Origin of the sequence: Streptomyces sp. GbtcB7, assembly GCF_019091445.1 — a bacterium.
Lineage (GTDB): Bacteria > Actinomycetota > Actinomycetes > Streptomycetales > Streptomycetaceae > Streptomyces > Streptomyces mirabilis.
In genome coordinates this window covers 1-57671 of sequence record NZ_JAGXJM010000024.1, presented here as the reverse complement: position 1 = coordinate 57671, position 57671 = coordinate 1, and the positions used below count along the sequence as shown (strand labels likewise).

At 70.2% G+C, this 57671-nt stretch carries 49 protein-coding genes (1 of these 49 running past the window's edge); 29 read left to right on the top strand and 20 right to left on the bottom strand.

Features of this window, described 5'->3' with window-relative positions; genetic code table 11:
• Positions 1-147, bottom strand: partial view of a sugar kinase gene (locus KVT44_RS33795; protein ID WP_308314190.1) — the 5' portion only. 771 nt of this gene lie to the left of the window's left edge; only the first 147 of its 918 coding nucleotides appear in the window; the start codon lies at positions 145-147; its stop codon lies off the left edge, out of view.
• A 71-nt stretch (positions 148-218) separates the two neighbouring features.
• Complete coding sequence (locus KVT44_RS33790) at positions 219-1124, bottom strand: pseudouridine-5'-phosphate glycosidase (protein WP_099923232.1); 906 nt, start codon at positions 1122-1124, stop codon at positions 219-221.
• Positions 1125-1221: 97 nt separating this feature from the next.
• On the opposite strand from KVT44_RS33790, the gene KVT44_RS33785 reads away from it, so the two are divergent.
• Complete coding sequence (locus tag KVT44_RS33785; RefSeq protein ID WP_099923233.1) at positions 1222-1650, top strand: VOC family protein; 429 nt, start codon at positions 1222-1224, stop codon at positions 1648-1650.
• Positions 1651-1713: 63 nt separating this feature from the next.
• Positions 1714-2076 (top strand): cupin domain-containing protein, encoded by a 363-nt coding sequence (locus tag KVT44_RS33780; protein WP_181651699.1) that lies wholly within the window; start codon positions 1714-1716, stop codon positions 2074-2076.
• 25 nt (positions 2077-2101) lie between these two features.
• Here KVT44_RS33780 and KVT44_RS33775 read toward each other — a convergent pair whose 3' ends face one another.
• From KVT44_RS33775 to KVT44_RS33765, 3 genes are all read right to left on the bottom strand, one after another.
• The gene (locus KVT44_RS33775) at positions 2102-3376 is read right to left on the bottom strand and encodes an MFS transporter (RefSeq protein ID WP_217571111.1); all 1275 of its coding nucleotides are present in this window, start codon (positions 3374-3376) and stop codon (positions 2102-2104) included.
• 236 nt (positions 3377-3612) lie between these two features.
• A complete protein-coding gene (locus KVT44_RS33770) occupies positions 3613-4167 on the bottom strand; it encodes a methylated-DNA--[protein]-cysteine S-methyltransferase (protein ID WP_217571109.1) in 555 nt (184 codons plus the stop codon).
• 92 nt (positions 4168-4259) lie between these two features.
• Positions 4260-5135, bottom strand: coding sequence for a glycerophosphodiester phosphodiesterase family protein (locus KVT44_RS33765; protein WP_217571107.1), 876 nt, complete (start codon positions 5133-5135; stop codon positions 4260-4262).
• 279 nt (positions 5136-5414) lie between these two features.
• Here KVT44_RS33765 and KVT44_RS33760 point away from each other — a divergent pair, with 279 nt between their 5' ends.
• The 6 genes from KVT44_RS33760 to KVT44_RS33735 all read left to right on the top strand — a co-directional run bounded on the left by KVT44_RS33760 (position 5415) and on the right by KVT44_RS33735 (position 13781).
• The gene (locus tag KVT44_RS33760; RefSeq protein WP_190170267.1) at positions 5415-6281 is read left to right on the top strand and encodes an MHYT domain-containing protein; all 867 of its coding nucleotides are present in this window, start codon (positions 5415-5417) and stop codon (positions 6279-6281) included.
• Positions 6282-6321: 40 nt separating this feature from the next.
• Positions 6322-8451: an excinuclease ABC subunit UvrB gene (gene uvrB / locus KVT44_RS33755; RefSeq protein WP_099923238.1), complete on the top strand. Its 2130-nt coding sequence runs from the start codon at positions 6322-6324 to the stop codon at positions 8449-8451.
• 160 nt (positions 8452-8611) lie between these two features.
• Positions 8612-9190 carry a TerD family protein gene (locus KVT44_RS33750; protein WP_054235941.1) on the top strand — a complete coding sequence of 193 codons (579 nt, stop codon included), beginning with the start codon at positions 8612-8614 and terminating at the stop codon, positions 9188-9190.
• Between the two features lie 45 nt (positions 9191-9235).
• Positions 9236-11254, top strand: coding sequence for a TerD family protein (locus tag KVT44_RS33745; protein WP_217571106.1), 2019 nt, complete (start codon positions 9236-9238; stop codon positions 11252-11254).
• A gap of 283 nt (positions 11255-11537) precedes the next feature.
• Entirely contained in the window at positions 11538-12554 is a 1017-nt protein-coding gene (locus KVT44_RS33740; RefSeq protein WP_099923240.1) for a TerC family protein, read from the top strand.
• Between the two features lie 126 nt (positions 12555-12680).
• Positions 12681-13781, top strand: coding sequence for a calcium:proton antiporter (locus KVT44_RS33735; RefSeq protein ID WP_190170269.1), 1101 nt, complete (start codon positions 12681-12683; stop codon positions 13779-13781).
• A 47-nt stretch (positions 13782-13828) separates the two neighbouring features.
• Here the strand turns inward: KVT44_RS33735 and KVT44_RS33730 are convergent, their stop codons facing one another.
• Entirely contained in the window at positions 13829-15130 is a 1302-nt protein-coding gene (locus KVT44_RS33730) for an MFS transporter (protein ID WP_229888996.1), read from the bottom strand.
• A 263-nt stretch (positions 15131-15393) separates the two neighbouring features.
• Here KVT44_RS33730 and aroQ point away from each other — a divergent pair, with 263 nt between their 5' ends.
• On the top strand, positions 15394-15867 hold the full coding sequence (gene aroQ / locus KVT44_RS33725) for a type II 3-dehydroquinate dehydratase (RefSeq protein ID WP_099923243.1): 474 nt from the start codon (positions 15394-15396) through the stop codon (positions 15865-15867).
• Position 15868: 1 nt separating this feature from the next.
• Here the strand turns inward: aroQ and KVT44_RS33720 are convergent, their stop codons facing one another.
• The 5 genes from KVT44_RS33720 to KVT44_RS33700 all read right to left on the bottom strand — a co-directional run bounded on the left by KVT44_RS33720 (position 15869) and on the right by KVT44_RS33700 (position 20168).
• Entirely contained in the window at positions 15869-16621 is a 753-nt protein-coding gene (locus KVT44_RS33720; RefSeq protein ID WP_217571104.1) for an amino acid ABC transporter ATP-binding protein, read from the bottom strand.
• On the bottom strand, positions 16618-17556 hold the full coding sequence (locus tag KVT44_RS33715) for an amino acid ABC transporter permease (protein WP_217571102.1): 939 nt from the start codon (positions 17554-17556) through the stop codon (positions 16618-16620). The genes KVT44_RS33720 and KVT44_RS33715 overlap by 4 nt, the downstream gene beginning before the upstream one ends.
• On the bottom strand, positions 17553-18437 hold the full coding sequence (locus KVT44_RS33710; protein ID WP_217571100.1) for an ABC transporter substrate-binding protein: 885 nt from the start codon (positions 18435-18437) through the stop codon (positions 17553-17555). Before KVT44_RS33710 ends, KVT44_RS33715 begins: the two co-directional genes overlap by 4 nt.
• 375 nt (positions 18438-18812) lie before the next feature.
• Positions 18813-19469, bottom strand: a complete 657-nt coding sequence (locus tag KVT44_RS33705) for an MBL fold metallo-hydrolase (RefSeq protein ID WP_075026258.1) — start codon at positions 19467-19469, stop codon at positions 18813-18815.
• A gap of 9 nt (positions 19470-19478) precedes the next feature.
• Entirely contained in the window at positions 19479-20168 is a 690-nt protein-coding gene (locus KVT44_RS33700) for a maleylpyruvate isomerase family mycothiol-dependent enzyme (protein WP_217571098.1), read from the bottom strand.
• Between the two features lie 223 nt (positions 20169-20391).
• On the opposite strand from KVT44_RS33700, the gene uvrA reads away from it, so the two are divergent.
• Positions 20392-23433: an excinuclease ABC subunit UvrA gene (uvrA, locus tag KVT44_RS33695; protein WP_217571096.1), complete on the top strand. Its 3042-nt coding sequence runs from the start codon at positions 20392-20394 to the stop codon at positions 23431-23433.
• A gap of 151 nt (positions 23434-23584) precedes the next feature.
• On the opposite strand, the gene KVT44_RS33690 is transcribed toward uvrA, so the two are convergent.
• Positions 23585-24496, bottom strand: a complete 912-nt coding sequence (locus tag KVT44_RS33690) for a carbohydrate kinase (RefSeq protein WP_217571094.1) — start codon at positions 24494-24496, stop codon at positions 23585-23587.
• A complete protein-coding gene (locus KVT44_RS33685; protein ID WP_217571092.1) occupies positions 24493-25578 on the bottom strand; it encodes a LacI family DNA-binding transcriptional regulator in 1086 nt (361 codons plus the stop codon). Before KVT44_RS33685 ends, KVT44_RS33690 begins: the two co-directional genes overlap by 4 nt.
• A gap of 238 nt (positions 25579-25816) precedes the next feature.
• Here KVT44_RS33685 and KVT44_RS33680 point away from each other — a divergent pair, with 238 nt between their 5' ends.
• Positions 25817-26221, top strand: coding sequence for a Rieske (2Fe-2S) protein (locus tag KVT44_RS33680; protein WP_217571090.1), 405 nt, complete (start codon positions 25817-25819; stop codon positions 26219-26221).
• A 39-nt stretch (positions 26222-26260) separates the two neighbouring features.
• Here KVT44_RS33680 and KVT44_RS33675 read toward each other — a convergent pair whose 3' ends face one another.
• On the bottom strand, positions 26261-27208 hold the full coding sequence (locus KVT44_RS33675) for a hypothetical protein (protein ID WP_099923291.1): 948 nt from the start codon (positions 27206-27208) through the stop codon (positions 26261-26263).
• Between the two features lie 292 nt (positions 27209-27500).
• Between KVT44_RS33675 and uvrC the strand changes: the two genes are divergently transcribed.
• The 13 genes from uvrC (at position 27501) to KVT44_RS33610 (ending at position 44343) form a co-directional block, all read left to right on the top strand.
• Positions 27501-29690: an excinuclease ABC subunit UvrC gene (gene uvrC, locus KVT44_RS33670; RefSeq protein ID WP_217571088.1), complete on the top strand. Its 2190-nt coding sequence runs from the start codon at positions 27501-27503 to the stop codon at positions 29688-29690.
• On the top strand, positions 29687-30700 hold the full coding sequence (rapZ, locus tag KVT44_RS33665) for an RNase adapter RapZ (protein WP_190170277.1): 1014 nt from the start codon (positions 29687-29689) through the stop codon (positions 30698-30700). The genes uvrC and rapZ overlap by 4 nt, the downstream gene beginning before the upstream one ends.
• On the top strand, positions 30697-31767 hold the full coding sequence (gene yvcK, locus KVT44_RS33660; RefSeq protein ID WP_190170278.1) for a uridine diphosphate-N-acetylglucosamine-binding protein YvcK: 1071 nt from the start codon (positions 30697-30699) through the stop codon (positions 31765-31767). The genes rapZ and yvcK overlap by 4 nt, the downstream gene beginning before the upstream one ends.
• A complete protein-coding gene (gene whiA, locus KVT44_RS33655; protein WP_010987695.1) occupies positions 31758-32747 on the top strand; it encodes a DNA-binding protein WhiA in 990 nt (329 codons plus the stop codon). The genes yvcK and whiA overlap by 10 nt, the downstream gene beginning before the upstream one ends.
• A gap of 163 nt (positions 32748-32910) precedes the next feature.
• Positions 32911-35868 carry a M14 family metallopeptidase gene (locus tag KVT44_RS33650; RefSeq protein ID WP_217571086.1) on the top strand — a complete coding sequence of 986 codons (2958 nt, stop codon included), beginning with the start codon at positions 32911-32913 and terminating at the stop codon, positions 35866-35868.
• A 190-nt stretch (positions 35869-36058) separates the two neighbouring features.
• The gene (gap, locus tag KVT44_RS33645) at positions 36059-37069 is read left to right on the top strand and encodes a type I glyceraldehyde-3-phosphate dehydrogenase (protein WP_054235924.1); all 1011 of its coding nucleotides are present in this window, start codon (positions 36059-36061) and stop codon (positions 37067-37069) included.
• Positions 37070-37197: 128 nt separating this feature from the next.
• Positions 37198-38409: a phosphoglycerate kinase gene (gene pgk / locus KVT44_RS33640; protein ID WP_095855284.1), complete on the top strand. Its 1212-nt coding sequence runs from the start codon at positions 37198-37200 to the stop codon at positions 38407-38409.
• 6 nt (positions 38410-38415) lie between these two features.
• Positions 38416-39192, top strand: coding sequence for a triose-phosphate isomerase (gene tpiA, locus KVT44_RS33635; RefSeq protein ID WP_190170281.1), 777 nt, complete (start codon positions 38416-38418; stop codon positions 39190-39192).
• Between the two features lie 125 nt (positions 39193-39317).
• On the top strand, positions 39318-39554 hold the full coding sequence (gene secG / locus KVT44_RS33630) for a preprotein translocase subunit SecG (RefSeq protein ID WP_006373292.1): 237 nt from the start codon (positions 39318-39320) through the stop codon (positions 39552-39554).
• 236 nt (positions 39555-39790) lie between these two features.
• The gene (locus tag KVT44_RS33625) at positions 39791-40126 is read left to right on the top strand and encodes an RNA polymerase-binding protein RbpA (RefSeq protein ID WP_075026247.1); all 336 of its coding nucleotides are present in this window, start codon (positions 39791-39793) and stop codon (positions 40124-40126) included.
• A gap of 186 nt (positions 40127-40312) precedes the next feature.
• Positions 40313-41581 (top strand): MFS transporter, encoded by a 1269-nt coding sequence (locus KVT44_RS33620; protein WP_217571084.1) that lies wholly within the window; start codon positions 40313-40315, stop codon positions 41579-41581.
• Between the two features lie 72 nt (positions 41582-41653).
• Positions 41654-43306, top strand: a complete 1653-nt coding sequence (gene pgi / locus KVT44_RS33615) for a glucose-6-phosphate isomerase (RefSeq protein WP_190170283.1) — start codon at positions 41654-41656, stop codon at positions 43304-43306.
• A gap of 101 nt (positions 43307-43407) precedes the next feature.
• Complete coding sequence (locus KVT44_RS33610) at positions 43408-44343, top strand: hypothetical protein (RefSeq protein ID WP_217571083.1); 936 nt, start codon at positions 43408-43410, stop codon at positions 44341-44343.
• Positions 44344-44349: 6 nt separating this feature from the next.
• On the opposite strand, the gene KVT44_RS33605 is transcribed toward KVT44_RS33610, so the two are convergent.
• Genes KVT44_RS33605 through KVT44_RS33595 form a run of 3 tightly spaced genes read right to left on the bottom strand, consistent with a single transcriptional unit; the run spans position 44350 to position 47905 of the window.
• On the bottom strand, positions 44350-46641 hold the full coding sequence (locus KVT44_RS33605) for an FtsX-like permease family protein (protein ID WP_217571081.1): 2292 nt from the start codon (positions 46639-46641) through the stop codon (positions 44350-44352).
• A 5-nt stretch (positions 46642-46646) separates the two neighbouring features.
• Entirely contained in the window at positions 46647-47393 is a 747-nt protein-coding gene (locus KVT44_RS33600) for an ABC transporter ATP-binding protein (RefSeq protein ID WP_217571079.1), read from the bottom strand.
• A complete protein-coding gene (locus KVT44_RS33595) occupies positions 47390-47905 on the bottom strand; it encodes a PadR family transcriptional regulator (RefSeq protein WP_075026242.1) in 516 nt (171 codons plus the stop codon). The genes KVT44_RS33600 and KVT44_RS33595 overlap by 4 nt, the downstream gene beginning before the upstream one ends.
• Before the next feature lie 188 nt (positions 47906-48093).
• Here KVT44_RS33595 and KVT44_RS33590 point away from each other — a divergent pair, with 188 nt between their 5' ends.
• The 5 genes from KVT44_RS33590 to KVT44_RS33570 all read left to right on the top strand — a co-directional run bounded on the left by KVT44_RS33590 (position 48094) and on the right by KVT44_RS33570 (position 54793).
• Positions 48094-49365 (top strand): ABC transporter substrate-binding protein, encoded by a 1272-nt coding sequence (locus KVT44_RS33590; RefSeq protein ID WP_217571077.1) that lies wholly within the window; start codon positions 48094-48096, stop codon positions 49363-49365.
• Between the two features lie 210 nt (positions 49366-49575).
• Positions 49576-51213 carry a glycoside hydrolase family 13 protein gene (locus KVT44_RS33585; RefSeq protein WP_099923301.1) on the top strand — a complete coding sequence of 546 codons (1638 nt, stop codon included), beginning with the start codon at positions 49576-49578 and terminating at the stop codon, positions 51211-51213.
• A gap of 54 nt (positions 51214-51267) precedes the next feature.
• On the top strand, positions 51268-52593 hold the full coding sequence (locus tag KVT44_RS33580; RefSeq protein ID WP_217571075.1) for an ABC transporter substrate-binding protein: 1326 nt from the start codon (positions 51268-51270) through the stop codon (positions 52591-52593).
• A gap of 5 nt (positions 52594-52598) precedes the next feature.
• Positions 52599-53957, top strand: coding sequence for an ABC transporter permease subunit (locus tag KVT44_RS33575; protein ID WP_217571073.1), 1359 nt, complete (start codon positions 52599-52601; stop codon positions 53955-53957).
• Positions 53954-54793: a carbohydrate ABC transporter permease gene (locus KVT44_RS33570; protein WP_099923304.1), complete on the top strand. Its 840-nt coding sequence runs from the start codon at positions 53954-53956 to the stop codon at positions 54791-54793. Before KVT44_RS33575 ends, KVT44_RS33570 begins: the two co-directional genes overlap by 4 nt.
• 90 nt (positions 54794-54883) lie before the next feature.
• Here the strand turns inward: KVT44_RS33570 and pgl are convergent, their stop codons facing one another.
• The 3 genes from pgl to zwf all read right to left on the bottom strand — a co-directional run.
• A complete protein-coding gene (pgl, locus tag KVT44_RS33565; RefSeq protein WP_190170287.1) occupies positions 54884-55666 on the bottom strand; it encodes a 6-phosphogluconolactonase in 783 nt (260 codons plus the stop codon).
• Positions 55663-56724: a glucose-6-phosphate dehydrogenase assembly protein OpcA gene (gene opcA / locus KVT44_RS33560; RefSeq protein ID WP_217571071.1), complete on the bottom strand. Its 1062-nt coding sequence runs from the start codon at positions 56722-56724 to the stop codon at positions 55663-55665. The genes pgl and opcA overlap by 4 nt, the downstream gene beginning before the upstream one ends.
• The coding region (zwf, locus tag KVT44_RS33555) for a glucose-6-phosphate dehydrogenase (protein WP_217571069.1) at positions 56721-57671 on the bottom strand (951 nt) is incomplete at its 5' end. The genes opcA and zwf, both read right to left, overlap by 4 nt.

Sequence of the window (57671 nt, the reverse complement as noted above, 5' to 3'; positions counted from 1 at the left end):
ACATGCGACGTTGGCGCCTGCCCCACCCGGCAGGGTCCGGATCGCGGCGGCCGTGTCGGTGCCCGCCGCGAGTGGCCCGTGGTGCCGGGCGACGATGTCCGTGACCACGTCACCGACGACGAGCAGCGCCCCCGTCGCCGGGCCCACGTCCCGCCCGGCACCGCCCCGGTCCGCCCGGTTCGCGCCCCGGCCCGGACCGCCGTCGCGATCCGTCCCGTTCACGCCCCGGCCCAGGCCGCCGCGATCCGTCCCGCGAGTCGTACGTTGCCGCGCACCGCCGCCAGATTGGCGCTCAGCGACGCGCCGTCGGTGTGCCGCACCAGATGGTCGAGCAGGAACGGCGTCACGGCCTGCCCGCTCACGCCCTCCGCCTCGCACGCCCGCAACGCCTCGGCGAGCACGCGCGCGTGGAGCGCGGGATCGAGCTGCTCCTCCTCGGGGACCGGGTTCGCCACGATGAGCGCCGATTCCGGGCCGTCCAGCGCGTCCTGCGCGCGCATGACGTCCGCCACCTGCCCGGGGGAGTCCAGCGTCCAGTCCACGGGATGTCCCGAGTCGGACAGATAGAAGCCCGGGAAGCGACCGGTGCCGTACCCGGCCACCGCGACGCCCAGTGTCTCCAGGCGCTGCAGCGTCGCCGGAACGTCCAGGATCGACTTGACGCCCGCGCACACCACCGTGATCCGGGTCCGCGCCAGCAGGCCCAGGTCCGCCGACTCGTCCTGCGTCACCGTCCATTCCCGGTGCACCCCGCCGAGGCCGCCCGTCGCGAACACGCGGACGCCCGCGAGAGCGGCCAGCAGCGCCGTCGCGGACACGGTCGTCGCGCCGCTCGCGCCCGCCGCCACCGCGAGCGGCAGATCGCGGTGCCCCAGCTTGCGGATCCCGTCCTCGTTGGCAACCCGCTCCAGCTGCTCCTTGTCCAGTCCGACATGGGGCCGCCCGTCCAGCACAGCGATCGTCGCCGGTACGGCGCCCTCCTGCCGTACGACGTCCTCCAGCTCCAGCGCCACCTGCAGATTGCGCGGGCGGGGCAGTCCGTGCGCGATGATCGTCGACTCCAGGGCCACCACCGGCCGGCGCGCGTCGAGCGCCTCCCGCACCTCTTCGGACACCACGATCACGTGCCTGCCTCCTGTCTGTCGCCTTTCCTCATCTCTGGCGGGCGGCACGCCCGGTCAAACCCTTGCGACCTGCGGCGTACGACACCAGCCTGGGGGCATGACGGACAACTCGGCACGTCTTGACCATGTCGTCCTGTGGGTGCGCGATCCGGTCGCCTCGGCCGACTTCTACGAGAAGTCGGTCGGCCTGGAACCCGTGAGGGTCGCCGAATACGCGGAGGGGAAGGCGCCGTTTCCCTCCGTGCGCCTCAATGGAGAGACCATTTTCGACCTCATGGCCCTCCCCATGGCCGCGTACATGAACATGATCCCGGGCGCTGCGGACAGCGCGGGGCACCCGGTCAACCACGTATGCCTGTCCCTCCAGGAAGCCGATTTCGACGCGCTGCACACACGTCTGGAGGAACGGTCCGTCCCCCTCTCCGGCTTCTCGTACGACTCCTTCGGCGCCCGTGGCATGGCCAAGCGCAGCTTCTACTTCCAGGACCCGGACGGAAACGTCTTCGAGGCACGCCACTACGACTAGGTTCCGGGCCTTCGGACCACCCTCCGCGTGAGGCTTCCTCGCATGCCCTTAAGGTGACCGCTCATGACCACGAACACGCAGGCCACCCCGTCCTTCGCCGTGCACATCCCCGATGCCGAGCTGGAACCGGAGCCCCTGGACCCGGCTCAGGTCGTCTCCGGTGATCCGGTGGTGAGCGGCAAGGTGCTGTGGGAGTCGGCCGACGGCAAGCAACTGCGCGGCATCTGGCAGATCACGCCCGGCGTGGTGACGGACACCGAGGCCAACGAACTCTTCGTCGTCGTCAGTGGCCGCGCCACGATCGAGGTCGAGGGCGGTGACGTGATCGAGGTGGGCCCGGGCGACGCGGCCGTGCTGCGCGAGGGCGACCGTACGACGTGGACCGTGCACGAGACGCTCCGCAAGGCGTACCACATCAGCCTCTGAATCAGCCTCTGAGGCCCTTCGGTGCTCACCGGCGGCTTCGGCCTCGGCGCCGTGTGAACAGGGCCAGCCCGCCCAGCGGCACCAGCAGGCACGCGGCGAGGAGGTTCAGCCACCCGTAGCTCGCCTGTGCGACGACGAGACCGGCGGTCGCCCCACCGAGGCCGGCCGCCGTGTTCATGGTCAGGTCGGACACGCCCTGGGCGGCGGCGCGCGCGGCCTGGGGCACCGAGTCCGTCAGGAGCGCCGAGCCGGACACGAGCCCGGACGACCAGCCAAGGCCCAGGACGAAGAGCCCCGCGGCGATCTGTCCGTGGCTGCCGCCCGCCGTGCCCGCGAGGAGCGCCGCGCAGGCCAGCAGGCCCACGGCGAGCCCGATCCCCGAGAGCCGCCCGAACCGGTCCGAGAGCCGCCCCATGAGGGGCGAGAACGCGTACATGCCCGCGATGTGGCCACTGATCACCAGCCCGATCAGATCGATGCTCGCCCCGTGGTGTCCGAGGTCGACGGGGGTCATCGACATGATCGAGACCATCGCGGTGTGCGAGACGGCCACGGTCACGAGCGCCAGCCTGGCCCGCGGCGAGGCGGCGACCGCGGCGAAACCGGCGCGGATGGAACGCGCCTGAGCCGACTGCTCCTCGACGGGTGCCAGCGCCCGGGCGGTCAGCAGGGGATCGGGCCGCAGCAGCACGGCCACCAGCAGAGCGGACAGGAGGAATACCCCGGCCGCCCAGAGGAACGGCCCCGCCGCCTCGGGTATCCCGAGCCCGGAGACGCTGCGTCCGGCGGGCGCGGCGATGTTGGGCCCCAGCACCGCTCCGATCGTGGTCGCCCACACCACGTTCGAGATGGCCCGGGCACGCCGCTGCGGCTCGGCCAGATCGGCGGCCGCGAACCGCGCCTGGAGGTTCGCCGACGAGGCCGCGCCGAAGCCCGCCATGCCGAGCAGCAGCAGCGGAAAGCTCCCCACACACGCGGCGACCACGACGACGCCCGCTCCCGACGCCCCGATGAGGTAGGCCAGCACCAGGCCCGGGCGGCGCCCCCGCGCGGTCATCAGCGCGGCCAGCGGCACGGAGAGCACCGCCGTCCCGGTGACCGTCGCGGTGGGCGCGAGCCCGGAGAGCGACTCGGTGCCACTGACCTGCTTGGCCAGCACGGTGGCGAGCGCGATGCCGGTGGCGACGCCGAGTCCGCCGAGGATCTGACCGGCGATGAGTACGGCGGTGATGCGGCGTCGCAGCGCCGGTATCTCCTCGGCGTCCACGGGCACGGCGAGCTGCCGCTCGACGGAGGTCACGGCGAACACTCGGACGCGCTGGAATCGGCTCGGGTCACCGGCGCAGTTTCCAGCCCGCGCCCCACATGAACAAGGGTTGTCGCGAGCTATGAGCGCTGTCGGCTCCGCAGGTACGGCAGGTACGGGCAGGTAACGGCAGCCCGCACCGGCCACGGCAGGCACCGTACACAGCCGCCAGCCGCCAGCCGCCAGCCGCCAGCCGCCAGCCGCCAGCCGCCAGCCGCCGGCACCGCCCGTCAGAACAACGGCTCCGGCAGTACGCCTTCCAGCGCCAGCAGCTTCCGCTTGGTCTCCAGGCCGCCCCCGAACCCCCCGATGCCGCCGTCGCTCTCCACCACCCGGTGGCACGGCACGACGACCGGCAGCGGGTTCGAGCCCATGGCCACGCCCACGGCCTGCGCCGCGCCCGGCTGGCCGACCCGCCGGGCCAGGTCGCCATAACCCACGACCCCGCCGTACGGAACTCCCGAGGCCAGCTCGCGCAGCACCTGACGGTTGAACCCGGAGATCAGCGACCAGTCCAGCGGCAGCTCGAAGTCCCGCCGCTCGCCCGCGAAGTAGGCCGTGACCTGGCGTATCGACTCGGCCAGGAGCGGTGACCCGGGTGCCTCGACCGGCTGGGTGCCCAGACGCGCGGCCAGCCGCTCGAGTGCCTTGTCACGCACCGCGTCCGTGGCGTGGAAGACCACGTTCACCAGGCCGTCCGGTGTCGCCGCCAGCAGCAGCGGACCGATGTCCGTGCCGACGACGGCCCACACGACCCGCTGTTCGTCCTGCCCATCGCTGTTCATGCGATCCACCGTACGATCCGCCACTGACAATGCCCGCGGCACGGACGCCGCCCGGCGTCCGCACCACGGGCGAGAGCCCCGCCGACAACCGATCAGGTCTGTTGCAGAGCGCTCCGGATCACGTCGGGCTTGTTCGTGATCACGCCGTCCACGCCGTAGCCCGCCAGGCGCCGCGCGGTGTTCGCGTCGTCGATGGTCCAGGTGAAGACCTCCATCGGCCGGCTGTGGGGTCCGACGAACGAGTGGACCGCGGAGACATAGTCGGCCGAGAGGGAGGCGTGGTCCGGGTTGATCAGATCGGCGAACCGCGCGTACTCGTGCAGGCGCGCGACCGACGGCTTGCCCAGGAAGGCCGTCGTGATCCCGGGACGCAGTTCGTGGACCGTCCGCACGCTCTGCTCGCTGAAGCTCTGGACGACCAGCCGGTTCCTGAGATGGGCCGGATCCAGCCAGCCTTCGTTGCTCAGGACCTTGAGGGTCTGCCGCTCGATACCTGGATAGAGCTCGGGGTTCTTGATCTCCAGCACGAGCTTCTGGTGATTGTGCGAGACGCGGTTCATGTACTGCTTCAGCGTCGGCACACGGGTGCCCGCGTACCGGGGACCGAACCAGCTCCCCGCGTCCAGGCGCGCGATCTCCGCCGCGGTGAAGTCCTTGACCTTCCAGGGAGCCCGGTGCGGATAGACCTTCTTGACGTCGGTCGTACGCGCCAGGCTCGCGTCGTGGAGCACGACGAGCTCGCCGTCCTTGGTGCGCTGGACGTCGTTCTCGACCCAGCCGAAGCCCATCGCGGCCGCCTTGTCGATGGAGGCGAGGGTGTTCTCGGGCGCGTAGGCGGACGCTCCGCGGTGCGAGACGATCAACGGCGCCTTGCGCAGGGAGCCGGCCTGTGCGTGGGAGGTGGGCAGTATCAGGACGGTTCCCCCGATAAACGCGGCGGTCGTGGCGGCGGCAACGCGCGCGTGCATACGTACTCCTCGCGTCGAGCGATCACAGACAGATCAAGAGTGACAGCAGAGAGTCAACGACGGAGGGGTACGGGATGGACACGGATTGAATGGAGTTGACCAAGTCCGCTCACCGGCATCACACAGGTGCGGCGAGGTCGTGATTCTTTGCCGGAAAATCGTTCGACCATTCAGGTGAGGGTCATACTCTCTGCCTCGACCCTGGCCGTTGTTTCGGTCCCGAGGGTGGGGGCATTTCCGGGAATTTCTGGCGTAAAAGGGCGGGAAGGGCAGCCGCGCATGCAGGGCACGGTCGACGGCTTCAGTTACGGACTCGTCACACCGCTGGTGGCGTACCTCATGGCCTGCCTGGGCGGAGCGCTCGGCCTGCGCTGCACCACCAGATCGATGCTCGTCGCCCACTCCTGGCGGGCCGGCTGGCTCGCGCTCGGCTCGGTGGCGATCGCCTCGGGCATATGGACCATGCACTTCATAGCCATGATGGGGTTCACCGTGAAGGAGACCCCGGTCCACTACGACAAGCCGACGACCTTCGCGAGCCTGGGCGTGGCCATCGTGATGGTCGGCATCGGGATCTTCATCGTGGGTTACCGGGGCGCCACCGGAACGGCGCTCTTCACCGGGGGCACCATCACCGGTCTGGGAGTCGCCTCGATGCACTATCTGGGCATGGCCGGCATGCGCCTCAACGGGAACCTCGAGTACAACACCCTCACCGTCTCCGCCTCGGTGGTCATAGCCGTCGTCGCCGCCACCGCCGCTCTGTGGGCGGCGGGGCAGGTCCGGGGATTCCTCTGGAGCGTGGGCGCCAGCCTCGTCATGGGACTGGCCGTCAGCGGTATGCACTACACGGGCATGGCCGCCCTCAGCGTCCATCTCCACGGCACGTCCCATAGTCCCGACGGCGACTCGGCCGCCGCACTGCTCGCGCCCATGATGATCGGCCCGCTGGTCTTCCTGTGTCTGGCGGGCGTCGTCGTGATGTTCGACCCGCTGATGGTCATGGGCAGGCCCGACTGGAGGCCCACGGAGCACCGGCCCGGCGTCCCGGCCCACTCCACGGTCCAGTACGTGGGCCGCCGCCCCCTGCCGCGCGCCGGCCGCGAGCGCGGCCACCGCAGCTCACGCACCCCCCAGAACCGGTGATCCGGGCCCGTTGTCAGTGCGGGGTCGTACGGTGGAACCCATGCGGCCCGTATCAAAGATCGAACGTTCGGTGGCGCCCTTCGAGGTCGTCAGCCCCTACCAGCCGAGCGGTGACCAGCCGGCGGCCATCGCCGACCTGGAAAAGCGCATCCGCGCGGGTGAGAAGGATGTCGTCCTGCTGGGCGCGACCGGCACCGGCAAGTCCGCCACCACCGCGTGGATGATCGAGAAGCTCCAGCGCCCCACGCTCGTCATGGCACCGAACAAGACGCTGGCCGCCCAGCTGGCCAACGAGTTCCGCGAGCTGCTGCCGAACAACGCGGTCGAGTACTTCGTCTCGTACTACGACTACTACCAGCCCGAGGCCTACGTCCCGCAGTCGGACACCTACATCGAGAAGGACTCCTCGATCAACGAGGAGGTCGAGCGCCTGCGCCACTCCGCGACCAACTCGCTGCTCACCCGCCGCGACGTCGTGGTGGTCGCCTCGGTCTCCTGCATCTACGGCCTCGGCACGCCGCAGGAGTACGTCGACCGGATGGTCAGCCTCAAGGTCGGCGACGAGATCGACCGCGACGACCTGCTGCGCCGCTTCGTGGACATCCAGTACACGCGCAACGACGTGGCGTTCGCTCGCGGCACCTTCCGGGTCCGCGGCGACACCATCGAGATCTTCCCGGTCTACGAGGAGCTCGCCGTCCGCATCGAGATGTTCGGCGACGAGATCGAGGCACTCTCCACGCTGCACCCGCTCACCGGTGAGGTCATCAGCGACGACAACCAGGTCTACGTCTTCCCGGCGTCCCACTACGTGGCCGGCCCCGAGCGCATGGAGCGCGCGGTCAACGACATCGAGAAGGAACTCGGGGAGCGCCTCGCCGAGCTGGAGAAGCAGGGCAAGCTCCTGGAGGCCCAGCGCCTGCGCATGCGTACGACGTACGACCTGGAGATGCTCCGCCAGATCGGCTCCTGCTCCGGCGTCGAGAACTACTCGATGCACTTCGACGGCCGCGAACCCGGCTCCCCGCCGAACACACTGATCGACTACTTCCCGGACGACTTCCTGCTCGTCCTCGACGAGTCGCACGTCACGGTCCCGCAGATCGGTGCCATGTACGAGGGCGACGCCTCCCGCAAGCGCACCCTCGTCGACCACGGCTTCCGGCTGCCCTCCGCCCTGGACAACCGCCCCCTGAAGTGGGAGGAGTTCCAGCAGCGCATCGGGCAGACCGTCTATCTGTCGGCGACCCCGGGGAAGTACGAACTCTCGCGGGGTGACGGCTTCGTCGAGCAGATCATCCGCCCCACCGGCCTGATCGACCCCGAGGTCGTCGTCAAGCCCACCGAGGGCCAGATCGACGACCTGGTGCACGAGATCCGCAAGCGCACCGAGAAGGACGAGCGCGTCCTGGTCACCACCCTCACCAAGAAGATGGCCGAGGACCTCACCGACTACTTCCTGGAACTCGGCATCCAGGTGCGCTATCTGCACAGCGACGTCGACACCCTGCGCCGCGTCGAGCTGCTGCGCGAGCTGCGCTCGGGCGAGTTCGACGTCCTGGTCGGCATCAACCTGCTGCGCGAGGGCCTCGACCTGCCCGAGGTCTCCCTGGTGTCGATCCTCGACGCCGACAAGGAGGGCTTCCTGCGTTCGGGTACCTCGCTGATCCAGACCATCGGCCGCGCGGCGCGCAATGTCTCCGGCCAGGTCCACATGTACGCCGACCGGATCACCCCGGCGATGGAGAAGGCCATCGAGGAGACCAACCGCCGCCGGGAGAAGCAGGTCGCCTACAACGAGGAGAGGGGCATCGACCCGCAGCCCCTCCGCAAGAAGATCAACGACATCGTGGCCCAGATCGCCCGCGAGGACATCGACACGGAGCAGTTGCTCGGCTCCGGATACCGCAAGGGCAAGGACGGCAAGGGAGCCAAGGCCCCCGTGCCCTCGCTCGGCGGCAAGGCGGCCAAGTCCGCCAAGGGCAAGGCCAAGGAGACGGTGCCGACCGACCGCCCCGCGGCCGAACTCGCCGAGCAGATCGAGGAGATGACGGAGCGGATGCGGGCCGCCGCGGCCGACCTCCAGTTCGAGATCGCGGCACGGCTGCGCGACGAGGTGTCGGAGATGAAGAAGGAGCTGCGCCAGATGAAGGAGGCGGGCCTGGCCTGAGGCCCCCGTCCACCGTGCCGGACCTCGGCGGATGCGCGCTGTGTTGCAACACCGACACAAAGCGCGCCCCAGGGTTCGGCACGGTCGTCGGCGCTGCGTAGGGTGCTGGACATCCGCGGACTCCGCGGCAACAGGGGACAGCTCGAGAGGGGAACAGCGCGTGACGGTCAACATGACCAAGGGTCAGGCCATCAGTCTGCAGAAGAACGACGGGGGCACCCTGACCGCGGTGCGCATGGGGCTCGGCTGGCAGGCGGCTCCCCGGCGCGGCCTGTTCGGCTCGCGCACCCGGGAGATCGACCTCGACGCGTCCGCCGTACTGTTCGCGGACAAGCAGCCCGTCGACGTGGTGTTCTTCCGTCACCTCGTCAGCGACGACGGATCCGTGCGGCACACCGGTGACAACCTGGTCGGTGGCGTGGGCCAGGGTGGTGACGACGAGGCGATCCTCGTCGACCTCCAGCGCGTCCCGGTCCACATCGACCAGATCATCTTCACCGTCAACTCCTTCACGGGCCAGACGTTCCAGGAAGTGCAGAACGCGTTCTGCCGTCTGGTCGACGAGACCAACGGCCAGGAGCTCGCCCGCTACACGCTCGCGGGCGGCGGCCAGTACACGGCGCAGATCATGGCGAAGGTGCACCGCGCGGGCCCTGGCTGGCAGATGACGGCCCTGGGCACACCGGCCAACGGCCGTACCTTCCAGGACCTGATGCCCGCGATCCTGCCGCACCTGTAGGCAGCGCGGCGCCCGGCACACGAAGCGACACGGGGGGACAAGGCGATGACGGCCGAGCTGGTCCGGGGGCAGAACCACCCGCTCTCCCAGGCCCGTCTTGAGGTCCGCGTATCGGCCGGCCGGCCGATCGTGGCCGGGGCCACGCTGAGCGACGAGCAGGGCAGGGTCCGGGGCGTCGAATGGGTGGCTCACCCGGGCGCGCCGACCCTGCCCGGACTCGAGGTCTCCAAGCAGGCGGCGGCCGACCACCGCCTCGCGTTCGACCTGGACGCCCTGCCGGGGACCGTGCACCGCGTCAGCGTGCTGCTCGCACTGCCGACCGGCGTTGGTGGCCCTGTCCGGTTCGGGGCCGTCGCCGCCCCCTTCGTCGCCGTCACCGGCCTCGACGGCTCCGAGGTCGCCAGCTACACCATCACCGGCCTGGACACGGAGTCGGCCGTCGTCGCCCTGGAGCTCTACCGCAGACAGGGCGTCTGGAAGGTACGCGCGGTCGGCCAGGGATACGCGGGCGGCCTCGCCGAACTCCTCACCGACCAGGGCCTGTCCGAGGCCCGGCAGCTCGCGGGCAGCATCAACGAAGCGGTGGCCCAGGGACTGGCCCGCTCGGTGTCGGCACCCCCGCCGCGTACGGCGGACACGGACCGCTCACGACAGGCGGCCGCCTCGGCGCCGGGACCGGACCAGCCGTACGCCGCACCGCAGGGCGCCCCCGGGACCGTACCGCCGCAGTCCCCGTACGACGCGCCGGGTCCGCAAGGAGCCACGGTGCCGCAGACGGGCTATCCGGGAGGCCCCGCGCAGCCCGACCCCTCCGCCGTCACCCAGCCGTCCGCCCCCACGGGCGGCCCGGTCAACTACAGCCACCCCGGCAGGCAGGCCGCCGCGCCGCCCCCTCCTGCGCCGACCGCACCACCGGCCGCGCCGGGGCAGCCCGCGCAGCCCGTCGCCGGTGACGCGACCGGCTGGTCCATGGAGGAGCGGCTCTACAACCAGGTGTGGGGCATGTTCGAGGACCTGGCGCGCACCACGGCCGCGTATCGCAGCGCCGTCGACTTCGCCGACTCGCGCATGGAGCAGGAGCTCGACAAGGTTCTGTCCGACCCGCGCAGCCGGATCGGCGGGCAGGGCGACGCCGCGCGTGAGGCGGCCCAGGCCAAGCGCGCCGGCCTGGTCGACCAGGCCCGCGCCGCGCTCGACCGGGACCTCGCCCAGCTCGCGGCCGAGGCCGAAGTGGTCGAGCCCGCGCTGCCCGCGGCGTACGCAGCCTGGGACAACCCGGTCTGGCACGGCTACCGGGTGCCCATGGAGATCCCCATGGCCCTCCGCCTCGGCGACCTCCGGCTGCCCGAGAGCGAGAACCTGAGCATCCCGATGCTGGTCCGGCTTCCGCTCGAACGTGGCCTGTGGATCGACAGTGGACGCGCCGGCCTCGACGACCCGCTCGCCGACTCCGACGAGCTGCGCCGACTCGCCATGGACACGGCGGTGGCGCATGCCGCCCGGCTGCTCGCCGTCTATCCCGCGGGTGAGTTCACGGTGCACGTGATCGACCCGGCCGGTTCGGGAGCCTCGTGTCTCGCGCCGCTGGTGCGTTCCGGAGTCCTCGACGCTCCGCCCGCCGCCGGGGCCGCGGGGGTGGGCGAGGTGCTGGCCCGGCTCACCCAGCGTGTCGACCTGGTGCAGATGGCGGTGCGTGGCGGCGTGGCCGACTCGCTGCCGCCGGACCTCGACACCGCCGAACAACTGCTGATCGTCAACGACTTCCCGCACGGCTTCGACGACCGCGCCGTGACGCAGTTGCGCTATCTCGCGGACGAGGGACCGGCCGTCGGCGTCCATCTGATGATGGTCGCGGACCGGGAGGACGCCGCCGCCTACGGGCCGCTGCTCGATCCTCTCTGGCGTTCGCTGTTGCGACTCACCCCGGTGCCCGACGACCATCTCGCCGACCCGTGGGTGGGGCACGCCTGGACGTACGAACCCGCGCTCGTCCCGCCGGGCAGTCAGGTGCTCCAGCAGGTGCTCTCCCAGGTGGCGGCGGCCCGCTGCTCATGGAACCGCTGACCCGCAAACGGCTTTGCCAAGCATCGGTAAAGCTCTCTGACCAGCGGGCTTGGTCTTTCTTTTACTAATCGCTTTACCTTTCCTTGGTGTTTCGGGTACTGTTTTCCGTACGGAGGGGAGTACTCCCTACCAGTAGCGGCGTTCCCGTCAATACGGATCCGACCAGATCCCGGGGCGTCGGCCCGTGGGCCGCGGACGCATCACGCGTCCCCTCGGTCGCGGGTGGAAGAGACCTCCGGCAGCGACGACGCTGGTATTTGCCGTTACGACTGCCGGAGGCGCAGTGGATGTTTCCGTGACCCTTTGGGTCCTCACGATCGTGGGCCTCGCCGCCCTCATCGCGGTCGACTTCTTCATCGGTCGCAAGCCGCACGACGTATCGATCAAGGAAGCCGGAATCTGGACGATCGTCTGGATCGCTCTGGCCGCACTGTTCGGCCTGGGACTGCTCGTGTTCTCCGGCGGCCAGCCCGCCGGCGAGTTCTTCGCCGGCTTCATCACCGAGAAGTCGCTGAGCGTCGACAACCTCTTCGTCTTCGTCCTGATCATGGCGAAGTTCGCCGTGCCGACGCAGTACCAGCAGCGGGTACTTCTCGTCGGCGTCCTCATAGCGCTCGTCCTGCGCACGATCTTCATCGTCGCGGGCGCCGCGATCATCTCCAACTTCGCCTGGGTCTTCTACATATTCGGCGCGTTCCTCATCTACACGGCCTGGAAGCTGATCCAGGAGGCGCGGGCCGACGAGCCGGAGGAGGAGTTCGAGGAGAACAAGCTGCTCAAGGCCGCCGAGAAGCGCTTCGGTGTCGCCGACCGGTATCACGGCACGAAGCTGTGGATCCAGCAGAACGGCAAGCGCGTCATGACGCCGATGCTGGTCGTGATGCTCGCGATCGGCACCACGGACGTACTCTTCGCGCTCGACTCGATCCCCGCGATCTTCGGCCTGACCCAGGACCCGTACATCGTCTTCACGGCCAACGCGTTCGCGCTGATGGGTCTGCGCCAGCTGTACTTCCTCATCGGCGGTCTGCTCAGGAAGCTGGTCCACCTCAGCTACGGCCTGTCCGTCATCCTCGGCTTCATCGGCGTCAAGCTGGTGCTGCACGCACTGCACGAGTCCGGCGTCCACGTTCCCGAGATCTCCATCCCGGTCTCGCTCGGGGTGATCTGCGCGGTCCTGGTCGTCACGACGATCACCAGCCTGATCGCCTCCAAGAAGCAGGCGGCGCTGGAAGCGTCCGAAGGCGCTTCGGAGACCTCGACGTCTGAGAAGTCCCCGACGAACAGCATCGACGTCTGATCACGTCGGAGGCGGCAACAGCCGCCTCGTGGCGGGGTGCGCGGCCGCAGGTCGCGCACCCCGCCAGGTGTTCGCTCGGGCGACCATCGGAATGCGGGGCCCGTCCGCGCCTGCGACGATCGCTGCATGATCGCTCGGCTCCGGTCACTCCTGACGCAGTGGACGGCCGTCGTGCCCGTGGTCGCGGTGGTCCTGCTGGCCTTCACCTGGGGGCGCGACCTGCCCGGCGCGATCGTCGCACTGGTGACCCTGGTCCTGGCGGGGGCGGTGCTGGCCGCGGTCCACCACGCCGAGGTGATCGCGCACCGGGTCGGCGAACCCTTCGGATCCCTCGTCCTGGCCATCGCCGTCACGATCATCGAAGTGGCGCTCATCGTCACCCTGATGGCGGACGGCGGTCCGAAAAGCTCGACGCTCGCCCGTGACACGGTGTTCGCGGCCGTGATGATCACGTGCACCGGCATCGTGGGACTGTGCCTGCTCGTCGCCTCCCTGCGTCACGGGCTCGCCGTCTTCAACGCGGAGGGCACCGGCGCCGCCCTCGCGACCGTCGCGACGCTGGCCACGCTCAGCCTGGTCTTCCCGACCTTCACCACCAGCAAGCCGGGCCCGGAGTTCTCCACGACCCAGCTCACCTTCGCCGCGCTCGCCTCACTCGTCCTGTACGGCCTGTTCGTGACGACCCAGACCGTGCGGCACCGCGACTACTTCCTCCCGATCACCCGTCTGGGCGAGGTGATCGACGTGGACGAACACGCGAACGCCCCGTCCGCCCGTGCCGCCGGGATCAGTCTGGGCCTGCTCACCCTGGCCCTCGTCGGAGTGGTCGGCCTCGCCAAGGGCGTGTCGCCCACCATCGAGTCCGGCGTCGAGGCGGCCGGTATGCCGCAGTCCGTGGTCGGTGTGATCATCGCACTGCTCGTGCTGCTGCCGGAGACCATCGCCGCGGTCCGGTCGGCCCGCCGCGACCGGGTACAGACCAGCCTGAACCTCGCCCTCGGCTCCGCGATGGCCAGCATCGGTCTGACGATTCCCGCGGTCGCCCTGGCGTCCGTCTGGCTCTCCGGGCCTCTCGTACTCGGCCTCAGTTCCACCCATATGGTGCTGCTCGCGCTCACGGTGGTCGTGAGTTCCCTGACCGTCGTCCCCGGACGCGCGACCCCCCTCCAGGGAGGCGTCCACCTGGTGGTGTTCGCGGCGTACTTGGAGCTGGCGGTCACTCCCTAGCCGACGCTCAGCCGGTCGAGCCGCCGCTGAGCCGGTGGAGCCGCCACTCACTCCGTGGCCGGTGCGACAGCCATCCGGGGCACCGGCCGGGTCTCCGGCAGCAGTGCGAAACACCCGAGGCTGAACAGGGCGATCCCCGTCAGATACGCCGCCACACCCCAGGGCACCCGCTCTCCCTCGGCCACCGCCGTCGCCACGATGGGCGTGAGCGCGCCGCCCAGGACCCCGCCCAGGTTGTAGCCCACCGCCGCCCCCGTGCAGCGCACCCGAGGCTCGTACAACTCCGGCAGATACGCGGCGATCACGGCGAACGTCGTGATGAACGCGAGCAGCGCCACCAGGAAGCCCAGGAACATCAACAGGGGTTCGCCGGTCGAGAGCAGCGCGATCATCGGGAACATCCACAGTGCCGAGGCCGTACACCCCGCCAGACACAGCGGCCGCCGTCCGTAGCGGTCGCCGAGAAGGGCCACCACGGGCGTGAGGGAGCCCTGCACCACCACGGCCGCCATGATGCAGGACAGCATGACGGTACGGCTCACCCCGAGGCGCTCGACGCCGTACGCGAGCGCCCAGGTCGTCACGGCGTAGAACACGGCGTAGCCGACCGCGAGTCCACCGGCCGTCAGCAGGACGAGCCGCCAGTGGTCGCGCACCACCTCGGCGAGCGGCACACGCGCGTGGTCCTCCATTTCGAGGAAGCTGGGGCTCTCCGCGAGCGAACTGCGCAGCCACAGCCCCGCGGCGGCGAGCAGGCCGGCCACCCAGAACGGCACCCGCCACCCCCATGCCGCGAACTGCGCGTCGGACAGCGTTGTCGACAGCATCAGCATCACGCCGTTGGCCAGCACGAACCCCACGGAGGGGCCGATCTGCGGAAAGCTCGACCACAGTGCGCGCCGCTCGGCGGGCGCGTGCTCCGCGGTCAGCAGCACCGCACCGCCCCACTCCCCGCCGAGCCCGAGCCCCTGAAGGAAACGCAGCACAAGAAGGAGCACGGGAGCGGCCGTACCGATCGAGTCGTACGTCGGCACGCACCCGACCGCGACGGTCGCGGCGCCGGTCAGCAACAGCGAGGCGACGAGCACCGGCCGCCGTCCGCGCCGGTCCCCGATGTGCCCGAACAGCATCGAGCCGAGCGGGCGGGCGACGAACCCGACGCCGAACGTCGCGAAGGCCGCCAGCGTTCCCGCCAGCGGTGAGAAGGTCGGGAAGAACAACGGTCCCAGGACCAGGGCGGCCGCGGTCCCGTAGACGAAGAAGTCGTAGAACTCGATGGCCGTTCCGGCGAGCGAGGCGGCCGCGAGCCGGAGCATGGAGGGCGCCCTTACGGTGTGTACGTCGTGCATGCCGCGTCAACTACCCACGGTGACGGACGGTTACGGGGGCGCGCGGGAGCGTGGTGCGCGTCGGAGGCTGATCGCGATGCGCCGGAGCGGACCGACCTCGTACTGCTCGGAGCGGGTCTCGTCACGGAACGGCGGGTGTCATCACGGAAAGGCGGGTCTCATCACGGATTGGACGGCCCGTCACCACCGCGCCGTGGCGTGATAGACCGGGTCCGAGCAGCGGTCCGCAACGGGCCGGCAGATCTGGAAGGACCGGAGGAACCGTGCCCCGCACCCTCGCCAACGCCCCGATCATGATCCTCAACGGGCCCAATCTGAACCTCCTCGGGCAGCGTCAGCCGGAGATCTACGGCTCGGACACGCTCGCGGACGTGGAGGTCCTGTGCGCCAAGGCGGCCGCGGCGCACGGCGGCACGGTGGACTTCCGTCAGTCCAACCACGAGGGCGAGCTGGTGGACTGGATCCACGAGGCGCGCCTGAACCACGCCGGGATCGTGATCAACCCGGCCGCGTACTCGCACACCTCCGTCGCGATCCTGGACGCGCTCAACGCCTGTGACGGCCTTCCGGTGGTGGAGGTCCACATCTCCAACATCCACCAGCGCGAGGCGTTCCGGCACCACTCGTACGTCTCGCAGCGGGCCGACGGGGTCATCGCGGGGTGCGGGGTGCAGGGGTACGCGTTCGCGGTGGAGCGGGTGGCGGCGCTGGCGGGGACGGGGCAGGCGCAGGCCTGACTCAGAGCCGCCCCGCCTCCACGATCCGGCGCAGGAACCGCTGGGTGCGCTCCTGTCGCGGGCTACCGAAGAGTTCCTCGGCCGTGCCGCGTTCGAGGACCACACCGCCGTCCAGGAAGCACACCTGGTCGGCGACCTCGCGGGCGAAGCCCATCTCGTGCGTGGCCAGCACCATGGTCATGCCCTCGTCCTTCAGGTCCCGGACGACGGACAGGACCTCACCCACGAGTTCCGGGTCGAGGGCGGCGGTGATCTCGTCGAGGAGGAGCAGTCGGGGACGTACGGCCAACGCGCGGACGATCGCGGCCCGTTGCTGCTGCCCGCCGCTCAGCCGGTCGGGATACTCGCCCGCCTTCGCGCCGAGGCCGAGCCGGTCGAGCAGCTCACGCGCGTGTGCCTCGGCCTCCGCGCGGCTCACACCGTGCACGCGGCGCGGGGCGAGCGTGATGTTCTCCAGCACGGTCATGTGCGGGAAGAGGTTGTACGCCTGGAAGACCACGCCGATCCGACGGCGTACGGCGTCGTGGTCGGCCCTCGGGTCGGTGATCTCCTCGTCGTCCAGCCAGATCGCGCCGTCGTCGATCTCCTCGAGGAGGTTCGCACAGCGCAGCAGGGTCGACTTGCCGGAGCCGGAGGCGCCGATCAGCGCGGTCACCGTGTGCGGGGCGACCTCCAGGTCGACGTCCCGCAGTACGACGGAGTCGCCGAAGGTCTTGCGGACGGATTCCATCCGCAGCGCCGGTGTGCCGGTCATATGGTCCCTCCCTGGGCCCGCTGACGGTCCATCCGGGCCGTGATCCAGTCCGTGAAGCGGGTCATCGGAATGGTCAGCGCGACGAAGACCAGTCCCGCGACGATGTACGGCGTGTAGTTGAGGCTGCGGCCCACGATGATGTCGGCGGCCCGCACCGCGTCGACCGCGCCGCCGATCGACACGAGCCCGGTGTCCTTCTGGAGGGACACCAGGTCGTTGAGGAGCGGCGGCACCTGGCGGCGTACCGCCTGGGGGAGGACGACGTAGCGCAGGGCCTGCCGGTTGGTGAGCCCGAGCGAGCGGGCCGCGGCGCGCTGCGAGGGGTGGACGGACTCGATGCCGGCGCGGAACACCTCGGCGACGTACGCCGAGTACGTCAGCGTCAGCGCCGTGCCGCCCAGGAGGACCGGGTCCACGGTGACGCCCTGCAGCCGCAGCGCGGGGACGCCCAGGACCACGATCATCAGGTTGATGATGAGCGGGAGGCCGCGGAAGAAGTCCGTGTACGCGGCGGCCAGCGCCCGTACGGGGAAGAACACCGGGCCGCGCAGGGTGCGGGCGATGGCGATCAGCATGCCCAGGACGAGGACCGCGGCGCCGCATATCAGGAGCAGCCGTACGTTCAGCCACAGCCCTTCCAGGACCTTGGGGAACGCCTCGCGCGCGTACTGCCCGTTGAAGAACGTCTCCTTGGTGCGCGACCAGCCGGGCGCGTTGACGACGACGAGGTACAGCACGGCGCCGGTGACCAGGGTGGAGAGCGCGGCGATGGCCGTCGCGCGGCGGGCGCGGGCGCGCTTGTGGCGCTCCCGTTCGATCCGCCGCTGCGACGGGACGTACGCCTCGGGCATGTCGCCCGCGCCGGAGTCCGCGCCGGAGTCCGCGCCCGGCTCCTCTCCCGGCTCCTCCTGCGACTCCTCCTTCGTGACGGTCACTTGAGCACCGGAGCGTCGACGGCCTCGGACAGCCACTGCTTCTCGATCGAGGCGAGCGTGCCGTCCTGGCGCAGGGCGTCCACGGCCTTCGTCACGCACGGGGTCAGGGCGCTGCCCTTGTCGAGGACGAGTCCGAACTGTTCGGGCGTGCCGGCGGTGTTCTCGAACTGTCCGACGATCTTGGCGTCGGTCACCTCGGCCGCCGTGATGTAGAACGCGGTCGGCAGGTCGACCACGATGGCGTCGACCTGGCCGTTCTTCAGCGCGGACTTGGCCTGGTCGTTCTTCGCGTACGCGGCCGGCTGCTGGGTCGGCTTCACCACGTCGTCGATGTAGTTCAGGCTGGTGGTGCCGACCTGGGCGCCCAGCTTGACGCCCTTGAGGTCCGCGATGCTCTTCGCCTTCGCGGCCTTGGAGCCCTTGAGCGCGATGACGGCCTGGCGGACGTCGTAGTAGCCGGACGAGAAGTCCACCGCCTTCTTGCGCTCGGCGCTGATCGACACCTGGTTGATGTCGAAGTCGAAGGTCTTCACGCCGGGCGCGAAGGCCTTGTTGAAGGGGACGGTCTGCCAGACGACGTCGCTCTTGTCGTAGCCGAGCTGCTTGGCCACGGCGTACGTGACCGCGGACTCGAAGCCCTTGCCGTTCGCGGGCTTGTCGTCCTTGAACCACGGCTCGTACGCGGGCTCGTCGGTCGCGATGGTCAGCTTGCCGGACGTCCGGGTGCCCAATGCGCCCTTCGCGCAGGATTCCCCGGTTGTCCCGGAGGCCTTGGCGGAGGCTTTGTCCTCCGGCTGCGGGGCACAGCCCACGGCGACGGCGAGCAGGGCGACGGTGGCGGCGGACGCGGCGCGGCGCAGGGTGCGTTGGGCGAGATGCATGGCGGGAGAGTGACAGCGTGGCATGCCGTTTGTCGAGGTCACAGCGGCAAAAGTCCGCATAGTGGGAACGTGTGTTGCGGTCCTGTGAACGCTCGATGAGAAGAGCCGCGGATCGGCCTGCCGACGGCTTTGCCGGGGCCGCCGGCCGAGGGCGGGGATCAATGGGCCGGCGGCCCGTTTCGCGTCAGGAGCCGTCGACCTGAGCGGGGCTGCTTCCAGTGGACTGCACCACCGCACGCGCCGGGAGCGCGCGCGGGGCACCGGCGCGTGCGCTCCATTCACACGGGGCGCGTGTTCGCGGACTTCACGCCCCCCGGCCGGGGTTCGTCGTACGACGCGGACCGGTCGGGGTTCGTTCGTCATACGCCCTCGGAGTCACCAGCCGCGCGCGTGCCATTCCGGAAGGTGCGGCCGCTCGGCGCCCAGCGTCGTGTCGTTGCCGTGCCCCGGGTAGACCCAGGTCTCGTCCGGCAGTGCGTCGAAGATCTTCGTCTCGACGTCGTGGATGAGGCTGGCGAACGCCTTCGGGTCCTTGCGGGTGTTGCCCACGCCGCCGGGGAAGAGACAGTCCCCGGTGAACACGTGCGGGTGCCCGTGCGGGTCGTCGTAGACGAGGGCGATCGAGCCCGGTGTGTGCCCCACGAGGTGGCGCGCGGTGAGTTCCACGCGCCCCACCCGGATCGTGTCGCCGTCGCCCACGAGGACGTCGGTCGGCACGGGGATGCCCTCGGCGTCGTCCCGGCCCGCGTACGTGCGTGCGCCGGTGGCCACCACGACCTCCGCGAGCGCCTGCCAGTGGTCGCCGTGCTGATGTGTGGTGACGACGGACGCGATGCCGTCGTCACCGATCAGCGTGAGCAGGGTGCCGGCGTCGTTGGCCGCGTCGATCAGCAGCTGCTCGTCGGTGGCCCGGCAGCGCAGCAGATAGGCGTTGTTGTCCATCGGGCCGACCGCGACCTTGGAGATCATCAGGTTCTGCAGCTCGTGCACATCGGCAGGTCCGCCGACCTTCACCGCTCCGCTGTACGTCATGACGGCAGCCTATAGCGGGGGGAGCGCGGGGAGTGGCCCGCCATCGACGCTCAGCCCCGAACCGTCGCGCCGTCCGCAGAGCCAGCCGAGCAGCGCCGGTGCGGGACCGGTCACGGTGACCTCGGGTCCGCCCTCGGTATCGCGTCCCGTGCTCCACGCGCGCGTGGCGTCGGTGATCCGGGTGGAGGGCACCTCGGGGTGCCCCGTGAACCGATCGGCGAGGAACGCGATCTCCCGTTCCACGAACTCCTCCGGGAGATCCTCGAGCTCGTACCCGATCCCCAGGTCCACGTGATGCAGCTCGACCTCGCCCCAGCGTCGGAACGGCACCCGGGCCGCGGAGTCCGTGACCCCGTTGCGCAGCTCCACCGTGCGCGACCAGTCCGCGGGCGCCGCCCCCGCGTCCTGGAACCGGGCCGCGCTCTCCCGCAGGTCCGCGAGCTGTCCGTCCAGGGGGCGGGGCGCGTCCCGCTCGATGTCGGCGTCCCGGGCTTCCCCGGAGACGTACATGGGGAGCCCGTCGAGGACGTTCACGAGCGCGTCCGCGTTACGGGAGAGGTGGGCGAGCACATGGCCGCGGCTCCAGCCGGGCAGCCGTGACGGCTCGGCCGCGGAAGCGTTGTCCAGTTCGGCGGCTGCGTTGAGCAGCCGTTCGGTCGCGTCACGTACAGACGCCAGGTCGCGCACATGATCCATCATGCGGCCGACCCTAGCCCCGCCACACGTTCGGGTGAAGGTGGTCGGCCACGCCAGCAAATCGAATGCACGTGCTATACCCTCGGGTGCGGCGTCGGGCATGCTGGATGGCCCGGGATTGTTGTGAACCAGGGAAAGCAACCGGCGCTGTCAGTGGCTCCCCCTAGTCTGGGAAAGACGGGGGCCTCGGCCCCTGTCACTTCTCTCAAGAAAGGTGCGGACCGGCGTGGCCGACCGTCTCATCGTCCGTGGAGCGCGCGAGCACAATCTGAAGAATGTCTCGCTCGACCTCCCGCGCGACTCGCTCATCGTCTTCACGGGCCTGTCGGGGTCGGGCAAGTCCTCGCTGGCCTTCGACACGATCTTCGCCGAGGGGCAGCGGCGTTACGTGGAGTCACTGTCCTCGTACGCCCGGCAGTTCCTCGGCCAGATGGACAAGCCGGACGTCGACTTCATCGAAGGCCTCTCCCCGGCGGTCTCCATCGACCAGAAGTCGACCTCGCGCAACCCGCGCTCGACGGTCGGCACCATCACCGAGGTCTACGACTACCTGCGTCTGCTCTTCGCGCGCATCGGCAAGCCGCACTGTCCCGAGTGCCGCCGCCCCATCACGCGCCAGTCGCCGCAGGCCATCGTCGACAGGGTTCTGGAGCTGCCCGAGGGAAGCCGCTTCCAGGTCCTTTCGCCGCTGGTGCGCGAGCGCAAGGGCGAGTTCGTCGACCTCTTCGCCGATCTCCAGACCAAGGGGTACAGCCGGGCCAGGGTCGACGGTCAGACGATCCAGCTCACCGAGCCGCCCACGCTGAAGAAGCAGGAGAAGCACACCATCGAGGTGGTCGTCGACCGCCTCACGGTGAAGGACTCCGCCAAGCGCCGCCTCACCGACTCCGTGGAGACCGCCCTCGGGCTCTCCGGCGGCATGGTCGTGCTCGACTTCGTCGACCTCCCCGAGGACGACCCCGAGCGCGAGCGCATGTACTCGGAGCACCTGTACTGCCCGTACGACGACCTGTCGTTCGAGGAGCTGGAGCCCCGCTCCTTCTCCTTCAACTCGCCCTTCGGCGCCTGCCCAGAGTGCACCGGTATCGGTACGCGCATGGAGGTCGACCCCGAGCTGATCGTCCCGGACGAGGACAAGTCCCTCGACGAGGGCGCCATCCACCCCTGGTCGCACGGGCACACCAAGGACTACTTCGGGCGGCTCGTCGGAGCCCTCGCCGACGCGTTGGGATTCCGGACCGACATCCCCTTCGCCGGTCTCCCGCAGCGCGCCAAGAAGGCCCTGCTCTACGGCCACAAGACGCAGATCGAGGTGCGCTACCGCAACCGGTACGGGCGCGAGCGTGTCTACACCACCCCCTTCGAAGGGGCCGTCCCCTTCATCAAGCGGCGGCACAGCGAGTCCGAGAGCGACGCCAGCCGCGAGCGCTTCGAGGGCTATATGCGCGAGGTGCCCTGCCCCACCTGTGAGGGCACCCGCCTCAAGCCGCTCATCCTCGCCGTCACCGTCATGGAGAAGTCGATCGCGGAGGTCTCCGCGATGTCGATCAGCGACTGCGCGGACTTCCTGGGCAAGCTGAAGCTCGACGCGCGCGACAAGAAGATCGCCGAGCGCGTCCTGAAGGAGGTCAACGAACGGCTGCGCTTCCTGGTCGACGTCGGCCTCGACTACCTGTCGCTCAACCGCGCGGCCGGCACGCTCTCCGGCGGCGAGGCCCAGCGCATCCGCCTGGCCACCCAGATCGGCTCCGGCCTCGTCGGCGTCCTGTACGTCCTCGACGAGCCGTCCATCGGCCTGCACCAGCGCGACAACCACCGGCTGATCGAGACCCTGGTCCGGCTGCGCGACATGGGCAACACGCTCATCGTCGTCGAGCACGACGAGGACACCATCAAGGTCGCCGACTGGGTCGTCGACATCGGCCCCGGCGCGGGTGAGCACGGCGGCAAGGTCGTGCACAGCGGCCCCTTGAAGGAACTGCTCACCAACGCCGAGTCGATGACCGGCCAGTACCTGTCGGGCAAGAGGGAGATCCCGCTTCCGGACATCCGCCGGCCCGCCGACCCGGGCCGCAGGCTCACCGTGCACGGCGCCCGTGAGAACAACCTCCAGGACATCGACGTCTCCTTCCCGCTGGGCGTGCTCACGGCGGTCACGGGTGTCTCGGGTTCCGGCAAGTCGACGCTGGTCAACGACATCCTGTACACGCACCTGGCGCGCGAGCTCAACGGCGCCCGGAACGTTCCCGGGCGGCACACGCGTGTGGACGGCGACGACCTCGTCGACAAGGTCGTGCACGTCGACCAGTCGCCCATCGGCCGCACCCCGCGGTCGAACCCGGCCACGTACACCGGAGTCTTCGACCACGTCCGCAAGCTGTTCGCCGAGACGACCGAGGCGAAGGTGCGGGGCTACATGCCCGGCCGCTTCTCCTTCAACGTCAAGGGCGGCCGCTGCGAGAACTGCTCGGGCGACGGCACCATCAAGATCGAGATGAACTTCCTGCCGGACGTGTACGTCCCCTGTGAGGTCTGCCACGGGGCGCGCTACAACCGGGAGACCCTGGAGGTCCACTACAAGGGCAAGTCCATCTCCGAGGTCCTCGACATGCCCATCGAGGAGGCCCTCGGCTTCTTCGAGGCCGTCCCCGCGATCGCCCGCCACCTGCGCACGCTCAACGACGTCGGTCTCGGCTACGTCCGGCTCGGCCAGTCCGCGCCGACGCTGTCCGGCGGCGAGGCCCAGCGCGTCAAGCTCGCCAGCGAGCTGCAGAAGCGTTCCACGGGCCGCACGGTGTACGTGCTGGACGAGCCGACCACCGGTCTGCACTTCGAGGACATCAGCAAGCTGATCACGGTGCTCTCCGGTCTGGTCGACAAGGGCAACACGGTCATCGTCATCGAGCACAACCTCGACGTCATCAAGACCGCCGACTGGGTCGTCGACATGGGCCCGGAGGGCGGCAACGGCGGCGGTCTCGTGGTCGCCGAGGGCACGCCCGAGCAGGTCGCCGGGGTTCCGGCCAGCCACACCGGCAAGTTCCTGCGCGACGTCCTGGGTGCGGACCGGATCAGCGACGCCGCCTCCGTACCGGCTCCCCGCAAGGCGGCGGCCAAGAAGGCGGTCGCGGCCAAGTCGACGGCCAGGAAGACGACCACGAAGGCCGTGAACAACACGGCCACGAAGAAGGCCGCCGCGGCCACCAGCACCACGGCCACGAAGAAGGCGATCCCCGCGAAGAAGACGACGCGGGCACGCAAGGCCTGATCCGGCCGGACGGGCCGGGCCCGACACATCACGAAGAACACGGTGCCCCATGGGAACTCCCCATGGGGCACCGTCCGTTGCACGGTCAGCGGCCCTTGGAGCCCATCGGTCTCAGTGGGTCCAGCTGTCGGTCTCAGAGGGTCCAGCTACCTCAAGGGGCGTCGAGTTCCGCCGCGAACGGCGGCTCCGCGCCCGCTCGGGAGCAGGTGATCGCCGCCGCGCGGGCCGCGAACCGCAGCAGCTCGCTCCAGCTGTCGGGGCCCAGCTCGGCCAGCGCCGCCGGGGACAGCGCGTCCCGCGCGGCCAGGCCGTGGAGCAGGGCCGCGTTCACCGTGTCTCCGGCGCCGATGGTGTCCACGACCTCGACCGGCTCACCGGGCACGGAGTGGACGGAGCCGTCCTGGGTGAACACCGTCAGGCCGTCGCCGCCCTGGGTGATCACGACGGCCGCGGGACCGGACGCCAGCCACTCGCGCGGGGTGCCGCCCAGCCACAGCGCGTCCTCCTCGGAGAGCTTGAGGAGCGACACCGACGGCAGCCAGCTCTTGAAGCGGGCCCGATAGGCGTCCGCGTCGGGGATGAGCACGGCCCGGATGTTCGGGTCGAGCGTGGTGAACACACCGCGCGCGGCGGCGGCCCGCATCAGCTCCTCGTAGGCGCTCGCGCCCGGCTCCAGGACCAGCGAGCAGGTCCCGAAGGACACCGCCCGGGTGGCGTCGGGGAGGCGCTCCGGCGCGGCGAACAGGCGGTCGGCCGTGCCCTCGACGTAGAAGGAGTACGCCGCCGAGCCGTCCACGTCGATGGAGGCGACCGCGAGGGTCGTCGGCTCCGTCCCGCGCTGCACCGAGGACACGTCGACGCCCGCCTCGCGCAGCCCGCCGAGGAGCGCCTCGCCGTACGCGTCGTACGAGACCCGGGAGCAGAAGGCGGTGGGGGAGCCGAGGCGGCCCAGCGCCACCGCCGTGTTGTAGGGGCCGCCGCCGCGTGCGGGCCGCAGGTTGACGAGTGCGCCCGCGCCCTGCGGTACCAGGTCGATCAGGGCCTCACCGGCGACGACGATCACGACAGGGATCCTTTCGCGGGACTCTTCTGACTCAGGTCGGTGGGGGAGGCCCCCGATGTCCCGGGGGGCTCGGCGCAGCCGCACGAGGTGCGGTGGACGAAGGCGCAGGGGAGCCGCACGGTGCGGGCCGGGCGGTCCGGCGAGGCGAGCCGTTCCAGGAGCAGCCGGACGGCCTGCGCGCCGATCTCCTTGCTGGGCTGGGAGATCGCGGTCAGCCGGGGCGCGAACAGATCCGCCCAGGCGAAGTCGTCGAAGCAGCACAGCGCCAGGTCGTCCGGCACGGACAGACCGCGTTCGCGCAGGGTGCGCAGGGCCCCGATGGTCATCGCGTTGTTTCCGGTGACCAGCGCGGTCGGGGGCGCCGCCAGGGACAGCAGCGCGTCGGTGGCGCGTTCGGCGGCCGTCGCCTCGGAGTCGCCGTGCGCCACGAGCCGTTCGTCGTAGGGGAGCCCGGCGCCCGCGAGGCCGTGGCGGTAGCCGGAGATCCGCTCGTTCGTGGTGCTGAGCCCGGGCAGGCCCGCGACGAGCCCGATGCGCCGGTGACCCCGTTCGGCGAGATGCCCGACCAGCCGTGCCATCGGCTCGGCGTTCTCGGCGCAGACCTGGTCGAAGCGGAAGGGGTGGTCGGCCGGAGCCTCGACCAGGCGGTCCAGGAAGACGGTCGGCACGTTGTGCTGCCCGAGGTAGCGCAGGAGCGCGTCCGGATCGGCGGAGGGTGCGACGATCAGACCGTCGACGCGTCGCTCGTGCAGCAGCTGGACGACCTTCCGCTCGTGCTGGGGATCGTCGTGCGGATCGGCGAGGAGCAGCCCGTACCCGTGCTCCAGGGCGCCCGCCTCGACGCCCTGGAGGATCTCCGTGAAGTACGGGTTGCTGATCGCCGACACCGCGAGGCCGATGGACCGGGTGCGTGCGGTGACCAGCGAACGGGCCAGGGTGTTGGGCGTGTAGCCGAGCGCGTCGATGGCGTCCAGGACGGCCTGGCGGGTGTGGGGCAGCACGGGGCGCGTGTCGTTGAGCACATGGGAGACGGTCGCCACGGACACTCCCGCGTGCGCCGCCACGTCGACCATCGTTGCCATCGCCCTGCCTCGCCTCTCCCCGGGCGACCCACTGGGGCCCTCCCCGAACTCTCGGCCTGCTCCGGCGGGAACGTATCGCATTCGACGGTAGACGTAAACGCTTGCGCAAACGTTTACGTCCGGTCACCCGCACATATTGAGGACACCATCGGGGCCGCACCCATGAGGACCCCCTCGGGGCGGAATGATCCCTAACGGTATCGTCGACACACGCCCGGCCCCGACCTGTGGAGACACCATGCCTGCCCGCCGTACCGTCCTGCGAGGAGCGGCGCTCGCCCCGGTCGCCGGGGTCGCCCTCAGTGCCTGCTCCGGCGGCAGCGGGGGCGGGACGCCGGCGGCGCCGACCGCGCCGGTCGAGCTGGGCGCGGAGAGCGAGCTCGCCAAGGGCGGCGCCAAGCTGTACCGGGAAGAGAACGTCGTGGTCAGCCGCGCCGAGAACGGCTCCCTGAAGGCGTTCAGCACGATCTGCACGCACGCCGGGTGCGCCATCAACAAGCTTCAGGGCACGACGCTGATCTGCCCGTGCCACGGCAGCGAGTTCGACGCGGTGACGGGCAAGGTGCTGCAGGCCCCTGCCACCGTGCCGCTGAAGGAGCTGTCCGTGCAGGCCAAGGGCGGCAGGATCGTCGCAGGTCCCTGACCGGGAGTGCGGTGACGCCGCGTCCCCGGCCGGCCGGGGTCACTCCCAGTCCCAGCCGATGCCCACGATGCCCGACCGCACCCGCGGCTCGACGAGATGCACCGAGCGATGGCGCCCGCTGAGGGGGAGCTCCTGGCGGCCACTGCGTGGTGCCGCCGCCGAGTGCTGGGTGAACCGGTGGCAGCGTACGGGCAGCGCATCCTCGGCGAACCGCACCTGGAGGGCGTACTGCCCGCCCGCGAAGCCGAACCCGCGCACGTACTCGCTGGACGCACCGGCCGTGCCGTCCTCGAAGCCGTAGCGGAAGAGGAACGTATCTCCTGCGCGCAGCCGCGTATCGAAGAGCAGCTCGGCGACCAGCACTCCGGTGTCGTGGTGCCAGCGCACCCGTCCCGTGCGGCAGTTTTCCAGGGCTCGGACCGCCGTGCGCTCCGGGGCGCAACCGGGGTCACCGTGGTGGACCGCCACATAGCGGTCCACACCGTCCTTGTAGGCCCGCACGATGTGGTGGGACTCGCGGGCGAGCAGCTCGCGGTGCGTGCCTATCCGGACGAGTTCGTGGTGGCCGAGGGTGTGCAGCCCGCCGTCGAGCGGTGACTCCAGCTCGGCCAGGAGCCGCTCCAGGACGCCGGAGGCCTCCACCAGGGAGCGGTACGAGCGGCCGGTGGGGCGCTGGGGGTCGCAGCGCTGGTCGGCCTTGGCCAGCAGCCGGATCAGCGACTCGTCCGGGAGCTGGAGGATCTCCTCCAGGGCGCGTACGGCGCGCAGCGACTCGGGGCGCTGCGGGCGCCGGGCACCCTGCTGCCAGTAACTCAGGCTCGTGACCCCGACTTTGACCCCGTACCGAGACAGATGGTGCTGTACGCGCTGCAGGGGCAGGCCGCGTGCGGCGATCGCGGCGCGCAGCGCGACATGGAAGGGGCCTCCTGCCAGGGCCGTCTCCAGTTCCGCAATGGCGACGTCCGCGTGCTGTGTGCCGTACCGCATGCAGGGGCCTTTCTGTGAATGTTCACAACGGCTGGTCAGACCGTTGGATGTAGGTCGTCGGGGGCGCCCGGCCGGCGCGCGGGGCTTGTTCACACGCGCCTGTCGCCGTCCACGCCCCCGAGTTCCCACGCATTGAAGCGTGTTGACCAAGCCCCGACAACACCTGATACGCAACCTACTCAACCTGCTGTACCGCCCTCTGGCCGATCCGCGATCGCGGTCCCGGCGGCTGAGTCCACAGGCGGGCCGGGAGGTCGTCGCGGTGTCAGCCCTCGCCAGTAGGGTGTGTGACATGGCCGACCCCTCCAGCTACCGCCCCAAGCCGGGACAGATCCCGGACTCTCCCGGGGTGTACAAATTCCGCGACGAGCACCGCCGGGTGATCTACGTCGGAAAGGCGAAAAGCCTGCGCCAGCGCCTGGCCAGCTACTTCCAGGACCTGGCGGGCCTGCACCCCCGCACCCGCACGATGGTCACCACGGCCGCGTCCGTGGAGTGGACGGTGGTGTCCACGGAGGTCGAGGCGCTACAGCTGGAGTACTCCTGGATCAAGGAGTTCGACCCCCGGTTCAACGTCAAGTACCGCGACGACAAGAGCTACCCCTACCTCGCGGTGACGATGAACGAGGAGTTCCCGCGTGTGCAGGTGATGCGCGGCCACAAGCGCAAGGGCGTGCGCTATTTCGGTCCGTACGGGCACGCGTGGGCGATCCGCGACACCGTCGACCTGCTGCTGCGCGTCTTCCCGGTCCGCACCTGTTCGGCGGGCGTCTTCAAGAACGCCGCCCGCACCGGCCGCCCCTGCCTCCTCGGCTACATCGGCAAGTGCTCCGCCCCCTGTGTCGGGCGGGTCTCCGACGAGGAACACCGCGAGCTGGCAGAGGAGTTCTGCGACTTCATGGCCGGCCGTACGGGGACGTACATCCGCCGCCTCGAGCAGCAGATGACGGACGCGGCCGAGGAGATGGAGTACGAGCGGGCGGCCCGTCTGCGCGACGACATCGAGGCCCTGAAGAAGGCCATGGAGAAGAACGCGGTCGTGCTCGCCGACGCGACCGACGCCGACCTGATGGCCGTCGCCGAGGACGAGCTGGAAGCCGCCGTGCAGATCTTCCACGTGCGCGGCGGCCGGGTGCGCGGCCAGCGCGGCTGGGTCACCGACAAGGTGGAGGCCGTCACCACCGGTGACCTGGTCGAACACGCGCTGCAGCAGCTCTACGGGGAGGAGACGGGCGACTCCGTCCCCAAGGAGGTGCTCGTCCCGGCACTGCCCGACCCCGTGGAGCCCGTCCAGGAGTGGCTGACCGAGCGCCGCGGGTCGAACGTCTCCCTCCGCATCCCGCAGCGCGGCGACAAGAAGGCGCTCATGGAAACCGTGCAGCGCAACGCGCTCCAGGCTCTCGGCCTGCACAAGACCAAGCGCGCCTCCGACCTGACCACCCGCTCGCGCGCCCTGGAGGAGATCGCCGGAGCCCTCGACCTGGACAGTGCCCCGCTCCGGATCGAGTGCTACGACATCTCGCACCTCCAGGGGGACGACGTGGTCGCCTCCATGGTCGTCTTCGAGGACGGGCTGCAGCGCAAGAGCGAGTACCGGCGCTTCCAGATCAAGGGCTTCGAGGGCCAGGACGACGTCCGCTCCATGCACGAGGTGATCACCCGCCGCTTCAGGCGCTATCTCGCCGAGAAGGAGCGGACGGGCGAGTGGACGGACGGCGAGACCGCCTCCAGCGACGGGACCTCCCGCGACGGGACCTCCGCCGACGGGACCTCCACCGGCGGGACCTCCACCGGCGGGACCTCCGAAAGCGCTCCCCTGGGGAACGCCACTCTGGAGGGTGACACCACGGGGAACGCCTTCGTGGGGAACGCCTTCACCGAGGAGGACGGCCGCCCCAAGCGCTTCGCCTACCCTCCGCAGCTCGTCGTCGTCGACGGTGGCCAGCCGCAGGTCGCGGCGGCCAAGAGGGCTCTCGACGAACTGGGCATCGACGACATCGCCGTCTGCGGTCTCGCCAAGCGCCTGGAGGAGGTCTGGCTGCCGCACGAGGACGACCCGGTGGTCCTGCCCCGCACCAGCGAGGGCCTGTACCTGCTCCAGCGGGTCCGTGACGAGGCCCACCGCTTCGCCATCACCTACCAGCGCACCAAGCGGGCCAAGCGTTTCAAGGCGAGCCCCCTGGACGAGGTGCCGGGCCTCGGCGAGACCCGCAAGCAGGCGCTGATCAAGCACTTCGGCTCGGTGAAAAAGCTGCGATCCGCGACCATCGACCAGATCTGCGAGGTTCCCGGCATAGGCCGCAAGACGGCCGAGGCGGTCGCCGTGGCCCTCGCCCAGGCGGCCCCGGCCGCACCCGCCGTGAACACGGCGACTGGAGAGATCATGGAAGACGAGGAAGTCGGGGCGCCCGCGGACACGGGCTCCCCGGAGGAGCCCGTGTCCGCGGGCGCCTCACACGAGCGACGGGGGCAGGAGACATGAGCGACAACGAACGACAAGAGATCCCAGCACAGACCGAACAACCGGCCGAACAATCGGCCGGACCGCAGACCGGGCAGACGGCCGCACCACAGGCCGCCGACGAGACCCAGGGGGGTACGACGATGGAGACGCCCGCGGTGCCCGAAGCCGCCATCCCCGAGCTGGTGATCATCTCCGGGATGTCCGGGGCGGGCCGGTCGACGGCCGCCAAGTGTCTGGAGGACCTCGGCTGGTTCGTCGTCGACAACCTGCCGCCCGCGCTGATCCCCACCATGGTGGAGCTCGGCGCCCGCTCCCAGGGCAACGTGGCGAGGATCGCGGTCGTCGTCGACGTACGAGGCCGCCGCTTCTTCGACAACCTCCGCGAGTCCCTCGCCGACCTGGAGGCGAAGAACGTCACCCGGCGGATCGTCTTCCTGGAGTCCTCCGACGAGGCCCTGGTGCGCCGCTTCGAGTCCGTGCGCCGTCCGCACCCCCTCCAGGGCGACGGCCGCATCGTCGACGGCATCGACGCCGAGCGCGAGCTGCTGCGCGAGCTGCGCGGCGACGCCGACCTGGTCATCGACACCTCCAGCCTGAACGTGCACGAGCTGCGAGCCAAGATGGACGCCCAGTTCGCGGGCGAGGAGGAGCCCGAGCTGCGGGCCACCGTCATGTCCTTCGGCTTCAAGTACGGCCTTCCGGTCGACGCCGACCTGGTCGTGGACATGCGCTTCCTGCCCAACCCGCACTGGGTCCCGGAGCTGCGCCCCTTCACGGGCCTGAACGAGGAGGTGTCGGCGTACGTCTTCAACCAGCCCGGCGCCAAGGAGTTCCTCGACCGCTACACCGAGCTGCTCCAGCTCATCGCCGCCGGCTACCGCCGCGAGGGCAAGCGCTATGTGACCATCGCGGTCGGCTGCACCGGCGGCAAGCACCGCTCGGTCGCCACCTCCGAGAAGCTCGCCGCCCGCCTCGCCTCGCAGGGCGTGGAGACCGTGGTCGTCCACCGGGACATGGGGCGCGAGTGACCGGACGTGCCGCACTGCGGCTGAGCAGGCTGCGCCGGGTCGCCTCCGAGGGACGCGGCGACAGGCCCGCCGAGGCGCGCGGCGGGAAGCCGCGCCGCCGGGGTGCCCAGCCCAAGGTCGTCGCCCTCGGCGGCGGCATGGGGCTGTCCGCCTCGCTCGCCGCGCTGCGCCGGATCACCGGCGACCTCACCGCCGTCGTCACCGTGGCCGACGACGGCGGTTCCAGCGGGCGCCTGCGCGACGAGCTGGGCGTGCTGCCGCCCGGTGACCTGCGCAAGGCCCTGGCCGCGCTGTGCGGCGACGACGACTGGGGCCAGACCTGGGCCCGCGTCATCCAGCACCGTTTCCAGTCCCAGGGGGATCTGCACGAGCACGCGGTCGGCAATCTGCTGATCGTGGCCCTGTGGGAACAGCTCGGCGACCATGTCCAGGCCCTGGACCTGGTCGGCAGGCTCCTCGGGGCGCACGGCCGGGTGCTGCCCATGTCCGCCGTACCCCTGGAGCTCCAGGCCCTCGTCAAGGGGCACGACCCGGAGCGGCCCGAGGACGTGGTCACGGTACGGGGGCAGGCGACCGTGGCCCTCACCCCCGGCGAGGTGCAGTCCGTGCACGTCGTCCCAGCCGACCCGCCCGCCGTCCCCGAGGCCGTGGCGGCGGTCCTCGACGCCGACTGGGTGGTGCTCGGCCCCGGCTCCTGGTTCTCCTCGGTGATTCCGCACCTTCTCGTGCCCGAGCTCCTCGATGCGCTCACCGAGACGAAGGCGCGCCGGGTACTCTCCCTGAACCTCGCCCCGCAGCCCGGAGAAACCGAGGGCTTCTCCCCGCAGCGTCATTTGGAGGTTTTGGGACGACACGCCCCTAAACTCGCCCTGGACGTGGTGCTGGCCGACGAGGCCGCCGTGCCCGATCGCGACTCACTCGCCGACGCCGCCCAGCGGTTCGGCGCCGCGGTCGAGCTGGCGCCGGTGGCCCGGACCGACGGATCTCCGCGGCACGACCCGGAGCTGTTGGCCGCCGCGTACGACCGTATTTTTCGGATGCATGGAAGGATCGGCCCATGGCGATGACGGCAGCGGTGAAGGATGAAATTTCCCGGCTCCCCGTCACCCGGACCTGCTGCAGAAAGGCGGAGGTCTCCGCCATTCTGCGGTTCGCCGGCGGCCTCCACCTGGTGAGCGGCCGGATTGTGATCGAGGCGGAGCTGGACACCGCGATGGCGGCGCGCCGGCTGAAGCGGGACATTCTGGAGATCTTCGGCCACAGCTCCGAACTGATCGTGATGGCGCCCGGCGGTCTGCGCCGCGGCTCCCGGTATGTCGTACGCGTCGTCGCGGGCGGCGACCAGCTGGCCCGCCAGACGGGGCTAGTGGACGGCCGTGGGCGCCCGATCCGGGGCCTCCCGCCGCAGGTGGTCTCGGGGGCCACCTGCGACGCCGAGGCGGCCTGGCGCGGGGCGTTCCTGGCGCACGGCTCGCTCACCGAGCCGGGTCGCTCCTCCTCCCTGGAGGTGACCTGCCCGGGTCCGGAGGCCGCGCTCGCGCTCGTCGGCGCCGCCCGTCGGCTCTCGATCGCCGCGAAGGCCCGCGAGGTGCGCGGCGTGGACCGCGTGGTCGTCCGGGACGGAGACGCGATCGGCGCGCTGCTCACCCGTCTCGGAGCACACGAGTCGGTGCTGGCCTGGGAGGAGCGGCGGATGCGCCGCGAGGTCCGCGCCACGGCCAACCGGCTCGCCAACTTCGACGACGCCAACCTGCGCCGCTCGGCCCGTGCCGCCGTCGCCGCCGGGGCCCGCGTGCAGCGCGCCCTGGAGATCCTCGCGGACGAGGTGCCGGAGCACCTCGCGGCCGCCGGACGGCTGCGCATGGAGCACAAGCAGGCCTCCCTGGAGGAGCTGGGCGCGCTCGCCGACCCGCCGCTGACCAAGGACGCCGTCGCCGGCCGTATCCGTCGGCTGCTCGCGATGGCCGACAAGCGGGCCCAGGATCTCGGCATCCCCGGGACGGAGTCGAACCTCACCGAGGAGATGGCGGACAACCTCGCGGGCTGACCCGTCCGATCGATCGCCGGAAGCCCAACACGCCGGTGCCGATGTCCACTTGGGACGTCGGCACCGGCGTTTGCGTTCCTGTGAGGCACCCTTGACTTGACCATGAAGTGTCATGAGCCTGGCATCTGTTCGCTGCTGTGGCGGACTCACGCAAGGGGGGCTCATGAGACGAAGAGCGAGAGCGATCCTCGCTACGGGCGCGCTCCTGCTGGGCGGTGCGGGCATGGCACCCATCGCCCAGGCGCAGAACGGCGGTTCACCCAAGCCCGACGCGAACGCCGTGAAGGTGTTCCACGCGGAGATCACGAAGCAGCAGATACCCCTGCTGCTCGCGGCCGGGCAGGACGGCCACGAACTCGGCGACACGACGTGGAAGAACGGCAAGAGCGCGGTCGAGGTCTACGTCACCGACCAGCAGGCCAAGAAGCTGGAGAAGCAGGGCGTCGAGCTCACCGAGCACACCCTGACGGCCAAGGCCGAGGCGCGGGTGGAGAGCGCGGCCCAGGGCGTGTTCCGCCCGTACAGCGGCAAGGGCAATCTCCAGGAGGAGATCGTCAAGACCGGCGCCGCCCACCCCGATCTCACCAAGGTCGTCTCCATCGGCAAGACGGTCAACGGCCAGGACATCCTCGCGCTCAAACTGACCAAGGGCGCGAAGAAGTCCAAGGACGGCTCCAAGCCGTCCGTGCTGTACATGTCCAACCAGCACGCGCGCGAGTGGATCACGCCCGAGATGACACGGCGTCTGATGCACTACTACTTGGACAACTACTCGACGAACAAACGCATCAAGAAGATCGTCGACTCCACCGAACTGTGGTTCGTCCTGTCGGCCAACCCCGACGGCTACGACTACACGTTCAAGGACGCCGACGCCCGCCAGTGGCGCAAGAACCTGCGGGACGTCAACGGCGACGGGGTCATCTCCACCGGTGACGGTGTCGACCTCAACCGCAACTTCGCCTACAAGTGGGGCTACGACGACGAGGGTTCGTCACCCAACCCCACCAGTGAGACCTACCGCGGCACGAGCCCCGGCTCCGAGCCCGAGACCAAGGCGCTCGACGCCTTCGAGAAGCGGATCGGCTTCGCGTACGGCATCAACTACCACTCCGCAGCCGAACTGCTCCTCTACGGAGTGGGCTGGCAGGTGGCGACGCCCACCCCGGACGACGTGCTCTACAAGGCGCTCGCCGGAACCCCCGAGCACTCCGCGATCCCGGGCTACCACCCCCAGGTCTCCTCGGAGCTCTACACGACCAACGGCGAGGCGGACGGCCACGCGGGCAACGTCAACGGCATGGCGATGTTCACCCCCGAGATGTCGACCTGCCAGACCGCCTCGGACATCGACCCGAACGACGCCTGGAACGCGGCCGACTGCGCCTCGGTCTTCACCTTCCCGGACGACGAGAAGCTGATCGAGCAGGAGTTCGAGAAGAACGTCCCGTTCGCGCTCTCCGTCGCCGAGACCGCGGCCCACCCCGACCAGCCGTCGTCCTCGGTGGGCCTCGACGCGCCCGACTTCACCCCGGCCCCCTTCACGACGTCGTACTCCCGCGGCGCCGACCAGAAGGTCTCCGTCGTCGTCCGCAAGTCCGTACGCGACAAGGAGCTCAAGTACCGCGTCAACGGCGGCCGTACGCTGGACATGGCGCTCAAGGCCTGGAAGGGCGGCGAGACCTACGGCGGCAAGGACAACCTCTACTTCGACGAGTACCGCGCCAAGGTGAAGGACGGCGACCCCGGCGACAAGGTCGAGGTCTGGTTCACCGGTGAGACCAAGAGCGGCAAGAAGACCTCCAGTACGCACTTCACGTACACCGTGGCCCAGCGGCCCAGTGCCGACACGCTGGTCGTCGCCGAGGAGGGCGCGACCGCCACGCAGTCCCAGGCCTACGTCGACGCCCTGAAGGCCAACGGCAAGAAGCCCCTCGTATGGGACGTGGCAACCCTGGGCGCGCCCGACGCGCTCGGCGTGCTCGACCACTTCAAGACGGTCGTCCACTACACCGGTGCCGCACGGCCGGGCAACGCCACCCAGCTCCAGCTGCGCGCCTTCCTCAACGAGGGCGGCAAGCTGATCGAGGCGGGCGAGCAGGCCGGCGGCAACGTCGACCTCGGCGGAGGCACCCTTTCGAACGACTTCAGCCAGTACTACCTGGGCGCCTACTCCCGTACGTCCACTCCGGGGGCCAACGGATTCGCCGGCGCCGGGAAGCTCACCGGCTTCACGGGGGCGCTCGGCGACGCGCCCGGCAATCCGCTGAACACGGCGGGCACCTATGGCGTCACCTCGGACTCGCTGGCGCCCGCGCAGTACCCGCAGTTCGCCTCGAGCGCGGGAGCGGGCCAGTTCGCCGGGACCGTCAACCCGTACGGGCCCTACGCGGGCTCGTACATGGCCGCCGCCGTGCACACCGACGACGCCTACAAGCGCCTCACCCGGACCATCGACCTCACCGGTGTCAGCGCCGCCGACAAGCCGACGCTGCGCACCCAACTCCTGTGGGACACCGAGCCCGGCTACGACCACGCGGTGCTCGAGGCCCACACCACCGGGGCCGACGACTGGACGACGCTGCCCGAGGCGGGCGGCGCCACCAGCACCACGGTCCCGGCGGAGTGCGAGGCCGGATTCCTGGTCAGGGAGCACCCCTTCCTCAAGCGCTACCTGACCGTGAGTTCCACCGGCTGCGCCAACACCGGTACCAGCGGGGCGTGGAACAGCTTCACCGGTGCCTCCAGCGGCTGGCAGCAGGTCAACTTCGACCTCAGCGCGTACGCCGGCAAGTCGGTCGAGGTGTCGCTGAGCTACATCACCGACCCGAACACCGGCGGTCACGGCGTCCTCGCGGACAACGCCTCCCTCGTCGTCGGCGGGGCGGCCGCCGAGACCGAGGGCTTCGAGACCTCCCTCGGGCCTTGGAGCGCCTCCGGACCGCCCCCGGGCAGCCCCTCCGTGCTCAAGGACTGGGCGCGGTACGGAGAGCTGTTCAAGACGTACGGCGGAGTCACCACGGACGACACGGTGCTGCTGGGCTTCGGCCTGGAGCACGTCACCGCGGCGGCGGACCGCGCGGCCCTCATCAAGAAGGCGCTCGGGGCGCTGAACGGCTAACCCTGTGTGACTATCTCGTCAACGCCGAGGGTGTTCCGTACCCCTACTGGTGGGTACGGAACACCCTGCCGTGTATGGGGTATCTCGATGTCACCGCAGACGCCTCGGGGAGGTAGGGTCGTAGGCGGTCGGGGACATCCCATACAACTCGCCGGCACTGAGTCGGCGTACCTAACGAGGAGATCGGTTCGTGACGATCCGCGTAGGCATCAACGGCTTTGGCCGCATCGGTCGTAACTACTTCCGCGCGCTGCTGGAGCAGGGTGCTGACATCGAGATCGTGGCTGTCAACGACCTGGGTGACACCGCGACCACCGCTCACCTGCTGAAGTACGACACCATCCTGGGCCGCCTCAAGGCCGAGGTGTCGCACACCGCCGACACGATCACCGTCGACGGCCACACCATCAAGGTGCTCTCCGAGCGCAACCCCGCCGACATCCCGTGGGGCGAGCTGGGCGTCGACATCGTCATCGAGTCGACCGGCATCTTCACCAAGAAGGCCGACGCCGAGAAGCACATCGCCGGCGGCGCCAAGAAGGTCCTGATCTCGGCTCCGGCCAAGGACGAGGACATCACCATCGTGATGGGCGTCAACCAGGACAAGTACGACCCGGCGCAGCACCACATCATCTCCAACGCCTCCTGCACCACCAACTGTGTGGCGCCGATGGCCAAGGTGCTCGACGAGAACTTCGGCATCGTCAAGGGCCTGATGACGACGGTCCACGCGTACACGAACGACCAGCGCATCCTGGACTTCCCGCACTCGGACCTGCGTCGCGCCCGCGCCGCCGCCGAGAACATCATCCCGACCACGACCGGTGCCGCCAAGGCCACCGCCCTGGTCCTGCCGCAGCTCAAGGGCAAGCTCGACGGCATCGCGATGCGCGTCCCGGTCCCGACCGGCTCGGCCACCGACCTGGTCGTGACGCTGCAGCGCGAGGTCACCAAGGACGAGGTCAACGCCGCGTTCAAGAAGGCCTCCGACGACGGTGACCTCAAGGGCTACCTGGCCTACACCGAGGACCCGATCGTCTCCTCGGACATCGTCGGCGACCCGGCCTCCTGCACCTTCGACTCCTCCCTGACGATGGTCCAGGAGGGCAACTCGGTGAAGATCCTCGGCTGGTACGACAACGAGTGGGGCTACTCCAACCGCCTTGTCGACCTCACGGTCTTCGTCGGCGGCCAGCTCTAAGTCCCGGAGCAGGCACCTCTGATGTGAGAGCAGGGCTCGGGCAGCGCACAGCCGCGTTGTCCGAGCCCTGCTCTGTGCACGGATCGAACAGCCCTCCCGGACAACAGAGCCCTCCTAGGAGTCCCTTTATGAAGACGATCGACGAACTTCTCGCCGAAGGCGTGGACGGCAAGCGGGTCTTCGTCCGCGCCGACCTCAACGTGCCGCTGGCCGACGGCCTCATCACCGACGACGGCCGTATCCGCGCCGTCCTGCCCACCATCAAGGCCCTCGCCGAAGCGGGCGCCAAGGTGGTCGTCGCCTCGCACCTGGGCCGCCCCAAGGGCGCCCCGGACCCGGCGTTCTCCCTGCTGCAGCCCGCCGAGCGCCTCGGTGAACTGCTCGGCGCCCCCGTGGCGTTCGCCCAGGACACCGTCGGCCCCGCGGCCCACGACGCCGTGAACGGCCTCCAGCCCGGCCAGGTCGCCGTGATCGAGAACCTGCGCTTCAACCCGGGCGAGACGTCCAAGGACGACACCGAGCGCGGCGAGTTCGCCGACCAGCTCGCCGCCCTGGCCGACGTCTACGTAGGCGACGGTTTCGGTGCCGTGCACCGCAAGCACGCCTCCGTGTACGACCTCCCGGCGCGCCTTCCGCACTACGCGGGCTACCTCATCGCCACCGAGGTCAACGTCCTGAAGAAGCTGACCGAGGACGTCAAGCGGCCCTACGTCGTCGCGCTCGGCGGCGCCAAGGTCTCCGACAAGCTCGCCGTCATCGACCAGCTGCTCGGCAAGGCCGACCGTCTGCTCATCGGCGGCGGCATGGCGTACACCTTCCTCAAGGCCAAGGGGTACGAGGTCGGCATCTCCCTCCTTCAGGAGGACCAGGTTCCGGCCGTCAAGGAGTACATGGACCGCGCGGAGAAGAACGGCGTCGAGCTGGTCCTCCCCGTCGACGTCCTGGTCGCTCCGGAGTTCCCGGACCTGAAGACCAAGGCCCCCGCCAACCCCACCACCGTCGCCGCGGACGCCATCCCGGCCGACCAGGAGGGCCTGGACATCGGTCCGGAGACCCGCAAGCTGTACGCCTCGAAGCTCGCCGACGCGGCCACCGTCTTCTGGAACGGTCCGATGGGCGTCTTCGAGCACCCCGACTACGCCGAGGGCACCAAGGCGGTCGCCCAGGCCCTCGTCGACTCCCAGGCCTTCACGGTCGTCGGCGGTGGCGACTCCGCCGCGGCCGTCCGCATCCTGGGCTTCGACGAGAAGGCATTCGGTCACATCTCGACCGGTGGCGGCGCCTCCCTCGAGTACCTCGAGGGCAAGACGCTCCCCGGCCTCGCCGCACTGGAGGACTGACCCCGCATGACGACCCGTATGCCGCTGATGGCGGGCAACTGGAAGATGAACCTCAACCACCTCGAGGCCATCGCGCACGTCCAGAAGCTCGCCTTCGCCCTGGCCGACAAGGACTACGAGGCCTGTGAGGTCGCCGTCCTGCCGCCCTTCACCGACCTGCGCTCCGTGCAGACCCTCGTCGACGGCGACAAGCTCAAGATCAAGTACGGCGCGCAGGACCTCTCGGCGCAGGACTCCGGTGCCTACACCGGCGAGATCTCGGGCCCGATGCTGTCCAAGCTGAAGTGCACGTACGTGGCGATCGGCCACTCCGAGCGCCGGCAGTACCACAACGAGACCGACGAGATCGTCAACGCCAAGATCAAGGCCGCCTTCAAGCACGGCCTGACCCCGATCCTGTGCGTCGGCGAGGAGCTGGCCATCCGTGAGGCGGGCAACCACGTCGCGCACACGCTCTCCCAGGTCGACGGCGGTCTCAAGGACGTCCCGGCCGAGCAGGCCGAGTCGATCGTGATCGCGTACGAGCCGGTCTGGGCCATCGGCACCGGCAAGGTCTGCGGCTCCGACGACGCCCAGGAGGTCTGCGCGGCGATCCGTGCCCGGCTGGCCGAGCTGTACTCCCAGGAAGTGGCCGACCAGGTCCGCATCCAGTACGGCGGCTCCGTGAAGTCCGGCAATGTCGCGGAGATCATGGCGAAGCCCGACATCGACGGCGCCCTGGTCGGCGGTGCCTCTCTGGACGCCGACGAGTTCGTCAAGATCGTCCGCTTCCGCGACCAGTAAGTATGCGCTAGCGGCGATTCGTCGTACCCTTGCGGGGGTCGCGGCCTTCGGAGTGGGCTTGAGGTGCTCACCCAGTAGGCTTCGGCCCCCGTCGTCCATTCAGTTCCGAGGAAGTTGGTCCAGCCGTGGTTTTGGGGTTCTCGATCGCCCTGATCGTCTTCAGCCTGCTGCTGATGCTGCTGGTGCTGATGCACAAGGGGAAGGGCGGCGGTCTCTCCGACATGTTCGGTGGCGGCATGCAGTCGTCCGTCGGTGGCTCCTCGGTCGCCGAGCGCAACCTCGACCGCATCACCGTGGTGATCGGTCTGCTCTGGTTCGCGTCCATTGTCGTGCTCGGCATCCTGATGAAGGTCAACAACTGATCACCGACCGGCATCGGTACAGCAGCACAACTGCACATTACGCAAGCACAATCCGCACGTAAGGCCCCATGTCCGGTACGCGCCCCCAGGCGCGGCCTATCATGGGGCTTGCGTCTAGGGGCCGGGGTGTAACTCCAATCACTGGACGCGCGTTGGGCCTTACGTAGACTGAGGCGCTCGCAGCGAAGCGTCACGCCGACTCGCTTCGCGGCACCATCACGCAGGGAGTTACGACCGTGGCAAGTGGCAACGCGATCCGAGGAAGCCGGGTCGGGGCGGGGCCGATGGGCGAGGCCGAGCGTGGCGAGTCCGCGCCGCGGCTGCGCATCTCCTTCTGGTGCTCCAACGGGCACGAGACGGTGCCCAGCTTCGCCAGCGACGCGCAGGTTCCCGAGACCTGGGACTGCCCGCGCTGCGGCTTTCCCGCCGGACAGGACCAGGACAACCCGCCGGACCCGCCGCGCACCGAGCCGTACAAGACGCACCTCGCGTATGTACGGGAGCGACGCAGCGACGCGGACGGCGAGGCCATCCTCGCCGAGGCGCTCGCCAAACTGCGGGGCGAAATCTAGGAGTTGAGAACCGGCCGGGCACCGAGGTGCCTGGCCGGACGTGTTTCGCACACCGGGTCGCGCACGGGCGCCGCCGGGGCGGGTCGCCGTGCCGACCCGGTCGCGGAGCGTCCGCGGCGCCGTCGCGAGTCGATTGTCAGTGGTGCCCTCTACCGTTCTTGAAATGGCGGAACCAGAGGGGGCTTTGTGACGACGGTCGAGGCGGCGGGGGTGCGGGCACCCGCGTGGCGCGGGGGATTCGGGCGGCTGTGGAGCGCGGCGGTGGTCTCGCGCTTCGGGGACGCCCTGCGCACCGCCGCGCTGCCGCTGCTCGCCGTGCGGCTCACGGACGATCCGCTCGTCATCGCCTCCGTCACGGCCTGCGGCTACCTCCCCTGGCTCCTCTTCGGGCTGCTGGGCGGCGCGGTCGCGGACCGGGTGGACCAGCGGCGGGCGATGTGGACCGTCGACACCGTACGCGGCGGGCTGGTGGCCTGCTTCGCCCTCGCCGTCGGGCTCGGCCACGCCACGATCGGCCTGCTGATCGCGCTCGCCTTCGCCCTGACCACCCTCCAGACGCTGTTCGACAACGCGTCCACGGCCCTGCTGCCCTCCCTGGTCGACAAAGAGACCCTGGGCAGCGCCAATGCCAGGCTGATGACCGGCCAGCAGCTCGCCGGCGGCTTCCTGGCCGGTCCCTTCGTGCCGCTGCTGCTCATCCTCGGGGCCGCCGCGCCGTTCGCGGCCGACGCGGTCACCTATCTGCTGGCCGCGGCCCTCGTGGCCTCCCTGCGGATCCGGGCGCCCGAGCGGGAGCCCCGGCCCGCCGGGAGCACCCTGAGGGCGGAGGTGGCCGAAGGAGTGCGCACCCTGTGGCACGACAGGGTGCTGCGCGCGGTCTGCACGGCCACACTGCTGTGCAACATCGGCATGGGCGCCCTGATCGCCACGCTGGTCCTGCACGTGACCGGCTGGCTGCACGGGGGAAACGCGGGCTTCGCGGCCGCGATGACGGCCTACTCGGCCGGATCCCTGGCCGGGGGAGTGCCGGCCCAGTGGATCGCGCGCCGGATCGGGCGGGTACGGAGCCTGCTCCTGTGCGGATGCGTCCAGACGGCGGCCCTGGTACTCCTCGGCACCGTCCGCCACCTGGGTGCACTCCTCGCGGGCATGGCACTGCTCGGACTGATGGGCATGGTGTGGAACGTCAACCAGGTCACGCTGATGCAGCAGCGCAGCCCGGCAGCCATGGTGGGCCGCGTCAGCGCCGCGTTCCGCACCGCCTCCACCTCCGGGGCCCCGGTCGGCGCCCTGCTCGGCGGCGCCGTGGCGGGTGCCTACGGGCTGAACGGACCCGCGCTGTTCGCGGCCGTCCTCTTCGGGCTCGCCGTCACCTCGCTGATACCCGCGCATCTGCCGGACGTATCTGTTGTTGAGCCGGACGACGGCGCTACGACAGCTCACGTCAAGCCCTGATCAATTAGGTTGGGACCGGCAGTGGGGCGAGGCAAGCAGCAGCACACGCAGGAAAGAAGGCGGAAGCCAGAGATGAACGCAGACAGCCGTGCCAGGCTCAACCAGACGCCCGAGTGGACCGCTCTGGCCAAGCACCGCGAGGAGCTCGCGGAGACCCATCTGCGGGACCTGTTCGCAACCGACCCCGGGCGCGGAACCGGGTACACCCTCCAGGTCGGCGATCTGCACGTCGACTACTCCAAGCACCTGGTCACCGACGAGACGGTGCGGCTGCTGCGCGAGCTGGCAGCGGCGACCGACGTCTTCGGGCTGCGGGACGCCATGTTCCGCGGCGAGAAGATCAACGTCACCGAGAACCGGGCCGTGCTCCACGTGGCGCTGCGCGCCCCGCGCGACGCGGTGATCGAGGTCGACGGGGAGAACGTCGTCCCGGCCGTGCACGCCGTGCTCGACAAGATGGCCGACTTCGCCGAGCGGGTCCGCTCCGGCGCGTGGACCGGCCACACCGGTCAGCGCATCAAGAACGTCGTGAACATCGGCATCGGCGGCTCCGACCTCGGCCCGGCGATGGCGTACGAGGTGCTGCGCTCCTTCACCGACCGCGACCTCACGGTCCGCTTCGTGTCGAACGTGGACGGTGCAGACCTGCACGAGGCCGTCCGCGACCTCGACCCGGCCGAGACACTGTTCATCATCGCCTCGAAGACGTTCACCACCATCGAGACGATCACCAACGCGACCTCCGCGCGCAACTGGCTGCTGACCGAGCTGAAGGCCGGTCAGGACGCCGTGGCCAAGCACTTCGTGGCGCTGTCGACCAACGCCGAGAAGGTCGCCGACTTCGGTATCGACACCGCCAACATGTTCGAGTTCTGGGACTGGGTCGGCGGACGGTACTCGTACGACTCCGCGATCGGTCTGTCCCTGATGATCGCGATCGGGCCGGACCGCTTCCGGGAGATGCTCGACGGGTTCCACCTCGTCGACGAGCACTTCCGCACCGCGCCCGCCGAGACCAATGTGCCGCTGCTGATGGGCCTGTTGGGCATCTGGTACGGCAACTTCCACAACGCCCAGTCGCACGCCGTACTGCCGTACTCGCACTACCTGTCCAAGTTCACGGCGTATCTGCAGCAGCTGGACATGGAGTCCAACGGCAAGTCCGTGGAGCGCGACGGGCACGACGTGGAGTGGGAGACCGGCCCGGTCGTGTGGGGGACGCCCGGCACCAACGGGCAGCACGCCTACTACCAGCTCATCCACCAGGGCACGAAGCTGATCCCGGCGGACTTCATCGGCTTCGCCGAGCCGGTCGCCGATCTGCTGCCGGGCCTGGTCGCCCAGCACGACCTGCTGATGGCGAACTTCTTCGCGCAGACCCAGGCCCTCGCCTTCGGCAAGACACCCGACGAGGTGCGCGCCGAAGGTGTGGCCGAGGAACTGGTCCCGCACAAGACGTTCAAGGGCAATCACCCGACGACGACGATCCTCGCGAAGGAGCTGTCGCCCTCGGTGCTCGGCCAGTTGGTCGCCCTCTACGAGCACAAGGTGTTCGTCCAGGGCGCGGTCTGGAACATCGACTCCTTCGACCAGTGGGGTGTCGAGCTCGGCAAGGTCCTCGCCAAGCGCGTCGAACCGGCGCTGACCGAGGGTGCGGACGTGCCGGGCCTGGACGAGTCGACGAAGGCGCTCGTCGCGAAGTACCGGGAGCTGCGCGGCCGGTAGGCACGGACGCGCGTGGGTCACGGAAAGCGGGCGGTGGGAGTCCGCCCGCTTCCCGTAGACTCCCGGGCGATCATGCGGATGAAGGCTCGGGGGAGCGGAAGTTGACTGGTTCGCGAGGAAGATGGCTGAGCGGCACGCTGTCGGCGAGGTCGATTCTGCAACCCAAGGCCGTGGCGCAGGCGGTGTTCCACCCCGTGTGGATTCCGGCGTCGGTCGATCCGTCCGTGGAGCGGCTCAAGCGTGTGCGTGTCATTGCCGGGGCGGTCGCGGCGTTCGGCGTGTACACCTTCGTGCAGGGCAAGTTCGACTTCACCGAGGTTCTGCAGAACATGCTGACGGCGGCCGTCGTCCTGCTGTTCATCACGCCCACGACGGTGGGCGTGATGCTCTTCGTCTGGCGGCGCACCGGGAGGATCCGCCAGCTGCGCGTGCCTCTCTTCAACTCGCTCAAGCTGTTGCTGCTCTTCATCGGCATGGTCGTGGCGACGGTGTTCTTGTGGCAGCTGTCCACCTCGCTCGGCGGCATCATGCTGGTGGTGCTCGGTTTCACCGCGCTCTGGATGACCGGATTCCTGGCCTACGGAGCCGTGCAGCTGTCCGGGAACTTCTTCGGCTCCGCCGCCGTCCACCGCTGCCTGCCGCCGCTGCTCGCCATGGTGACGACCTGGCTGATGGCCATTCCCGACCTGGTCACGGGTGACCTGCACGGGCTCAGCTTCACGATGGGCATCGTCTTCATTCTGGGCGCGCCGGTGACGGTCACGGCCATAGCCTTCCTGGAGATGAACCGGCTCCGCCGCCGCTACGGGATTCGGCTGGGCGCGCACCCCGCCACGTTGCCGCCGCTTCCCGCGCCGTCGGCGTACGGGCCGAACACGGGGTTCGTGCCGCCGCAGGGGAACCTCTACGCGCCGGGCCCGCAGTACCCGTATCCGCCGCAGCACCCGTACGCCCCGCCGAGCCCGTACCCGCCGCAGCACCCGTACGCGCCGCCGAACCCGAACCCGTACAACCAGGGGAACCCGTACGGGCCCTGACCGTGATCAGGCCACCGCGCTCAGGGTGTCCGCGAGCCGTCGTCGGGCGGCGCGGCCCGCGGGGAGCGCGGCGAGGGCGGCGGCGCCCAGGACCGCGGCCAGACCGAACAGGGACAGCAGGAGGGGCGACGGCCCCCGGGCGATACCGGCGCCGATCCCGCTCGACTTCCCCTGGACGTCGATCAGCCAGTGCGCCAGAGGCAGCCCCAGCGCCGTACCCGCGAGGACCGCTGCCAGCGCGGTGCAGGCGGTGGCCGTGACGGTGACCGCCGTGATCTGCCGCGGGGACAGCCCGATGGCCTTGAGCGCCAGCAGATCCCGTTCGCCCTCGCGCACGGTGCCGCCGACCGCGGTCAGCAGCTCAATGAGCCCGATGAGGGCCAGTACGGCGATCAGCCCGACGACGACGCCGCGCAGCGGCGAGAGACCGTCGGCCGGGTTGGTCACGGCGTGCACGTCCAGGTGCCCGTGCCCGGCCGCGGTCAGCTCGGCGGCGACCTTGCCCGGGTCGGCGCCGGGGCGCAACTGGAGCTGGTAGAGGGTCGGGCGGAGCTCCGGGTCGTTCTCGCGCAGGGTGTCGAGCGAGGTGGAGATGACGCGGCCGCCGTTCTCCGGCTCGATGCTGCGACCGACGATGTGCAGGATCTGCGGGCGCGCGCCGACGGTCATCCGCACCCAGTCCCCGACGCGCACGTCCAGCAGGTCGAGCAGCCCCTGACCGGCCACCGCCTCGTCGGGCCCGCGGGCCGGGCGGCCCTCGGCCAGCGAGAACGGGTACGGGTCCTGGTGCGTGCCGAGCCCGCGCAGTGCGATCGTCGCCGTCTGGCCCGGAACCAGAGCGGCCACCTCGGCGCCCGGGTGCACGGCGGTGACCTGTGCGTTCCGGGCGAGCAGGGCGCGGGCTGCCGGATCGCCGAGGCTCTCGTCCGGGTGTGCCGTGAGCGCGGCCGCGAGGCCGATCCGCTCGGGTTCGCTGTGGAAGCGGTCGATGGTGGTCCAGGCGCTCAGCGCGACCACGATCAGCAGCAGTGGCAGGGCGAGCCGGGCGACCGTGGCCAGCGAGCGCGGTCGCCGCGGGAAGGCCTGGTGCCAGCCCAGCACGAGGGCGGGGGGCAGCCGCAGTGCGAGCGCCCGGCGGGCCACGCCCGACAGGCGGCCGGCCGGGGGTGCCGCGGCCCGCAGCACCGGCACGGGGGGCACCCGGCCCGCCCGCCACGCGGCGATCCCGGTCGTCGCGCCGATGAAGAGCACCGCGGCCACCGGTACCGCCAACAGGGCCGCGGTGTGCCCGGGCAGTCCCTGCCAGACGCCCAGGGCGTCGCCGAGGCGGCCGGGGATCCGGCTCCCCAGCGCCTGGGTGAGCGTGGCGGCCACCAGGGCGCCCAGCGACGCGTACACCACGTGCTGGATCAGGAAGATGCGCACCACCTGGCCGGGCGTGAACCCGATCGCCTTCAGGACCGAGATGTCCCGCAGGTGGCCGCGGATACGGGTGCCGATCGCGCCGTACACGGCGAGCGCGGCGGCGAGGAGCGCGCCGAGGCCGAACAGGCCAAGGACCTGTCCCAGCAGCCGGTTGTCGCCCTGGGCCTCGGCGCGGGCCTGCTGCCAGTTCGACACCTGGGTGACCGCGCCGGAACCGAGCGTCGTCACCGCGCGCTGCACGGCGTAGTCCGTGTCGCCGGGATCGGTCAGGCGCAGACCGATGACCTGGCCCGTACGTCCGTCCGCGCCCCGCACCGCGGAGGGCAGCGCCCAGACGACCCCCGACCGCTCGCCGGGGCGGTAGCGGGGCTCGGCGCTGTCGGACACGCCCAGGACGGTCAGGGTGCGTGCGGTGCCGGGCACGGTGAGGGTGTCCCCGGGCTCGGCCCACAGCGCGCGGGCGAGGCTTTCCTCCAGGACGACTCCGTCGGGCCGGGCGTGGTCGAGCCAGTGACCGGAGACGAGCAGCGGCCGACCGGTGGCGGGCGGCTCGACGGCGCCGCGCAGCTCGACGGAGGCACGGGTGCCGCGGGACTCGACGGTGGCGGACGCGGTGCGGTACGGGCCCGCCACGGACTCGACGCCGTCCAGCCGCGCGAGCCGCCCGGCGTCGGCGGACGCGCCGGTGTGGATCCACACATGGGCGCCGTGCGACTGAGTGAAGACGCGCTGCCAGGGGTTCGTCGCGTATCCGAAGAGTGCCGCGGCGAGCAGCAGCGAGGTGACGATTCCCGCGGTGGCGAGCACGATGAACAGCGCCTCGCCCCGATGCGTGCGCAGATCGGCATGCGCCCAGCGCAGAGTGGCCCGCACGCCGCTCAGTCCCTCAGTTCCAGCACGCCGGATATCCCGGCGCCGCGTGACGGCGTGCCGTCGAGTTCCGCGTCGTCGGCGATGCGGCCGTCGAAGAAGCTGATCACGCGGTCCGCGGCGCTGGCGAGCCGGGCGTCGTGGGTGACGAGCACGATGGTCTGACCGCGCTGGTGGAAGCGGGACAGCAGCCGCATCACCTCGCGGGTGCCCTTGCTGTCCAGGCTGCCCGCGGGTTCGTCGGCCAGCAGCAGGGACGGATGGTTGACCAGCGCCCGGGCCAGGGCGACGCGCTGCTGTTCGCCGCCGGACAGCTCACCCGGCATGCTGCGTCCCTTGCCCGCCAGGCCCAGCTCGGACAGCAGCAGCTCGCGCTCGGCGCGCGCCTGCTTGGGGGAGACCCCGGCGAGCAGGGCGGGCAGCTCCACGTTGTCGGCGACCGACAGGTTGGAGACCAGGTTGAAGAACTGGAAGACGATGCCGATGCGCCGTCGCCGTTCCACCGCCCAGCGCGCCTCGCTGTACGCGTCCGTGCATTCGGCGTCCAGCCAGACGCTGCCGGAGTCGGGCCGCTGGAGGCCGCCGAGGAGGTGCAGCAGCGTCGACTTGCCGGCGCCGGACGGGCCGGTGACGGCGACGAACTCGCCCTGGCGCACGGCAAGATCCACTCCACGCACGGCATACGCCGGGGCGCCCTCGCCGTAGTGGGTCTTGACCAGGCCCTCGGCGCGCAGCAAAGGACCGGTGTGGCTCATTCCAGCTCCTCCAGTTCCTCCTGGCAGCGCTCCAGCCAGTCCAGATCGGCCTGCAGGTGCAGCATGGCGCCCTCGATCAGCAGCTGGGAGATGCGGTTGTCCCGGTCCTCGGCCGCGGCGAGCTTCGACAGGTTGCGCATGGTGTTCAGATACTGCCGCCGCTGCCTGTTGATCAGGGCGATCTGGTCGGCCAGGCCGGTCGTCGGGGCGAGCGCGAGTTTCATGAAGAACTCGTCCCGTACCCGGGGCTCGTCCGCCGTCTCCTGGTACCAGGCCTGCAGCGCCTCGCGCCCGGTGTCGGTGAGGTGGTAGATCTTCTTGTTGGGCCGGCTCGACTGCTCGACTTCCTCGCCCTCGATCAGTCCCGCCTTCTCGAGGCGGCCGAGCGTGACGTAGATCTGGCCGACGTTGGGCTGAGGGTACGCGGAGCCCAGCAGTTGCTCAAGGTCCTGCTTGAGCTCGTACCCGTGGGCCGGGCCTCGCGCCAGCAGGGCCAGGAGGGGCAGCCGCACCCGTGCTCTCCTCCCCGCATCCTTGTCATGTGCCGCAGACCGATGTCATACCGATGTCAGGCCGTTGCCCGGTCGATGCGGCCGGAGGCCAATGTGTCGCAGGCCCTAGTATCGCCCATACCTAACAGGTATACATGGCCACTGACGCCGGGCGAAGGTGCCCGACGCCGGTGTACAGGGAGGAACCTATGCGGTGGATACGTGCCGCCGGTAGGGGCCTCCTGGTCGCGGCGGTGGTCCTGACCGGTTACGTCGCCTCGGGCACCCCCGCCGACGGGGCGCACGGCACCGGTCGCGGCCCGCTCACCCTGGCGACCGCGGGGGACCTCACCGGCTATCTGGGGCCACTGCTCGAAGGGTGGAACCGTACCCACCCCGGCGAGAGGGTCACCCTCGTCGAACTCCCGGACTCCGCCGACGAGACGCACGCGCAGATGACGACCGACCTGCGCGGCGGTGGCAGAAGCCGCTTCGACGTCCTCAACATCGACGTCGCCTGGACCTCGGAGTTCGCCGCCGCTGGCTGGATCTCTCCGCTGGACCGCGGCCGCTTCCCGCTCCACAGCTTCCTGCCGCCGGTCGTGGACACGGCGACGTACGACGGAAGGCTGTACGCGGTCCCCTACGTCACCAACGCGGGACTCCTCCTGTACCGCAAGGACGTCCTCGCCAAAGAGGGCGTCGCGCCGCCGCGGACCTGGGCCGAGCTGGAGCGACAGGCGAGGACCATCGCCCCGAAGTACGGACTCGACGGCTACGCCGGCCAGTTCCTGCCTTACGAAGGTCTCACCGTGAACGCGGCGGAGGCGGTCTACTCGGCGGGCGGCACGATCCTCGGCGACGAGGGCGAGCGCGTCACCGTGAACTCCGAGGCGGCCCGCGAGGGCATCGGGTTCCTCGCCGACGGCGTGCGTGACGGCTGGATTGCGAAGAAGGCGCTGACGTACAAGGAAGAGGAGTCCAAACAGGCCTTCCAAGACGGCCACCTCCTCTTTCTGCGCAACTGGCCCTACGCCTACGTCGGTGCTTCAGGCAAGGGATCGGCGGTCGCCGGGAAGGTCGGCGCGGTCCCCCTGCCCGGACCCGACGGACCGGGCACGAGCGTGCTGGGCGGCTCCAACCTGGCCGTCAACACGCATGCGCGGCACCCCGATTCGGCCGCGCGCCTGATCGCGTACCTCACGACCGAGCGGGCGCAGCGCCAGGTCCTCACCAAGGGTGCGCTGCCGCCCGTACGGGCGGCGCTGTACCAGGACCCGGAGCTGATCCGGGAGTTCCCCTATCTGCCCACGCTGCGCGCCAGCGTCCTCGCGGCCGCCCCACGCCCCAAGAGCCCGCGCTACGACCAGGTCAGCCTGGTCGTTCAGGCCGTGGTCCACGACGCGATGACGGGGCACGAGACGCCGTCCGCGGCGGTACGGCGGCTGGCGCGCGAGCTGGCGGCCATTTCACCCAGGTAGCACGCCGGTAGCACCTCGGCAGTGCCCTGTCGGCATCCTGCTAGTTACTTGTTAAGTAACGGGAGCATCCCATCTCCGGGTTTCGTGCCCGAAAAGTCTGCATATAACTGCCCAACTTCACGGTTGATGCTGCTTACTCGTTGACACCCGCGCGACACGCCTACTTAACATGCATGCATAACCACAGGCACGCACAGACAGGTCCAACGGGTGACCCTCAACACACACCGCTGGTGGCGCGACGCAGTGATCTACCAGGTGTACGTCCGCAGCTTCCTGGACAGCACCGGTGACGGCATCGGCGATCTCGCCGGGGTTCGCGCGGGCATGCCGTACCTCAAGAAGCTCGGTGTCGACGGCATCTGGCTGAGCCCCTTCTACCCCTCGCCGCAGCATGACCACGGCTACGACGTCGCCGACTACTGCGACGTGGACCCGCTCTTCGGCGACCTCGCCGAGTTCGACCTGCTGATGACCGACGCCCGACGGCTCGGCGTCAAGGTACTCCTGGACATCGTCCCCAACCACTGCTCCAGTGAGCACCCGTGGTTCCGTGCCGCGCTCGCGGCGGAGCCGGGCAGCGCGGCACGCGCCCGCTTCCACTTCGCCGACGGACGTGGCCCCGACGGCGCCGAGCCGCCCAACAACTGGCACGCCATGTTCGGCGGACCCGCCTGGTCCCGCGTCACCGAGGCGGACGGCAACCCCGGCCAGTGGTACCTGCACATGTTCACGTCCGAGCAGCCCGACCTGAACTGGCGCAACCCCGAGGTCGGCGCGCACTTCGACCACGTGCTGCGGTTCTGGCTCGACCGGGGCGTCGACGGCTTCCGCATCGACGTCGCCGCCGGCCTCTTCAAGCACCCCGACCTGCCGGACTCGCCCGACCCGGAGGCCGACGCCCGCACCCGCGACTCGGTCAACCCGCTCGCCTGGAACCGACCCGAGGTGCACGACGTGTGGCGCCACTGGCGGTCCGTCTGCGAGGAGTACACCGGGCGCGACGGCCGCGACCGGCTGCTGGTCGGCGAGGTCTCGGTACCGACGGCCCGCGAACACGCCCAGTACGTACGCCCCGACGAGCTCCACCAGGCCTTCTTCTTCGACCTGCTCAGCGCGCCCTGGAACGCCGACGCCTTCCGCAAGGTCATCTCCGAGGCCATGCAGGACATCGCCGGCACCGGATCGACGGTCACCTGGGTCCTCAACAACCACGACCAGGTCCGCACCGTCACCCGCTACGGCGAGCTCGGCACCGAGGGCAGCGGCCTCGGGACGGCCCGTGCCCGCGCCGCCGCACTGCTGATGCTGGCGCTGCCCGGAGCCGCGTACATCTACCAGGGCGAGGAGCTCGGGCTGCCCGAGGTCGTCGACCTGCCCGACGACGTGCTGACCGACCCGATCTTCCGCCGCACAGGAAGCCGCGCCCGTATCCGCGACGGCTGCCGGGTGCCGCTGCCCTGGTCCGGGCACGCCTCACCGTTCGGCTTCACCTCGGGCGCGGAGAGCGCCAAGCCGTGGCTGCCGCAGCCCGCCTACTTCGCCGAGTACGCGACCGACCGCGCGCTCGCCGACACCCGCTCCTTCTGGCACCTGTACCGCGACGGGCTCCAGCTGCGCGCCGGACTCCCTCAGTTGGGCGAGGGCGCGCTGCGCTGGCTCCAGGCGCCGCCCGGCGTCCTCGCCTTCGTTCGCGGCGACGGCCTGGTGTGCGCCGTCAACTTCGGTACGGCCCCCACGCCCGCGCCGGTCTCCGGCACCCCCTTGCTGTCCAGCGGCCCCTGTCCGGCCGGCGTGCTGCCCGGTTCGACCGCCGCCTGGTGGATCAGCGACTGCACGAATCCCTGACCGTCCCCTCCTCCGGTTTCCGTCAATTCCCCTGCCCTGAAAGGGACATCAACGATGATGCGACGACGTACGACCCTGCTCGCGAGCTGCACCGCCCTCGCCCTGGCCCTCGGTGCCACCGCCTGCGGAGGCGGACCCGTAGCCGCCGGAGGCGGCGGTAAGTCGCTCAGCGGCCAGACGATCACCGTGGCCGGTGTCTGGTCCGGCAGCGAGCAGAAGAACTTCCAGAAGGTCCTGGACGCCTTCACCGCGAAGACGGGAGCCAAGACCCAGTTCGTCTCCACCGGCGACAACGTCTCCACGGTCGTCGGCAGCAAGATCGAGGGCGGCAACGCCCCCGACGTGGTGATGGTCCCGCAGGTCGGTGTCCTCCAGCAGTTCGCGAAGGAGGGCTGGCTCAAGCCGCTCTCCAAGACCACCGAACAGTCCGTCGACACCGATTACGCGAGCGTCTGGAAGAAGTACGGCAGCGTCGGCGACACCCTGTACGGCCTGTACTTCAAGGCCGCCCACAAGTCGACCGTCTGGTACAGCCCCGACGCGCTCGACCAGGCAGGTGTCAAGCCGCCGACCACGTACGACGCCATGCTGAAGGCCGGACACACCATCTCCGACTCGGGACTCGCCGCCTTCTCCGTCGCCGGACAGGACGGCTGGACCCTCACCGACTGGTTCGAGAACATCTACCTCTCCCAGGCGGGACCGGAGAAGTACGACGCCCTGGCCGCCCACCAGCTGAAGTGGACCGACCCGACCGTGGTCGAGGCGCTCACCACCCTCGGCAAGCTCTTCAAGGACAAGCAACTGATGGCCGGCGGCCAGAAGGGGGCCCTGAACACGGACTTCCCCGGCTCCGTCGAGAAGGTCTTCGGACCCAAGCCCGAGGCGGGCATGGTCTACGAGGGCGACTTCGTCGCCGGGGTCGCCAAGGACCAGTTCGGCAAGAAGATCGGCCAGGACGCGAACTTCTTCCCCTTCCCCGCGGTCGACGGCGGCAAGGCGCCGGTGGTCAGCGGCGGCGACGCGGCCGTGGTCCTCAAGGACGGCAAGCACCAGAAGGCCGCCATGACGTTCCTGGAGTACCTGGCGACCCCCGAAGCGGCCGCCGTCTGGGCCGGGGCGGGCGGCTTCCTCTCCCCGAACAAGAAGCTCGACCTCGCCTCCTACAGCGACGACATCGCCCGCGAGACCGCCAAGTCCCTGGTCGCCGCCGGGGATTCGGTCCGCTTCGACATGTCCGACCAGGCCCCCGCCGCGTTCGGCGGCACCAAGGGCGCCGGCGAGTGGAAGATCCTCCAGGACTTCCTCCGTGACCCCTCGGACCCGAAGGCGACCGCGGCCGAACTGGAGAAGGCCGCGGCCAAGGCGTACCAGGGCTGATCGCCATGACCGCCACCCTCGTGAAAGAGGCGAGCCCTCCGGCCGTCGGCATGGCCGACCACAGACGGCGCGCCAGGCGCCGCGGCCGGATCACCGCCCTCGTCTTCGTCCTCCCCGCCCTGCTCCTGCTCGGCGCGCTCGTCGTCTACCCCGTGGTCTTCTCCGTGGGGCGCAGCTTCTTCGACGCCTCCGGCAGCCGGTTCGTGGGCGGCGACAACTACACCGAGATGTTCCGCGACCCGGCCACGCTCAAGGCCGTACGCAACAGCGCCATCTGGGTCGTCGTCGCGCCGACGCTGCTCACCGGGCTCGGCCTGGTGCTCGCCGTCCTGGTCGAGAAGATCCGCTGGGCCACCGCGTTCAAGCTGCTGCTGTTCATGCCCATGGCGGTCTCCTTCCTGGCCGCCGGCATCATCTTCCGGCTCGCGTACGACGAGGACCCGGACAAGGGTGTCCTGAACGCCGCCGTGGTCGGCGTCCACGACGCGTTCGAGGGAACCTCGTCCTATCCGACCGCCCGCGCCCGCGACGGCCGAGGCCTCACCAAGGGCGCCGACGGCTCGTACCGTACGACCGCCTCCGCCTCGCCCGGCCACACGGTCGGCCTCGGGCTCGTCGGCGTCCTCCCCAAGGACCTGCCGAAGGACGCGAAGTCCGCCTACGCGGCCGCGGGGCAGAAGGCGGCCCGGGACGAGCTGCGCGGTGTCGTCTACCTGGACTTCACACCCGGCGGGGGAGGGAAACAGGGCCAGGTCGACCGCGGGGAGAGCGGACTGCCCGAGATGAAGGTCGAGGCGGCGCGCGACGGGAAGACGGTCGCGAGCACGAGCACCGCGGCCGACGGCTCCTTCCGCTTCTTGGGGCTGGACCCCGGCTCGTACACCGTGCGGCTGCCCGCGTCGAACTTCAGCCCGCCGTACGACGGTGTGTCCTGGCTCGGTCCGGCGCTGGTCACCCCCGCCATCATCGGCGCCTACCTGTGGATCTGGACCGGCTTCGCCATGGTGCTGATCGGCGCCGGACTCGCCGCCCTGCCGCGCGACGCGCTGGAGGCGGCCCGGATGGACGGTGCCAACGAGTGGCAGATCTTCCGCCGGATCACCGTGCCGCTGCTGGCACCCGTGCTCACCGTGGTCTTCGTCACGCTCGTGATCAACGTGATGAAGGTCTTCGACCTCGTCTACATCATCGCGCCAGGCCCCGTGCAGGAGGACGCCACCGTGCTCGCCACCCAGATGTGGCTGGTGTCCTTCGGCGGCGGCAACAACCAGGGCCTGGGCAGCGCACTCGGTGTGCTCCTCCTGCTCCTGGTCGTCCCCGCCATGGTCTTCAACGTCCGCCGCTTCCGAAGGAGTCAACGATGAACGCGCTCAGGCGGGGGCTCGGCAACGGCCTGGTGCAGGCGTTCCTGGTGATCGTCGGCCTGGTCTGGGTCACCCCGCTCGCAGGGCTCTTCCTCTCCTCGATGCGCTCGGCGCAGGACACCGCCGAGGGAGGCTGGTGGACGGCGCTGACCCGCCCCGGTCAGCTCTCCTTCGACAACTACTCCGCCCTCCTGGGCAATGCGGGGATGACGCGGGCGTTCTGGAACACCGTGTTGATCTCCGTGCCGGCCACCGTCCTCGTCGTGGTGATCGCGGCGCTCGCCGGATACGCCTTCGCCTGGCTGGAGTTCCCCTTCCGGGACACGATCTTCCTTGTCGTGGTGGCGTTGTTGGTGGTGCCGGTCCAGATCGGGCTGCTGCCGGTCGCCAAACTCTTCGGCGCGCTGGGGCTGTTCGGCACGATTCCCGGTGTGGTGCTCTTCCACGTCTCCTACGGGCTGCCGTTCGCCATCTTCCTGCTGCGCAACTACTTCGCGGAGATGCCGAAGGAGATGCTGGAGGCCGCCCGGATGGATGGCGGCAGCGAGTGGCGCATCTTCACCCAGCTGGTGCTGCCGGTCGGACGCCCGGCCATCGCGAGCCTGGCCATCTTCCAGTTCCTGTGGGTGTGGAACGACATGCTGGTCGCTCTGCTGTTCGCCGACAGTTCCTCGCAGCCGCTGACGGTCGAACTCCAGTCCCAGATACGGCAGTTCGGCAGCAACATCGATGTGCTGGCGCCGGGGGCGTTTCTGTCGCTGATCGTTCCGGTGATGGTGTTCTTCGCGTTCCAGCGGCACTTCGTGCAAGGGGTGATGGCCGGGTCGGTGAAGTGAGGGGCAAAAGACCGCGCAGTTCCCCGCGCCCCTTTTCAGGGGTGCGGGGAACTGCGCGAATGGGGTCTGGGGCGGAGCCCCAGGTACGGCTCAGGCCGAAGCCGGCGGGTACAGCGAGCGCGGCAGCTGGGAGGCCGCCGCCGCGTCCAGGAGCCACAGGGTGCGGGAGCGCCCGTGGGCGCCGGCCGCCGGGGCCTGCACCTCGCCCGCGCCCGAGAGGGCGATCGCCGCGGCCTGCGCCTTGTCCTCGCCGGCCGCCAGCAACCAGACCTCACGGGCGGAACGGATCGCGGGCAGGGTGAGCGTGACCCGGGTCGGCGGGGGCTTGGGGGCGCCGTGCACGCCCACCACCGTCCGCTCGGTCTCACGGACCGCGGGCAGCTCCGGGAAGAGCGAGGCCACGTGGGTGTCCGGGCCGACGCCCAGCATCAGGACGTCGAACGAGGGCACGGAACCGTGGTTCTCGGGGCCCGCGGCCTTCGCGAGCTCGGCCGCGTACGCCTCCGCCGCCGCGTCCACGTCGGTACCGTACGGACCGTCGGACGCGGGCATCGGATGCACGCGCGCGGGGTCCACCGGCACCGAGTCCAGCAGTGCCGCACGGGCCTGGGTGTCGTTGCGGTCCGCATCGCCCTCGGGCAGGAACCGCTCGTCACCCCACCACAGGTCGATACGGCCCCAGTCGATGGCGTCCCGGGCGGGCGCGGCCGCGAGCGCCGCGAGGAGCCCGTTGCCGTTGCGCCCGCCGGTGAGGACCACCGAGGCGTAGCCGCGCGAGGCCTGCGCGTCCACGACCTTGGTGATCAGCCGGGCCGCGGCGGCCTGGGCCATCAGCTCCTTGTCGCGGTGCACGACGAGCTGCGGAGTGTTCACTCGGAGGCCGCCTTCTTCGCAGGGGCCTTCGCGGCGGTTTTCGCGGGGGCCTTCTTCGCGGGCGCCTTGGCGGCGGCGGTCTTGACGGCCGCCTTAGCCGTGGCCGGCTGCTCCTCGACGGCGTCGGCCGTCGCCCCGTTCAGCCGGTCCACCCCGTACCGCAGCGCCGACGCGTAGGTGTCGTCCGGGTCGAGCCGGCGCAGCTCCTCCGCGATCAGCTCCGAGGTGTCGCGGCGCTTGAGCGCCACCGCACGGTCGGGCTGGCCCTCGATGGAGAGGGTCGCCAGGGTGCCGTCGGCGCGGTCCAGCGCGATCGGGCCGCAGCTCGTTTCCATACGGACGGCGGTGAGGCCGGGGCCGGAGGAGTTGGACCGCTTGACGGGGACGTCCAGCCGGTCCGCGAGCCACATGGCGAGCAGCTCCACGCTCGGGTTGAACTCCTCGCCCTCCACCTCGACCGCGTTCACGTCACAGATGACCTGGTCGAGGGCGGCGGCCAGCATCGAGCGCCAGGGCGTGATGCGGGTCCAGGAGAGGTCGGTGTCCCCAGGGGTGTAGGCGTCGGCACGCGCGTTGAGCTCGCGTACGGGCGCCTCGGCGGCGTAGGTGTCGGTGACGCGGCGCTGGGCCAGCTTTCCGAGCGGGTCGCTGGCCGGGTCGAGCGGCGCGCTCACCGGCCACCAGACGACGACCGGCGCGTCCGGCAGCAGCAGCGGCAGGACGACCGAGTCGGCGTGGTCGGCGACCTCGCCGTACAGCCGCAGCACGACCGTCTCGCCGGTGCCCGCGTCCGCGCCGACCCGCACCTCGGCGTCGATGCGGGACTTCGTGCGGTCGCGGGGCGAGCGGGAGACGCGCTTGATGACCACGAGGGTGCGCGAGGGGTGCTCGCGGGACGCCTCGTTGGCGGCCTTCAGGGCGTCGTAGGCGTTCTCCTCGTCGGTGACGATGACGAGGGTGAGCACCATGCCCACGGCGGGGGTGCCGATGGCGCGGCGGCCCTGCACCAGCGCCTTGTTGATCTTGCTGGCCGTGGTGTCCGTGAGGTCTATCTTCATGGGCGACGCCAGCTCCGTCCGTCTCGCTCGAGCATTTCGTCGGCCTCGACGGGGCCCCATGTGCCCGAGGGGTACTGCGCGGGCTTGCCGTGCTTGTCCCAGTACTGCTCGATCGGGTCGAGGATCTTCCAGGACAGCTCGACCTCCTCGGTGCGCGGGAAGAGGTTCGAGTCGCCCAGCAGGACGTCCAGGATCAGGCGCTCGTACGCCTCCGGGCTCGACTCCGTGAAGGACTCGCCGTAGGCGAAGTCCATCGAGACGTCCCGGATCTCCATCGAGGTGCCGGGCACCTTGGAGCCGAAGCGGACCGTGACGCCCTCGTCGGGCTGGACGCGGAAGACGATCGCGTTCTGGCCCAGCTCCTCCGTCGCCGTGTGATCGAACGGGGAGTGCGGGGCGCGCTGGAAGACCACCGCGATCTCGGTGACGCGGCGGCCGAGCCGCTTGCCGGTGCGCAGATAGAAGGGGACGCCCGCCCAGCGGCGGTTGTCCACCTCGACCTTGATCGCGGCATAGGTGTCGGTCTTCGACTTGGGGTCGATGCCGTCTTCCTGGAGATAGCCGACGGCCTTCTCGCCGCCCTGCCAGCCGGCCGCGTACTGCCCGCGGACGGTGTCGCGGCCCAGGTCCCGGGGGATCCGGACCGCGCCGAGGACCTTGGTCTTCTCGGCGGCGAGGGCGTCCGCGTCGAAGGAGGAGGGCTCCTCCATGGCGGTCAGGGCCATCAGCTGCAGGAGGTGGTTCTGGATGACGTCCCGGGCGGCGCCGATGCCGTCGTAGTAGCCGGCCCGGCCGCCGATACCGATGTCCTCGGCCATGGTGATCTGCACGTGGTCGACGAAGGACCGGTTCCAGATCGGCTCGAACATGGTGTTGGCGAAGCGGAGCGCCAGGATGTTCTGGACGGTCTCCTTGCCGAGGTAGTGGTCGATGCGGAAGACCTGGTC

Coding starts and splice junctions, on each gene's coding strand:
- KVT44_RS33720 (WP_217571104.1), bottom strand. CDS start 16,621: ATGACCGGCACACCGGCGCTGCGGATGGAATCCGTCCGCAAGACCTTC.
- rapZ (WP_190170277.1), top strand. CDS start 29,687: ATGAGCGACAACGAACGACAAGAGATCCCAGCACAGACCGAACAACCG.
- KVT44_RS33735 (WP_190170269.1), top strand. CDS start 12,681: ATGATCGCTCGGCTCCGGTCACTCCTGACGCAGTGGACGGCCGTCGTG.
- KVT44_RS33680 (WP_217571090.1), top strand. CDS start 25,817: ATGCCTGCCCGCCGTACCGTCCTGCGAGGAGCGGCGCTCGCCCCGGTC.
- KVT44_RS33575 (WP_217571073.1), top strand. CDS start 52,599: ATGACCGCCACCCTCGTGAAAGAGGCGAGCCCTCCGGCCGTCGGCATG.
- uvrB (WP_099923238.1), top strand. CDS start 6,322: ATGCGGCCCGTATCAAAGATCGAACGTTCGGTGGCGCCCTTCGAGGTC.
- KVT44_RS33590 (WP_217571077.1), top strand. CDS start 48,094: ATGCGGTGGATACGTGCCGCCGGTAGGGGCCTCCTGGTCGCGGCGGTG.
- KVT44_RS33730 (WP_229888996.1), bottom strand. CDS start 15,130: ATGCACGACGTACACACCGTAAGGGCGCCCTCCATGCTCCGGCTCGCG.
- KVT44_RS33600 (WP_217571079.1), bottom strand. CDS start 47,393: ATGAGCCACACCGGTCCTTTGCTGCGCGCCGAGGGCCTGGTCAAGACC.
- KVT44_RS33675 (WP_099923291.1), bottom strand. CDS start 27,208: ATGCGGTACGGCACACAGCACGCGGACGTCGCCATTGCGGAACTGGAG.
- KVT44_RS33785 (WP_099923233.1), top strand. CDS start 1,222: ATGACGGACAACTCGGCACGTCTTGACCATGTCGTCCTGTGGGTGCGC.
- tpiA (WP_190170281.1), top strand. CDS start 38,416: ATGACGACCCGTATGCCGCTGATGGCGGGCAACTGGAAGATGAACCTC.
- opcA (WP_217571071.1), bottom strand. CDS start 56,724: ATGAAGATAGACCTCACGGACACCACGGCCAGCAAGATCAACAAGGCG.
- KVT44_RS33710 (WP_217571100.1), bottom strand. CDS start 18,437: ATGCATCTCGCCCAACGCACCCTGCGCCGCGCCGCGTCCGCCGCCACC.
- KVT44_RS33570 (WP_099923304.1), top strand. CDS start 53,954: ATGAACGCGCTCAGGCGGGGGCTCGGCAACGGCCTGGTGCAGGCGTTC.
- KVT44_RS33770 (WP_217571109.1), bottom strand. CDS start 4,167: ATGAACAGCGATGGGCAGGACGAACAGCGGGTCGTGTGGGCCGTCGTC.
- KVT44_RS33650 (WP_217571086.1), top strand. CDS start 32,911: ATGAGACGAAGAGCGAGAGCGATCCTCGCTACGGGCGCGCTCCTGCTG.
- KVT44_RS33705 (WP_075026258.1), bottom strand. CDS start 19,469: ATGACGTACAGCGGAGCGGTGAAGGTCGGCGGACCTGCCGATGTGCAC.
- KVT44_RS33700 (WP_217571098.1), bottom strand. CDS start 20,168: ATGATGGATCATGTGCGCGACCTGGCGTCTGTACGTGACGCGACCGAA.
- whiA (WP_010987695.1), top strand. CDS start 31,758: ATGGCGATGACGGCAGCGGTGAAGGATGAAATTTCCCGGCTCCCCGTC.
- KVT44_RS33580 (WP_217571075.1), top strand. CDS start 51,268: ATGATGCGACGACGTACGACCCTGCTCGCGAGCTGCACCGCCCTCGCC.
- KVT44_RS33685 (WP_217571092.1), bottom strand. CDS start 25,578: ATGGCAACGATGGTCGACGTGGCGGCGCACGCGGGAGTGTCCGTGGCG.
- KVT44_RS33765 (WP_217571107.1), bottom strand. CDS start 5,135: ATGCACGCGCGCGTTGCCGCCGCCACGACCGCCGCGTTTATCGGGGGA.
- pgk (WP_095855284.1), top strand. CDS start 37,198: ATGAAGACGATCGACGAACTTCTCGCCGAAGGCGTGGACGGCAAGCGG.
- pgi (WP_190170283.1), top strand. CDS start 41,654: ATGAACGCAGACAGCCGTGCCAGGCTCAACCAGACGCCCGAGTGGACC.
- KVT44_RS33760 (WP_190170267.1), top strand. CDS start 5,415: ATGCAGGGCACGGTCGACGGCTTCAGTTACGGACTCGTCACACCGCTG.
- KVT44_RS33780 (WP_181651699.1), top strand. CDS start 1,714: ATGACCACGAACACGCAGGCCACCCCGTCCTTCGCCGTGCACATCCCC.
- KVT44_RS33745 (WP_217571106.1), top strand. CDS start 9,236: ATGACGGCCGAGCTGGTCCGGGGGCAGAACCACCCGCTCTCCCAGGCC.
- uvrC (WP_217571088.1), top strand. CDS start 27,501: ATGGCCGACCCCTCCAGCTACCGCCCCAAGCCGGGACAGATCCCGGAC.